Annotated in this window: 56 protein-coding genes and 2 pseudogenes (2 of these 58 only partly in view); 23 read left to right on the forward strand and 35 right to left on the reverse strand. The window is 45.3% G+C overall.

Annotated elements, in window-relative coordinates; translation table 11 throughout:
• Positions 1–442, reverse strand: partial view of a TetR/AcrR family transcriptional regulator gene (locus EDC32_RS06235; RefSeq protein ID WP_022738209.1) — the 5' portion only. 170 nt of this gene lie to the left of the window's left edge; 442 of the gene's 612 nt are visible here — the first part of the coding sequence; the start codon lies at positions 440–442; its stop codon lies beyond the left edge, outside the window.
• A gap of 273 nt (positions 443–715) precedes the next feature.
• Here EDC32_RS06235 and EDC32_RS06240 point away from each other — a divergent pair, with 273 nt between their 5' ends.
• Positions 716–1,264 carry a flavodoxin family protein gene (locus tag EDC32_RS06240; RefSeq protein WP_132220554.1) on the forward strand — a complete coding sequence of 183 codons (549 nt, stop codon included), beginning with the start codon at positions 716–718 and terminating at the stop codon, positions 1,262–1,264.
• A gap of 186 nt (positions 1,265–1,450) precedes the next feature.
• Here EDC32_RS06240 and EDC32_RS06245 read toward each other — a convergent pair whose 3' ends face one another.
• Complete coding sequence (locus tag EDC32_RS06245; RefSeq protein WP_132220556.1) at positions 1,451–3,184, reverse strand: ABC transporter ATP-binding protein; 1,734 nt, start codon at positions 3,182–3,184, stop codon at positions 1,451–1,453.
• A 565-nt stretch (positions 3,185–3,749) separates the two neighbouring features.
• Between EDC32_RS06245 and yunB the strand changes: the two genes are divergently transcribed.
• A complete protein-coding gene (yunB, locus tag EDC32_RS06250; RefSeq protein WP_132220558.1) occupies positions 3,750–4,565 on the forward strand; it encodes a sporulation protein YunB in 816 nt (271 codons plus the stop codon).
• 39 nt (positions 4,566–4,604) lie between these two features.
• Here yunB and EDC32_RS06255 read toward each other — a convergent pair whose 3' ends face one another.
• Positions 4,605–5,678 carry a M42 family metallopeptidase gene (locus tag EDC32_RS06255; protein WP_132220560.1) on the reverse strand — a complete coding sequence of 358 codons (1,074 nt, stop codon included), beginning with the start codon at positions 5,676–5,678 and terminating at the stop codon, positions 4,605–4,607.
• Entirely contained in the window at positions 5,675–6,358 is a 684-nt protein-coding gene (locus tag EDC32_RS06260; RefSeq protein ID WP_132220562.1) for a YneB family resolvase-like protein, read from the reverse strand. Before EDC32_RS06260 ends, EDC32_RS06255 begins: the two co-directional genes overlap by 4 nt.
• Positions 6,359–6,439: 81 nt before the next feature.
• Here EDC32_RS06260 and EDC32_RS06265 point away from each other — a divergent pair, with 81 nt between their 5' ends.
• On the forward strand, positions 6,440–6,619 hold the full coding sequence (locus EDC32_RS06265; RefSeq protein WP_022738201.1) for a DUF896 domain-containing protein: 180 nt from the start codon (positions 6,440–6,442) through the stop codon (positions 6,617–6,619).
• Positions 6,620–6,755: 136 nt separating this feature from the next.
• Here EDC32_RS06265 and EDC32_RS06270 read toward each other — a convergent pair whose 3' ends face one another.
• The gene (locus EDC32_RS06270) at positions 6,756–7,628 is read right to left on the reverse strand and encodes a cation diffusion facilitator family transporter (protein WP_132221001.1); all 873 of its coding nucleotides are present in this window, start codon (positions 7,626–7,628) and stop codon (positions 6,756–6,758) included.
• A gap of 498 nt (positions 7,629–8,126) precedes the next feature.
• Here EDC32_RS06270 and EDC32_RS06275 point away from each other — a divergent pair, with 498 nt between their 5' ends.
• Entirely contained in the window at positions 8,127–8,453 is a 327-nt protein-coding gene (locus EDC32_RS06275) for a transcriptional regulator (RefSeq protein WP_022738198.1), read from the forward strand.
• Here the strand turns inward: EDC32_RS06275 and EDC32_RS06280 are convergent.
• The gene (locus tag EDC32_RS06280; protein WP_132220564.1) at positions 8,441–8,806 is read right to left on the reverse strand and encodes a hypothetical protein; all 366 of its coding nucleotides are present in this window, start codon (positions 8,804–8,806) and stop codon (positions 8,441–8,443) included. The two genes, EDC32_RS06275 and EDC32_RS06280, sit on opposite strands and share 13 nt — an antisense overlap.
• A 330-nt stretch (positions 8,807–9,136) precedes the next feature.
• Here EDC32_RS06280 and EDC32_RS06285 point away from each other — a divergent pair, with 330 nt between their 5' ends.
• Complete coding sequence (locus tag EDC32_RS06285; RefSeq protein WP_132220566.1) at positions 9,137–9,355, forward strand: hypothetical protein; 219 nt, start codon at positions 9,137–9,139, stop codon at positions 9,353–9,355.
• Between the two features lie 97 nt (positions 9,356–9,452).
• Here EDC32_RS06285 and EDC32_RS06290 read toward each other — a convergent pair whose 3' ends face one another.
• Complete coding sequence (locus tag EDC32_RS06290; RefSeq protein ID WP_132220568.1) at positions 9,453–9,836, reverse strand: hypothetical protein; 384 nt, start codon at positions 9,834–9,836, stop codon at positions 9,453–9,455.
• A 188-nt stretch (positions 9,837–10,024) separates the two neighbouring features.
• Between EDC32_RS06290 and EDC32_RS06295 the strand changes: the two genes are divergently transcribed.
• The 3 genes from EDC32_RS06295 to EDC32_RS06305 all read left to right on the forward strand — a co-directional run bounded on the left by EDC32_RS06295 (position 10,025) and on the right by EDC32_RS06305 (position 12,537).
• A complete protein-coding gene (locus tag EDC32_RS06295) occupies positions 10,025–10,813 on the forward strand; it encodes a PHP domain-containing protein (RefSeq protein ID WP_132220570.1) in 789 nt (262 codons plus the stop codon).
• A gap of 113 nt (positions 10,814–10,926) precedes the next feature.
• The gene (locus EDC32_RS06300) at positions 10,927–11,820 is read left to right on the forward strand and encodes a DMT family transporter (RefSeq protein ID WP_132220572.1); all 894 of its coding nucleotides are present in this window, start codon (positions 10,927–10,929) and stop codon (positions 11,818–11,820) included.
• Between the two features lie 159 nt (positions 11,821–11,979).
• A complete protein-coding gene (locus EDC32_RS06305) occupies positions 11,980–12,537 on the forward strand; it encodes a hypothetical protein (protein WP_132220574.1) in 558 nt (185 codons plus the stop codon).
• A gap of 57 nt (positions 12,538–12,594) precedes the next feature.
• Here EDC32_RS06305 and EDC32_RS06310 read toward each other — a convergent pair whose 3' ends face one another.
• From EDC32_RS06310 to EDC32_RS16845, 5 genes and pseudogenes are all read right to left on the reverse strand, one after another.
• Positions 12,595–13,353 carry a glycosyltransferase family 2 protein gene (locus EDC32_RS06310; protein ID WP_132220576.1) on the reverse strand — a complete coding sequence of 253 codons (759 nt, stop codon included), beginning with the start codon at positions 13,351–13,353 and terminating at the stop codon, positions 12,595–12,597.
• Positions 13,346–14,200, reverse strand: coding sequence for a glycosyltransferase (locus EDC32_RS06315; protein WP_132220578.1), 855 nt, complete (start codon positions 14,198–14,200; stop codon positions 13,346–13,348). The genes EDC32_RS06310 and EDC32_RS06315 overlap by 8 nt, the downstream gene beginning before the upstream one ends.
• A gap of 101 nt (positions 14,201–14,301) precedes the next feature.
• Positions 14,302–14,631 (reverse strand): c-type cytochrome, encoded by a 330-nt coding sequence (locus EDC32_RS06320; protein WP_132220580.1) that lies wholly within the window; start codon positions 14,629–14,631, stop codon positions 14,302–14,304.
• Between the two features lie 17 nt (positions 14,632–14,648).
• Positions 14,649–15,506, reverse strand: a complete 858-nt coding sequence (locus tag EDC32_RS06325) for a cytochrome c oxidase assembly protein (RefSeq protein WP_022738183.1) — start codon at positions 15,504–15,506, stop codon at positions 14,649–14,651.
• 1,511 nt (positions 15,507–17,017) lie between these two features.
• A pseudogene (locus tag EDC32_RS16845) lies at positions 17,018–17,216 on the reverse strand (serine hydrolase domain-containing protein); the annotation flags it as partial.
• A gap of 197 nt (positions 17,217–17,413) precedes the next feature.
• On the opposite strand from EDC32_RS16845, the gene EDC32_RS06335 reads away from it, so the two are divergent.
• Positions 17,414–17,860 carry a hypothetical protein gene (locus EDC32_RS06335; RefSeq protein WP_132220582.1) on the forward strand — a complete coding sequence of 149 codons (447 nt, stop codon included), beginning with the start codon at positions 17,414–17,416 and terminating at the stop codon, positions 17,858–17,860.
• 126 nt (positions 17,861–17,986) lie between these two features.
• Here the strand turns inward: EDC32_RS06335 and EDC32_RS06340 are convergent, their stop codons facing one another.
• Both EDC32_RS06340 and EDC32_RS06345 read right to left on the reverse strand, forming a co-directional pair.
• Positions 17,987–18,367, reverse strand: coding sequence for a NucA/NucB deoxyribonuclease domain-containing protein (locus EDC32_RS06340; protein WP_281275214.1), 381 nt, complete (start codon positions 18,365–18,367; stop codon positions 17,987–17,989).
• Positions 18,368–19,132: 765 nt separating this feature from the next.
• Positions 19,133–20,035: a Nif3-like dinuclear metal center hexameric protein gene (locus EDC32_RS06345; RefSeq protein WP_132220586.1), complete on the reverse strand. Its 903-nt coding sequence runs from the start codon at positions 20,033–20,035 to the stop codon at positions 19,133–19,135.
• A gap of 313 nt (positions 20,036–20,348) precedes the next feature.
• Here EDC32_RS06345 and EDC32_RS06350 point away from each other — a divergent pair, with 313 nt between their 5' ends.
• Positions 20,349–20,876, forward strand: coding sequence for an NAD(P)H-dependent oxidoreductase (locus EDC32_RS06350; RefSeq protein WP_132220588.1), 528 nt, complete (start codon positions 20,349–20,351; stop codon positions 20,874–20,876).
• A gap of 65 nt (positions 20,877–20,941) precedes the next feature.
• On the opposite strand, the gene EDC32_RS06355 is transcribed toward EDC32_RS06350, so the two are convergent.
• From EDC32_RS06355 to EDC32_RS06365, 3 genes are read right to left on the reverse strand one after another with little or no spacing between them, the layout of a single operon-like run.
• Positions 20,942–21,301 carry a winged helix-turn-helix transcriptional regulator gene (locus tag EDC32_RS06355; protein WP_022738174.1) on the reverse strand — a complete coding sequence of 120 codons (360 nt, stop codon included), beginning with the start codon at positions 21,299–21,301 and terminating at the stop codon, positions 20,942–20,944.
• Between the two features lie 24 nt (positions 21,302–21,325).
• On the reverse strand, positions 21,326–21,742 hold the full coding sequence (locus tag EDC32_RS06360; protein ID WP_132220590.1) for a VOC family protein: 417 nt from the start codon (positions 21,740–21,742) through the stop codon (positions 21,326–21,328).
• Positions 21,743–21,773: 31 nt separating this feature from the next.
• On the reverse strand, positions 21,774–22,628 hold the full coding sequence (locus EDC32_RS06365) for an alpha/beta fold hydrolase (RefSeq protein WP_132220592.1): 855 nt from the start codon (positions 22,626–22,628) through the stop codon (positions 21,774–21,776).
• A 205-nt stretch (positions 22,629–22,833) separates the two neighbouring features.
• Between EDC32_RS06365 and EDC32_RS06370 the strand changes: the two genes are divergently transcribed.
• Positions 22,834–23,595, forward strand: coding sequence for a DUF2087 domain-containing protein (locus EDC32_RS06370; RefSeq protein WP_132220594.1), 762 nt, complete (start codon positions 22,834–22,836; stop codon positions 23,593–23,595).
• 18 nt (positions 23,596–23,613) lie between these two features.
• Complete coding sequence (locus EDC32_RS06375) at positions 23,614–24,009, forward strand: GIY-YIG nuclease family protein (protein ID WP_132220596.1); 396 nt, start codon at positions 23,614–23,616, stop codon at positions 24,007–24,009.
• A 173-nt stretch (positions 24,010–24,182) separates the two neighbouring features.
• On the opposite strand, the gene ppsA is transcribed toward EDC32_RS06375, so the two are convergent.
• Positions 24,183–26,798 (reverse strand): phosphoenolpyruvate synthase, encoded by a 2,616-nt coding sequence (gene ppsA / locus EDC32_RS06380; RefSeq protein WP_132220598.1) that lies wholly within the window; start codon positions 26,796–26,798, stop codon positions 24,183–24,185.
• Positions 26,799–27,208: 410 nt separating this feature from the next.
• Between ppsA and EDC32_RS06385 the strand changes: the two genes are divergently transcribed.
• The 3 genes from EDC32_RS06385 (at position 27,209) to EDC32_RS06390 (ending at position 29,422) form a co-directional block, all read left to right on the forward strand.
• The gene (locus EDC32_RS06385) at positions 27,209–27,436 is read left to right on the forward strand and encodes a hypothetical protein (protein WP_132220600.1); all 228 of its coding nucleotides are present in this window, start codon (positions 27,209–27,211) and stop codon (positions 27,434–27,436) included.
• A gap of 39 nt (positions 27,437–27,475) precedes the next feature.
• Positions 27,476–27,649 (forward strand): hypothetical protein, encoded by a 174-nt coding sequence (locus EDC32_RS16315; protein ID WP_158283254.1) that lies wholly within the window; start codon positions 27,476–27,478, stop codon positions 27,647–27,649.
• 255 nt (positions 27,650–27,904) lie between these two features.
• A complete protein-coding gene (locus tag EDC32_RS06390; RefSeq protein ID WP_132220602.1) occupies positions 27,905–29,422 on the forward strand; it encodes a M36 family metallopeptidase in 1,518 nt (505 codons plus the stop codon).
• Between the two features lie 51 nt (positions 29,423–29,473).
• Here the strand turns inward: EDC32_RS06390 and bcaP are convergent, their stop codons facing one another.
• Both bcaP and EDC32_RS06400 read right to left on the reverse strand, forming a co-directional pair.
• Positions 29,474–30,865 (reverse strand): branched-chain amino acid transporter BcaP, encoded by a 1,392-nt coding sequence (bcaP, locus tag EDC32_RS06395; RefSeq protein WP_132220604.1) that lies wholly within the window; start codon positions 30,863–30,865, stop codon positions 29,474–29,476.
• Between the two features lie 329 nt (positions 30,866–31,194).
• Positions 31,195–31,842 carry a hypothetical protein gene (locus EDC32_RS06400; protein WP_132220606.1) on the reverse strand — a complete coding sequence of 216 codons (648 nt, stop codon included), beginning with the start codon at positions 31,840–31,842 and terminating at the stop codon, positions 31,195–31,197.
• A gap of 488 nt (positions 31,843–32,330) precedes the next feature.
• On the opposite strand from EDC32_RS06400, the gene EDC32_RS16710 reads away from it, so the two are divergent.
• Complete coding sequence (locus EDC32_RS16710) at positions 32,331–32,465, forward strand: hypothetical protein (RefSeq protein ID WP_259435481.1); 135 nt, start codon at positions 32,331–32,333, stop codon at positions 32,463–32,465.
• A gap of 276 nt (positions 32,466–32,741) precedes the next feature.
• Here EDC32_RS16710 and EDC32_RS06405 read toward each other — a convergent pair whose 3' ends face one another.
• Positions 32,742–33,191, reverse strand: coding sequence for a VOC family protein (locus EDC32_RS06405; protein ID WP_132220608.1), 450 nt, complete (start codon positions 33,189–33,191; stop codon positions 32,742–32,744).
• A gap of 160 nt (positions 33,192–33,351) precedes the next feature.
• On the opposite strand from EDC32_RS06405, the gene EDC32_RS06410 reads away from it, so the two are divergent.
• The 3 genes from EDC32_RS06410 to EDC32_RS06420 all read left to right on the forward strand — a co-directional run bounded on the left by EDC32_RS06410 (position 33,352) and on the right by EDC32_RS06420 (position 36,576).
• Positions 33,352–33,672, forward strand: coding sequence for an Lrp/AsnC family transcriptional regulator (locus EDC32_RS06410; RefSeq protein ID WP_246026860.1), 321 nt, complete (start codon positions 33,352–33,354; stop codon positions 33,670–33,672).
• A gap of 355 nt (positions 33,673–34,027) precedes the next feature.
• Positions 34,028–34,960, forward strand: coding sequence for a cation diffusion facilitator family transporter (locus tag EDC32_RS06415; protein WP_211341905.1), 933 nt, complete (start codon positions 34,028–34,030; stop codon positions 34,958–34,960).
• A 383-nt stretch (positions 34,961–35,343) separates the two neighbouring features.
• Positions 35,344–36,576, forward strand: coding sequence for a dicarboxylate/amino acid:cation symporter (locus EDC32_RS06420; protein WP_132220614.1), 1,233 nt, complete (start codon positions 35,344–35,346; stop codon positions 36,574–36,576).
• A 72-nt stretch (positions 36,577–36,648) separates the two neighbouring features.
• On the opposite strand, the gene EDC32_RS06425 is transcribed toward EDC32_RS06420, so the two are convergent.
• The 10 genes from EDC32_RS06425 to EDC32_RS06470 all read right to left on the reverse strand — a co-directional run bounded on the left by EDC32_RS06425 (position 36,649) and on the right by EDC32_RS06470 (position 47,218).
• Positions 36,649–36,927 carry a hypothetical protein gene (locus EDC32_RS06425; RefSeq protein WP_132220616.1) on the reverse strand — a complete coding sequence of 93 codons (279 nt, stop codon included), beginning with the start codon at positions 36,925–36,927 and terminating at the stop codon, positions 36,649–36,651.
• Positions 36,928–36,939: 12 nt separating this feature from the next.
• Entirely contained in the window at positions 36,940–38,220 is a 1,281-nt protein-coding gene (locus tag EDC32_RS06430) for an ArsB/NhaD family transporter (RefSeq protein WP_132220618.1), read from the reverse strand.
• Positions 38,221–38,472: 252 nt separating this feature from the next.
• Positions 38,473–38,838, reverse strand: coding sequence for a hypothetical protein (locus tag EDC32_RS06435; protein ID WP_132220620.1), 366 nt, complete (start codon positions 38,836–38,838; stop codon positions 38,473–38,475).
• A 150-nt stretch (positions 38,839–38,988) separates the two neighbouring features.
• Positions 38,989–40,536 carry a glycine betaine uptake BCCT transporter gene (locus EDC32_RS06440; RefSeq protein ID WP_132220622.1) on the reverse strand — a complete coding sequence of 516 codons (1,548 nt, stop codon included), beginning with the start codon at positions 40,534–40,536 and terminating at the stop codon, positions 38,989–38,991.
• Positions 40,537–40,751: 215 nt separating this feature from the next.
• A complete protein-coding gene (locus EDC32_RS06445) occupies positions 40,752–41,558 on the reverse strand; it encodes a class I SAM-dependent methyltransferase (RefSeq protein WP_022737714.1) in 807 nt (268 codons plus the stop codon).
• A gap of 318 nt (positions 41,559–41,876) precedes the next feature.
• Positions 41,877–42,545, reverse strand: coding sequence for an OmpA family protein (locus EDC32_RS06450; protein ID WP_132220624.1), 669 nt, complete (start codon positions 42,543–42,545; stop codon positions 41,877–41,879).
• A gap of 109 nt (positions 42,546–42,654) precedes the next feature.
• Positions 42,655–43,179: a hypothetical protein gene (locus tag EDC32_RS06455; RefSeq protein ID WP_132220626.1), complete on the reverse strand. Its 525-nt coding sequence runs from the start codon at positions 43,177–43,179 to the stop codon at positions 42,655–42,657.
• A gap of 105 nt (positions 43,180–43,284) precedes the next feature.
• Complete coding sequence (locus EDC32_RS06460; protein ID WP_132220628.1) at positions 43,285–44,835, reverse strand: sigma 54-interacting transcriptional regulator; 1,551 nt, start codon at positions 44,833–44,835, stop codon at positions 43,285–43,287.
• A 56-nt stretch (positions 44,836–44,891) separates the two neighbouring features.
• Positions 44,892–46,088 carry a methionine gamma-lyase gene (gene megL, locus EDC32_RS06465; RefSeq protein WP_132220630.1) on the reverse strand — a complete coding sequence of 399 codons (1,197 nt, stop codon included), beginning with the start codon at positions 46,086–46,088 and terminating at the stop codon, positions 44,892–44,894.
• A gap of 686 nt (positions 46,089–46,774) precedes the next feature.
• The gene (locus EDC32_RS06470) at positions 46,775–47,218 is read right to left on the reverse strand and encodes a DUF6376 family protein (protein ID WP_132220632.1); all 444 of its coding nucleotides are present in this window, start codon (positions 47,216–47,218) and stop codon (positions 46,775–46,777) included.
• Between the two features lie 241 nt (positions 47,219–47,459).
• Here EDC32_RS06470 and EDC32_RS06475 point away from each other — a divergent pair.
• Positions 47,460–48,542: pseudogene (locus tag EDC32_RS06475) on the forward strand (P1 family peptidase).
• A gap of 90 nt (positions 48,543–48,632) precedes the next feature.
• Here the strand turns inward: EDC32_RS06475 and pyc are convergent.
• Positions 48,633–52,079, reverse strand: coding sequence for a pyruvate carboxylase (gene pyc, locus EDC32_RS06480; RefSeq protein ID WP_132220634.1), 3,447 nt, complete (start codon positions 52,077–52,079; stop codon positions 48,633–48,635).
• A gap of 369 nt (positions 52,080–52,448) precedes the next feature.
• On the opposite strand from pyc, the gene EDC32_RS06485 reads away from it, so the two are divergent.
• The gene (locus EDC32_RS06485) at positions 52,449–53,216 is read left to right on the forward strand and encodes a hypothetical protein (RefSeq protein WP_132220636.1); all 768 of its coding nucleotides are present in this window, start codon (positions 52,449–52,451) and stop codon (positions 53,214–53,216) included.
• A gap of 71 nt (positions 53,217–53,287) precedes the next feature.
• Here EDC32_RS06485 and EDC32_RS06490 read toward each other — a convergent pair whose 3' ends face one another.
• Positions 53,288–54,481: an aminotransferase class I/II-fold pyridoxal phosphate-dependent enzyme gene (locus EDC32_RS06490; RefSeq protein WP_132220638.1), complete on the reverse strand. Its 1,194-nt coding sequence runs from the start codon at positions 54,479–54,481 to the stop codon at positions 53,288–53,290.
• A gap of 303 nt (positions 54,482–54,784) precedes the next feature.
• Between EDC32_RS06490 and EDC32_RS06495 the strand changes: the two genes are divergently transcribed.
• A complete protein-coding gene (locus tag EDC32_RS06495) occupies positions 54,785–55,153 on the forward strand; it encodes a MerR family transcriptional regulator (protein WP_158283255.1) in 369 nt (122 codons plus the stop codon).
• Positions 55,134–55,481 (forward strand): TipAS antibiotic-recognition domain-containing protein, encoded by a 348-nt coding sequence (locus tag EDC32_RS06500; protein ID WP_132220642.1) that lies wholly within the window; start codon positions 55,134–55,136, stop codon positions 55,479–55,481. Before EDC32_RS06495 ends, EDC32_RS06500 begins: the two co-directional genes overlap by 20 nt.
• A gap of 145 nt (positions 55,482–55,626) precedes the next feature.
• Here EDC32_RS06500 and EDC32_RS06505 read toward each other — a convergent pair whose 3' ends face one another.
• Together EDC32_RS06505 and EDC32_RS06510 are read right to left on the reverse strand one after the other, a co-directional pair.
• Positions 55,627–56,790, reverse strand: a complete 1,164-nt coding sequence (locus tag EDC32_RS06505; RefSeq protein WP_132220644.1) for an iron-containing alcohol dehydrogenase — start codon at positions 56,788–56,790, stop codon at positions 55,627–55,629.
• 168 nt (positions 56,791–56,958) lie between these two features.
• On the reverse strand, positions 56,959–57,671 hold the final stretch of the coding sequence (locus EDC32_RS06510; RefSeq protein WP_132220646.1) for a hypothetical protein. It continues 1,330 nt past the right edge of the window; the window shows 713 of its 2,043 coding nt (coding positions 1,331–2,043); the start codon falls outside the window, past its right edge; the stop codon is at positions 56,959–56,961.

Raw genomic sequence — 57,671 nt, forward strand, 5'->3', positions numbered from 1 at the left:
GGCCTCTTTCAACGATCATATGGAGGAATTCCGACCATTGGTTAAAGTTCAGTTCTAGCCATTCCCGAACCGTTTCGTCTTTGCGGGAATATATGACCAACTGATAAAAGGTGGCCGTCCATGTCAATGGATCGTCACCAAGGCTGGCGTAAATTTTGGTGGTCACTTTTTCCAAGATGGCCCGCACATTACAATTGTCGAGAAACAATTCCTCTTTAATTTCAGCCGCCATATGCCCATACCCGCGGTCCAAACGGGTTCTCATCAATTCATACAACATTTCTTCTTTGCTTTTGAAATGAACGTAGAAAGAGCCTTTGGTTCTGCCGATTTGTTTCATAATCTCATCAATGCTTAGCGCATCAAATCCTTTATCGGCCATCAACCGGAATGCGGTTTCAATGATTTTTCTTTTCGTTTCTTTTCCTGTGGAATATTTCATGCGAGCCTCCAATCGTATTCGAATTGAGCGAATAAATACTATTATATATTGATTTTGATAAATAGGCATCCTGTAAAGAAAGCGTACCAAACACACAGTTTCTTTTCAACCTGAAAGAGGTGTGAAACATCGAATTCGGATACAAATGAACGAAAGTCATAAGTGAAGCAAATCAGAAATGGGGTTCGGTTCCACCGGCCGGTTTCTGCTCCAACTTCATATATGATATACTAACCGGGAACATTCGTCGAATCTGAGAAAAGGGGGATTGTGATGAAAATATCCGTTATTTTAGGTAGCTCCCGTGACAATGGGAATGCAGAGACTCTTGCACGGCGGTTGTGCGATGGGCTTGATGTGGAATGGATCACCTTGCGAGACAAAGACATTCGCCCGATCCGTGACCAACGCCATACAGAACATGGATTTGAGCCGGTCGATGATGATTATGAAGATGTGATCCAACAAGTCATGAACAGCGATATCCTCGTCTTCAGCACGCCGCTATACTGGTATGGCATGTCTGGTCACATGAAAAATTTTGTGGATCGCTGGTCGCAAAGCCTACGCAATCCGGCATACGATTTTAAAGGCGCAATGAAGGACAAGCCCGCTTATGTGATTATCTCCGGCGGGGAGTCGGCCAAAATCAAAGGGCTGCCCTTGGTTCAGCAATTCCAGTACATATTTGAATTTATGAATATGAAATTTGCCGGCTATGTCATCGGGCGGGGTACCAAGCCTGGCGAAGTGTTAAATGACAAAGTCGCTTTGCAAGAAGTAGACCATCTCAACCAAACTCTCAAAAATATGAGCGTCTGATAAAATTGCGCGGCATAAGCCCACCCAGAGAATGGGTGGGCTTATGTTGTGTGCCAGCTTTTTACGCTGTGATCACTCTCTGCCCCACTTCTAATGTACATGCAACCGCATTTTTCGCAATATCCTTCCAAACGTTCATGAGGTTAATAAAGCGTAAAAATCCCTTTTCTTAAGTAGTTTCCAACTTTAATCAAACTGTTTGGAATACAGATGTGTATACACTCCATCGCGCGCAAGTAACTCATCGTGCGTACCTTGTTCCACAATTCCATCTTTCGTTAGTACAATAATTCGTTGGGCATTGCGGATGGTGGAAAGGCGATGGGCAATAACGAGGGTCGTACGTCCTCTTGCTAACGATTCTAGTGATTTCTTGACGATGCTTTCACTTTCGTTATCTAGCGCGCTCGTTGCCTCATCTAAAATAAGAACGGGTGGATTTTTTAAGAATACGCGAGCAATGCTTAGTCGCTGCTTTTGACCACCAGACAAGTTGACACCTCTTTGTCCGATCTCGGAGTGGTAACCGTTTGGCAAACTCATAATAAAGTCATGGGCATTGGCGCGCTTGGCTGCCGTAATAATCTCTTCATCGCTCGCCGCTGGATTTCCGTAGCGGATATTTTCCATCACCGTTCCCGCAAAAAGGTAAACATCTTGCTGTACAATACCGATGTTATTTCTTAATGACTGCAGGTCGATATCGCGAACGTTGATCCCGTCTAGTAACACCTCCCCATCTGTCACATCATAAAAGCGAGGGATGAGAGAGCATAATGTAGTTTTTCCCACACCAGACGGACCAACTAACGCAACGTACTCTCCCGGTTGTATACGAAGCGACAGGTTTACTAAGACATTGTCCAAATGGTCTTCGTAACGGAAGGAAACTTGCTTGAACTCAATCTCGCCATGTACCTCTGACAAAGTTATGGCATTCTGTTTGTTTTCGATTGCTGGCTTCAGATTCATGATTTCCATAAAGCGCTGAAAGCCAGTGATTCCTTCTTGAAACTGCGTGCTCATATGAGTCAGTCGTTGAATTGGTTCGATCATAAAGTTGATATACAGTAAGAAAGTAATCAAATCAGCTAACTCTAAAGTGTTATTCACAATGCTAGCACTACCTAAGATAATCACCGTGATCGTAATCAGTTGGATAAACGCTTCAACACCATTGAAAAAATACGCTTCCGCCTTGTACGTATTCTTTCGGCTATCAAGGAAACGATTGTTTTCTCGGTTAAACTTTTCAATCTCTACGTGCTCGTTGGCAAACGATTTTACCACGCGGATTCCTGAAAGACTATCCTCTACCTGTGCGTTTACGTCCCCGATTCGCTCTTTGTTTCTTCTTAATGCCTTATTCAACTTTTTATTAAAATATAATGTAAAGGAACCTAAAAATGGTAAAAAACAGAACACAGCGATTGTTAAGGGGGCGTTAATATAGAACAAAATAACAAATGCTCCAATAAAACGGGCGAGATACTTGACGTAGTCTTCTGGACCATGATGATAGAGTTCGGAAAGCAAAAGCAGGTCGTTCGTTATTCGAGACATGAGCCGACCTGTCTTTTCCTTATCGTAAAAACTTAAGGAAAGCTTCTGCATGTGCGCGAACAACTCGCTACGCATATCCCTTTCCATACGAGCGCCGAGTTCATGACCTTTGTAGTCTACAAAGTAGTTTCCAATATTCTGGATGACGACTAAAACAAGCATCAACCCACCAATCCAGTACACTTCACTTAGCGCAGTGGATAAGTCTCCTTCCAGAACATCTTTTGTTATATATCGAACGAGTAATGGAAATACCAAAGTCACAGCAGATACGATAAAGGCGCAGGCCAATACCGAAAGAAACAACGTTAAGTACGGTTTGTAATATGAGAAAAATTTTTTTACTGGAAAACGCATGATTTACCCCTTTTTTGTGTTATTTAAACAAACACATATAAGGGGTACACCATTTATAACTAAGAAGATGTTCCACCCTTATATGTTTGTACGGTTTGATTTGTCATGGTTTTCATGAGAATTGCCCCTCCTTGTTCGTTAATACTTTCATTTTAAATTTAGTTTAATAAGGAGTAAACATCATTATTCCATCAATTTATAGCATAAATAATAATAAGAAATATCTATCTTATTCTAACTTCACATCCAAAGATTGGGGTGGTTCCTATAAATCAATGATGCAATCGCCAAATCGCTTAATATATTTCGTAAGAACCTTCTCGTCTTAACTGCCGACAGCGGTCAAATCTACGACGTTTGGAAAATAACCGCGTTTGCAACCAAAGCATTATACTTGCAGTATTTAAGAATGAGAAGCTCGCAGTCTTCCCAAGGAAGCAATTGTTCTCGATAATGTCGACAAAGCAGCCGGTTCTTGGATGAAATCACCGCTTCACGTCTTCTTTTTCCGGAAGGTTCATAATACATATAAAGTATTCATCTTTAATGACGAGGGGGGGCTGTCATGTTAAAACGGCGTCGGTTGGTCTATAAACGACCTTGGCCATTGTCTTTGGTCCAATGGATCAAGCGTTTCACACCACCGATCCGCTTGCGCCGAGTATCGGGGTTCGCCCCTCTCCGGGCTCCTTCCCCACCGTCGGCTGCGGGTCTTCCCTACCGCATGATTCAGTGTGGTCCGAAGATGAAGCTGATTTTTCTTCTTCTGATTTGTGCGGCCATCATCATCTTTCCAATATGGTTCATTGAAGTTAAATATGATACGACGTTATCGACGATTGCCAAGACGGAAGCGAAGAAAATCGTTGAGGAAGCGTTTTTAAAAGGCGTCGCAGATGTGCAGGCTGCACTGAGTAAAGAAAAAAAACAAGTCGCATTTATGCATAAAGACCAACAAGGGCGGATTGCCGGCATCAGTTTTGACAGCCACGCAGAAGGCAAGATATACCAAATTCTGACCGACCGTATCTTGCATGAATTGAAAGATTCCCAAGACCGTGAGCTTCACATCTCGTTGGGGAAGATCGCTGAAAGCAGCATTTTATCCGATTTTGGGCCGAATATCCCTTTGGATATCTGGATTGAAGGGTCTCCCCATGTCACGCTGACGACCAAAGTGGAGCAATCGGGGATTAATACAACGTTGGTAAACATCTTGATTCATGCAGAAATCGAAATCGCCACCTTATTGCCATTTGCCAAAGAACACTTCACTGTCAAATATGACTATCCCATTATTCGGGAGTTGGTGGTGGGTGAAGTACCGAGCATCATGCCGGACGGAACCAAGACCAAACCCATCCCGCTCATCCCGAACTAAAAAAGCAGATGGGCATAACCCATCTGCTTTTTCGCTTTTTCACCGATCCAAAATCGTTTTGAATGTCGTCTGATCGAGTCGTTTGATCAATGCCAAGGCAAACGCTTTAGCCGCTTCAACATCTTCTTTGTCAACAATCGACGCATGGGAATGAATGTAGCGCGCACAAATGCCAATCGCCGCAGAGGGAATGCCAATCCCTGATTGATGCACCCGTCCGGCATCAGTGCCTCCTTGAGATACAAAGAATTGATAAGGAATTTGCTCAGACTCTGCGGTGTCCAACAAAAAGTCCCGCATACCCGGTGAAGTAATCATGGACCGATCGTAAATGCGGATGACCACTCCGCCCCCGATTTTACCAAATCCGTCGCTCACGCCCGGGGTGTCGCCCGCCGGACCGGAATCAACAGCTAAAAACACATCAGGCTGGATCATTTCCGCAGCCACTCCGGCCCCGCGCAAACCGACTTCTTCCTGAACCGTCGCCCCGGCGTACACCGTGTTGGGATGATCCGTCCGTGCCAACTCTTCCAGTACTTCCAATACCAATCCACAACCAAAGCGGTTATCCCACGCCTTGCTCATTACTCGTTTGCCGCCTTCCATTTCCACAAATGGACAGTGGGGCACGACAACATCCCCAAGGCGGATCCCCCACTCTTTCACATCCTCTTCGCTGGTTGCGCCGATATCGATAAACATTTGATTGACGTCCACTACTTTGTTGCGCTGCTCGTCACTCAGCAAATGGGGAGGCACAGAACCGATCACCCCTGGTATCCGTTTTCCATCCCGAGTGATCACATCGACTCGTTGAGCAAGCAACACTTGGGACCACCAGCCACCTAGGGGTTGGAACTTCAAAAAGCCGTCCGTAGTGATGCGGGTAATCATGAAAGCAACTTCATCCATGTGCCCGGCAAACAGGATGTTGGGTCCTTCTTCCGCACCGCGTTTTACGCCATAGATGCCCCCTAGCCGATCCTGTACAATCTCTTCGGTCACTTCGGATATGTATGTACGCATCACTTTCCGCATAGCTTGTTCAAAGCCGGGAGCACCCGGCGTTTGTGTCAAAACTTTGTATCGTTCCCAGTTGATGGTGCTCATCGGGACTCCTCCATTTCAAGTGAATTTTGCAATTTTTCTTCTTGAGATTTTTTCCATTCCCGATATCTCCGATGTACGGTTGCCCGTGAAACATCATATCCAAACCCTTTTAACGTGGCCGCGATCTCCTCATAGGTAAGCTTTTTCTCCTTTAACGCCACGATTTGCTCCAGCGGTACTTCTTTCTTTTCGCGTCCGCCCAATCCTTGGTTCTTGAGATTCTTGGCTGGATTGAATCCCTTCTCTCTCACTGCGCGCCGCATGCCCCAACTGATCTTCTGATTCATCATTTTCCGTTGCAATTCTTCCACTTTGGCTATGATTGACAATACCGTCGATTCGCCGGCATCCAATTCCAGCTCCCCACGCTGTTGCAGTGAGTAAATCTTGCAACCAGACCGATAGAGCTGATGGATAATGGCCAATTTCGCTTCTCCCCGTCCTAGTCGCGTATCGTCTTGAATAAGGACAGCCTCGACTTTTTCTTGTTTCAACGTGTCAAATAGCTCGTGCAAACCGGGCCGGTTAAGGTCAAACCCACTGTATTGCTCAGAAATGACCCGCACGACATCAACAGACAACTCTTCTGCCCATTGCTCCAGATCAAGGACTTGCCGCTCCAAACTCGTTTCCTGCTCTTCCTTCTTTGTACTGACACGCGCATAAATGATCGCTTTCATCTTTACTTCTCGCTACCATCCTCTCACAATCTTGCAAATCCACATCGATTTAGGTAAAGTGGGTTAGAAGGAGTGATATGAATGATCGATCAACAATTAATTAATAGAATCAATGAATTGGCTCGTAAAAAGAAAACGGTCGGGCTTACGGAATTAGAGCGAAAAGAACAACAGAAGTTATATAAAATTTACTTGGGAGCCATCCGCGGACAAGTAAAACAGCAATTATCCAACATTCGTTTTGTCGAAGATCAACAATAATTTGGTAAACGATTCAATTATATCGCATGTCACGTTGACGAACAAATGGTTAAGTCAGCGCGGCAGTGGAAAGCAGAGTGACCATACTCTGCTTTTTTTTGGCCTTCAACGCAAAAAGAGCCTGGGTTTCCAGACTCTATGCATCCGTGTCATACCAGGGGTTCAGGTGGATGAGAACTTCTTGTATTTCCCCATCATGCGCCATCAACGCCTGTTTGATTTTCCGTGCAGTATCATGCCCTTCCTGGATCGACAACTCGCCGGGAAGCCCCACCCGCACATCCACAATTGTATAGTGTCCGTGTTCTCTAGCCCGGATGCGGTCAATCCGTTTGACATGGGGGACGTTTAAAATAATTTGAGAGTATTCTTTGATTTTTTCTTCCGGCAGGTTTCTCTCCATCAAAATCCCCATGGATTCCCGACCCATATCAATGGCGATTTTGATAATCAATAAAGAGACTACAATGCTGGCCAGTGGATCCCCGTATTGCGCAAAAGGGAGACCATATAGTTGACCAGCAATGGCCGCACCAATCCCGATCACTGCGGCGAGGGAAGCGTATACATCAGACAAATGGTCATAGGCGGTGGCGATTAATGCTTTGCTGTTCTCCTTGCGCCCGATGCGAATGGTGTAAATGTAAAGAACCTGTTTCCAGACCAATGACAGCACTGCAGCTGCAAAGGATAACCAATGCGCTTCAACAGCGGGCTCAAACAGCGAAGCGATGGAGTGATAAATCATATAAAGCCCGATAATAAACAAAATAACTGCAACAACGCCAGATGCGATAACCTCCGCTTTCCCATGCCCATAGGGATGTTCTTCATCTGCCGGTTGCTTGGACACCCGCATCGAACCTAATGTCGCTGCCGACGCAATCACATCGGCCGCATTATGAGCTCCGTCGGCAATCAACGATGGACTCCGGAACACAAATCCAACCCCAAACTTTAAAACCGTCAGTGCAACATTGCTTGCCAAACCGATCGCAGCCGCTACCATTGGCGAGTTTAGCCATATTTTCACTTTCTTCACCCATCTTTTACTGTTCGCTTTTGGGTCGAATTTTAAACGGGATTGGATCATATTTTGGCTAATGGTTTGTACCTCATGCATTGGCTCCCCATGGTAAAATTAAAAAAGAAGTCTTCAGCTTGAACGGATTATTAAAACAGGTGGAACTGATCACATTGGACGTTCAAAGATACGATTGTGGAGGGTTCTTGCTACTATAATTTTTTATGATTCTTATTTTCTACCTTAGAAAAGAAAAATATAAAAAAGGACTCCATGGCCATATAGACAACGAGTCCTTTTTGTCTTTCCGTTGTTCCAAAGAAAATGAATCCACACGCTTGCCAAGCAGACTGATCACATAAATCCCAAAGGAAGTTTTTTGCCGTACTTTTGCGGGCAGGGCTTTGCATTGGATGTATTTGTGTTTATAATACAAACTAGTTACATATATAAATCAATTTGTGATATTGGAGTTGGTTTTCGATGATGCCATTTAAAGAAATGACCCGATTGGATAAATTGATTCACGAGCCTGCCCGGTTGGCGATCATGAGTGCGCTTGAGGCTTGCACCATGGCAGAATTTCTGTTTTTGCAAGAATTAACCGGACTGACCAAAGGCAATCTTTCATCCCATCTGTCCAAATTGGAACGGGCCGGTTACGTGGATATCAGCAAACAATTCGTCCGCAAAAAGATCCCCCACACCACCATCCGTATCACCCATGATGGCAAAACGGCAATCGCCAGATATTGGGAACAATTGGACCGCATTCGCGAAACGGTGCGTGAATGGCATCAGAAAGAATGAGGAAATTCATCCGCCAGATAATAGCGTTTGAGACGGGGCAATGACTGTTTGTTAATAGATAAGTCCTGCCCGATCGGTATATCTTGCCAAGCGATTCCCAGCTCGCGACGAAATTTCTCTTTAATTTCCGGACGATGCCCTTCATTCATAATTAATTTACGTGCATCCGCAGTAAGAATGCAATTGACGATCCAGTTGAACAAGAAGTCTACTTCCCGTTGGCTCAATCCCTCTGCCATGATGGCCGCATGGGCTCGGCGCAAGCCATCTTTGGGCGTCATTCCTTTCCTTAGTGCCGCCAAGGCGTTTTCTTCGACCCGTTTAAACGTTTGGAGACTAATATCTATACTCATAACCCTTCCCTTTCTACTCGCCTGTTTTTGTTATTTTTTAACATTTACGTGACAGAATCCTGCCGGCAAAATCTGACAAAAAGATGTCAAAACAAAGTTTTTTCGTGGCGGGTGGCTCAAATGCCGTGCTGATTTCCTGGGTTAAACCAACATCCGCCATGAGGTTTGGAAAGGAAGTAGAAACAAAGATGACACCTGTTCAAAAAATCATTGATAATGTGAGAGAAAATTAGAAGGGGTTCATGGGATTACCCAGAAACTCTGCAAGAAGCCATCATAAAATGGTTTCTTTCTTATGCTGCCGGACATTGCTTTCGCGCGATATCTGGTTTGAATCAAGCTTTGTTTGCCAAGAACAAACAATATTGCATCAATGAGAAAAAAGCGGTCATGATGGTTGATCAGTTTGCAATCAAGCCTGCTGACTATAAAAAAAGAGTAGATCAGATTTTTACCCTGCTCTCTAAAGATGAAAACCAGATGCAGCAAGCAACCGATATGCTCCGGGATCTAGTCACCGAAACAGAAAAGATTATTCAAAGTAAATGAACATTCATATGAAATGACTTGAGTCCCCCAAAAAGGGTTCTCAAGTCATTTTTCAAAGAAATGCATAGGTGTACCAACATTGACGTTGACATTGTTCTCACTTTTCGGATTCATCTACGCCGGTTTCGTCAGGTATCTCTTCTGATAAGCCCAATTGGCGCAATCGGTAGCGGCACCAGAAAGCTGAACGGGCATAGTCATAATGATACTTACTAAATGAGCCATCGGGATGGAGATATGCCCACACTTCGGGATATTCTTCCTTGATCAACTCAAGAACCGTTTCTCTCTCATCTTCCATCCTGTGTTGATCAAACCCGTATTTGGCGGCAATCCATTCCAAAGAATCAGAAACAAAATGCGGCACCTGACGCCAATTTTGCCGCCACTCCTCATACGATTCAATCAGATAGTCAACAGACAGGTCAGAGTCGAAAATATCGTAAAGCAAGTGTCCTGGGAGCATCTCTCTTGTTTTCATATGACAACATCACACCGATCATTGTTTTATTGAGAGTAATATACAATCACCTTCTTATCCATTCCTTCTATTTTTGCAAAAAAAAACCAACCGTCTTCGTAGCAACATCCCAGAAGGAATGTGGGATGAAACCAAGAAGAAATTCAGGGCGAAAGTGACTGATTGATGAGATGCCAAAGGAGGCTATAATGAATATCATCAACGATCTCGAACCTGGAACATTCGACCTGCATATTCACACTTGTGCTTCAGATGGCGTGTTTACACCCGCTGAAATAGTGGAAAAAGCATCTGCGATCGGCTTGCAAACCATCGCCATCACCGATCACGATACGGTAGCCGGTGTTGCTGAAGCGATGGCAGCCAGCCAATCCACCTCGCTGACAGTGATTCCCGGTGTGGAGATCCGCACGCGTTGGCGAAAATATAATGTGGATGTATTGGGTTATAACATACGGGATTTACACCAAATGCAACAGCGGTTGCGCATTCTCCATGAAGATCGGAACGAACGGGCCAGACGCATTATCGATAAATTCCGCCAGTTCAACATGCCAATCACCATGGAGGATGTTCGCCAGTACAGCGGCGACGGTGTTATCACCCGCCCCCATATTGCAAAAGCGATCGTTGCCAAAGGCTATCTCTACAGTGTACGTGATGTTTTTCGGCATTATTTAGGTGACGGTCGACCCGCTTGCGTTGATTTGACAGGGCTTTCGATAGAAGAGGGCATCCAGATGATTCATAACGCTGGTGGAGTCGCCGTTCTCGCCCACCCATATTGTTTTAAAAACCCGACCCATATTGAGGAGATGATCACATTGGGGTTGGACGGCCTCGAAGTCTGGCACCGCGAACACCGTCCACGGGATGTCAACAAGCTGATTCGCCTCGCTGAGAAACATCATCTCTTCGTCACAGGCGGTTCCGATTTTCACCATGACGCCCACCCTTTGGGGCGCTTTTTGATATAAATCTGAACCTACCAGGCTTGGACCCGTTTTTTTATTTTCCCCCTGTAAAGAGACTACGGTTTTGATTACACTATAAAAGAAAGACATTTCGTGTACAGAAAGGTTAGACTGAGATGAGCTTAAAAAACTTAGGAATCCTATTGGCGTTAGCCGCATTGTGGGGGGCTTCTTTTCTATACATCCGTGTGGCGGTCTCAGAGGTGGGGCCTGTCTTTTTGGTTTGGTTGCGCGTGGGAATCGCCTTATTGACCCTGCTTGCTTATGCTTTTTTATTGAAGATTCCCTTTTCCATAAAAAAAGATCATGCAAAGTATTATTTGCTAGGTCTCATGAACACAGTCCTTCCCTTTGTCTTGATTTCTTACGCTGAAGTCCATATCACATCCTCATTCGCTGCAATTTTAAACGCAACAACTCCCCTGTTCACTGCGGTGGTCGCGCGAGTGTGGTTAAAGGAAATGTTTACTGTTCAGAAGGTTTTGGGACTTCTGATTGGCTTTGTTGGTGTCTGTGTTCTTGTCGGTTGGTCACCCATGGAATTAAATTTGGCCACTGTCTTGGCTATTTCCGCTTCACTACTCGCCGCGCTTTTTTACGGTTTGGGCTCGACCTACGCCAAAAAAACGTTTGACGTATCGCCCTTATCTCTGTCAATCGGGCAGTTATTGGGAGCCACAGTGTGCATCCTTCCTTTTGCAGCCCTGGATGTCCCTGCCAACCTCCCATCCCTTCCCGTCACTCTTTCCATTATGGCATTGGCGATCTTATCCACTGCGTTCGCCTACTTGCTGTATTTTCGATTGCTTCGGGATGTCGGGCCGACACAAACCAATTATGTAACCATGCTGGTGCCAGCCTTTGGTGTGATCTGGGGCATGATGTTTCTGAATGAGCCGATAACAACAGGTACCGTCATCGGGATGTTTCTCATCTTGGTCAGTGTCCTCTTCTTCTCCAACTTACCAATGTTCAAGCGAAAAAAAGCGACAGACGATCATGCAGCTTAAGTCCGAAAAGCCTTAGTCCCCGTGCGGCTAAGGCTTTTTACTACACTGATATTCAACTCCTTTTAATTACAAAAATTGAAAACGATGAAAAGGAAATTCGGGATGAGGGTATAAATATTTGAGGTTGAATCTTTTCACACAGCGAAAGGAGCACGTGGCATGAAAGATATTGAGTCTTTTTTGCGCGGTTTTAAACCAGCCTTGCTCACCAATCCACACTACCAAACGTATCATGCGGTTGAATCATTGAAGTTGGCTTCTTATCCAAGTGTCGGTGTCCGCCTGCATCAGATGGACCAGCTCTTATATTTTCAAACGGAGACCAACAAACGCCGTTTTTTAAAACAAACACACCTCCTCCCTCCCGACTCCCCTGCTTACCATCGGGAAGTGGGATTGGCGCTGGGGTTTCCGCCCCGAGCGGTAGAATATTACGTGTCGATCATGCACCATGAGGGTGTGGATGAGTGCAAAGTATATTTGGAATACTGCGGAATAGGTTTTGTCACTTCGCTTGACTATATGCAGGAAGACATCCTGTGGCTCTGGCAACATGTCCCGACTGCATCTCATAAGTTCAACACCAATGTCTGCTATAAAATACGTGGGCAACAAAAACCATGCCATCTGATCATCCGTTACGGCGATCTCCCCGCTCTGTCCTCTGCATATCACACCATAAAAAAGATGCTGGAAGAATCCAGCGTACGCATTTGAAAGTGGATCGTTTCTTTTCCGCGCACTTTTACTTTCATCCGACGGATGGTTCTCTCTTTACTTTCTTGCGTCAGCCGCTTCAAACACATCACTTCCCCATTTGTGTATGAAGTACCGTCGGTTTTGCGATTCCCTCTTTTTTCTCTCACGCAAGTCCCCTTTGTTTTTTTCTGTATCGCGGAACTGATGAACATACGTATCTCCTGCTACCACCAACCGATACCCGGCTTGTTTGAGCCGAACGCCATAATCATCCACTTCATGGCTTCCCATGCCAAACCACTCATCCAATTCACCCACTTCTTCCACGACAGCCCGCGGCAAGACACAACAAAAAGATTGGAGGCGGGACACTTCTTTCCAGTGACGCGGGTCACTGTGGTTGTATTGGTTGCTGAAGCGATGGATTTTGCTTAGCGCTTGAAATGGAACAGGCAAACGTTGCTCTTCCAATCCCCGATTGGTCATCGGTCCGACCATGCCGGCCGCGGGTGTCTCTTTAAGCACTCTAATCATCTGGGTCAACCAACGATGTGAGGGCACTGCCCTCTGCTTCAACCAGACGATGTATTCACCCGATGCTTTTTTCATCCCTTGGTTGATGGCTGCCACTTCTCCTCTGTCCCATCCATTGCGAATAAAATAAAGGTCATCTCGTTTCAAGATATAATCCGGGATAAAATCTGAAGCATTATCAACCAATATGATCTCATAACGCTCTTCGGTATAGCGGCTAAGGTTATGAATGCACCGCCATGCACTTTCCCAACGGTTTTTGGTGGGCATAATTACGCTAGCTATACAAGGCTTACACATTGCCAGTCGCCTCGCTTGTTTTCAAGGTCTTTTGCACCATTGCTTGCCCGTTTTTTTTAAGTCCGAACAGCCGATGATCGGGATGGTTCATCAACATCGGCAAATAATGCCGCAGTTCTTTGTGGAGGAATTTGGGATTGAGCACCAAACCGGTATATTGGTGACGAATCCACTCTCCATGGTCTCCCTGGTCATCCGTTAACACGACAATGCCAGCATGGAGACATTGCACATGGAAAGCTGCAAATGAACACTCGGCTGAACCCATTGTCAATGTGAGATCTGCTCCCTGCCACAACGCAAGTTGATCCGCTTTGCCAGGAGGAACAAACCGGATGTGCTGGTGTTTGGTTTCTTTCCGATCAGTAACCCACATGACCTTCAATTGAGGTGACAAACGGCATATCAGCCGCAATGTGTCCAAAAGAGCTGTTTTCTCTGCATGCGGTATTAAGCGATCATCTATCCATAACACCTTTTGTCCTAATGCACCCAAATGCTGTTTCATCTTTTTTTTACGTTGAATCAAAAAAGGAACGGCGCGGGGAACAGGATATCTCACATCGGCCGGGATTTGTCGCAGTTTGAAATGATGCCGAAAAGCATAGGAAGGAACCCACACGGTACGTTCACGCAAAAACGGATATGCGTCTGGGGATGGCAATAGGTCATAAGCAATGATCGGATTATGGTGTTTGGACAAGGAACACAACTCTTCAACAGTCGGATTGAGCAGAAACGTGCGTCCCTCTCTTTGTTCGGACAGTATCGGAAATCGCGCACAACACGGTTCAGGCAACAATGAAGACAAACTGTGTTGGCAGACAAGTTGCTGTTGATCTGTCATAAGCGAACTCCATATTCATTTTTAACTTTACTATATTCTCTTTGGCATAAATCGGTCACGAAGCAAAAAAGCAAGGCATCCGCAAAATGGATGCCTTGCTTTTATTTTTGTTCGGATAACCATTGAGCCAAGGTGGCTTGATCTTGTTTGCTCACATAGTCTTGTGACGGCATATTGCCTTTTCCCTTTTTAATGATCTGGAGAATCTCATCTTTGTCGTATTTGGCCCCCACTTTCTTCAATGCTGGGCCAAATCCACCTTGTAAGTTCCCGCCATGGCAGTTGGCACAGTGCCGCTGGTAAATATCTTGCGGCCCTGCTGTTTCAGTCGTCGACGACGCCCCTTGGCCTGGGGCCTCTGCGTTTTGGCAAGCCGTTGTGGCGAGAAGCAAAACCAAGCACGCCAGAGTGGCGCTTCCAACCTTGTGCATGCGTTACACCACCACTATCAAGATTCTCTAAGCTTCATCTGGTTCTGTTGTTGCCACTCACGCAATTCAGCTTCATCTTTGGCTCTTTCTTGTCGAAGCCATTTAAGGAACACCAAGCCGATCGCCGTGATATAAACGATCTCCTGCATGATCTTCATGATGACGCCACCCAGCTGCTGATCGTGAATGGGACTCATCACCGGAAAGACTTGTGACATCTCCATATAAGATTGGAACAAGACAATGTCAGTGAAAGTAATCATCGCACAAGCCGGAGTGAGCAAAATGCCGTTAGCGAAGATTAACCCCAATTTGGGAATCGGTTTGATGCGATCCCATTCCGGAATTGGTCCGATGATCGGCCACCACATGCATAATGCTGCAAACAACAAGATACCGTGCGATAGGTTGTGCAATAGGTGTTCTTTCATGATCTTGTCAAAAACCACCGGCACGTGATAAAAAGATATCAACCCGTTAAAGAAAAACACAGAGAATAACGGTTTGGTGAAGAAACGGATGATGCCGCGCACGACTTTCAGTTTGACGACAGGCCGCAATAAGTAAGCAGGCATGCCCAACAGCAGCAAAGGCGGCACAGCAAAATATAAAAGCGACATTTGCATCATGTGCATGCTGAACAATTCATGCGCCATCAGATTAAGCGGACTTCCCAACGCAAAGAAATAAATAATCAATCCGCTGAGAAAACAGAACTTCTTCCATCCGGGCACCGGTTCCGCATCTTTGAAACGCTTTCTAAACGGGCCCGTTAACCAAACGTACAGTATTCCGATCGCCAGGAATACAAGGTTCAATTTGTAATCCCAGTTGCTCCAATACCCATACACCTGAAAGAACTCTTGACTTGACATGGAACAAAACCTCCGTCCCAATCATATTCAATGCCATCATACCATATCTTGACCGGTTTCGCCTTTTTGCAAAATGTGAAGGTGATGTGACTAAAGCCAAAAGATTCAAGAATATATTTCAGTTAAGATGCCAATCATCCCATCTGCATATTCATGTTTAACATGTTCCATCACTCCAAAAGCAAATGGGGAGGCGTGTTAATGATCCCATGTATCATGATCAGAACCCACATATTTCGATACCGACTGACTCCAGAGATATCTTAAAAAAAAGCCCGTCCCCCCTTGATTGACAATAACCATTGTGACATCTGCCAGCAAATATCAGCCTCAAACAAAAACATGGCGGATTGAATCACAAGTTGCTGTTTAGGTTTGATTAGATTCCAATATTTGTCCATCAGTTCTACATTCCCTTGGAAAATGCAATAACCCAGCGAATTACTACATTCTGGCATCTGAAGGAGACTTGTCCATGTTCAAGTGGATGTCTTGTAGCCATTCTATCCTTAAGCAATCGCGGATTGTCACTTCCGAGCATCGGGAGGCTGCTCTAAAATTTCTCGCTCTTCTTCGGCACGAAGTTGACCTGTCACCTGAATTGCATGTAGCTCAGAATTATGGGGTATCACGCATGCGTGAGGGTCAAGAAAAAATAAAAAGTTGACTTCTATATAGAGAAAGGGTTATTTGATGCTGATTGAGTTTTATTTTTAAATTTGTTTTGTTTGTGTAGCAAACTTGTTTACGTTAATGGAAATATGAGCGCTTTTTATTACGATTAAGCTTTCTATAACAGATCTCGGCCGTCTAATACCCTAATTCAACTCAAACATGCATTGCCTAGCAGATGGATGCTACGCCCCCTACCCCCGCGATGAAAGCCACTGCATTCCTGCATATCCCTTTCTAATTGAAGCCGTATGTACAGATCGTTTATCTCAAGCCTTAATAAGATTGACCCTCAATTATCCATTTCTCTATACCATAATCGCGGAGTAGTTGTGGTTAGTTCGAAAATTTAGCTTTCATCCATCTATTCTGCAACATATTCTACTTGTTTCTCAGTTATCGATATAGGATATTGACAAGGAGCGCCATGTACCTTGATTGTCGTCAGATATAGCTACTCTTTTTCGTAGGTAATCTGTAACTCTCGATTTGAGTTCTCCGTTTGATAGGTTCAAGCAAATGATAAATCGTTGCTTCATTTAAATCCAATTGCCGAATTCCCTCTGAAATCTTGATAGGAACGCCGAAAAGCACTTTTTGGCTATCCAAAGTCACAGGAGTAAAACTAAGATTACGTAGTACAATAACTGTTAAACTATCATCTACAAATCAAAGACTGTCACCGCAGAAGCCATTAATATCTCCATAATGGCTTATACAACTCTGCTTTTTACCACCAATCCCAATCTGTTGAGTGGCCCATCCGTAACCATAATTTTGCTGATAAGGAGAAATACATGGAGCAAAGAGATTCGTCTGAAATAAATACCGGATGAATTAATATGTTTACCATTGAGGAAGCCAGGAAGGTAACGATCGATAGTATCCTGTACGGAAAGAGCTCCCTGTTCTTGCAATTGCAAAATGGCAGTTGCTGTAAACCCTTTTAGTGATTGAGCCGATTCGATATTTTGTTTGCGGAGTATTAGGAACATTATTTTCCACATTTGCCAAGCCATATCCCTGGCATATTAAAACTTCACCCTCATTCCCTTTCCAGACATACGCCATCACAAGACTCTCATCACCCTAAATTTAAAACTAAGGTTGGAAGGGAAGCGAAAGAGTTAAAAATAGACGAAAAATAGTAATTATTTGTATTGTTTCTATTTTACTTCATTATAATTTATGATATATTCATAATATAATTAAATTTATGAAAAGGAGGCCTGAGGATGAATTTAAAACGTGTTAGTCTCTGTCTATTGGCATTGGCTTGCGCTTTAATCATTCCATTCACAACCGCCTCTGCCAGCGAAGTGGGCCAAAAGGGTTTGGTCGTTCCCAAGTCAACTGTGTTGAGTGGAAACGGAGCATCCACTTATGGACCTGGGGAATGGGATTATGTGGGATCTTCCACCTTCACCTATTCCAGCGCATACGCGTATTCTGGTGGAGGGGACTTTATGGTTTGCCTCGCATCTGGCCCATCCACCACATATTATTTATATGAATATGATCCAAACAACGCAGATGAATTTGTGGGATATGTATACTTAAGTGCCGGTCAATGTGGTGTTTTCCGCGGTATTGGCGGTTATGTGGATGGAGACAACAAAAAGGCTGAATTTTATGTCGAAAAGGACGTCGGTGGAACCGCAACAGTCGATTTCTGGGATTGATTAAATAAAATAAAGGGAAGAGAGAAAGGTTCTCTCTTCCCCTTTATTTTGAAGATTTCTTAAGATTAAATTCCAGAAACACAGGTCACGGCAGATTGTATAGCGCGGGTCTTATTCTGCCTTATATTACTGAACGATAAACTTTACACGTGTTCCGTCTGGATACGGCTCCAATTGATTTCCTACCCATGCACCAGCGCCACGGTTATCCGAAGGGGAAATGTAGCGCACATCAGCTCCAGCACCGCCCTCAAGACACATGGCCATTGGCCATTCATCGCGATCATATCCACTCTTTGGAGGATATGGAGCTAAAGATTCTTTTCTTCTTTCATCCGCTCCATCACGATCAATGGTACAGATAGAAGAATGTCCTGCGGCAATCGCATCACGAATGTGATCTCCTGTTTCAGGGTATCGACTGAAAGGAAAGTACAAGACTACATCATAGGAAGTGGCAGCCATAACAGGTACTGCCGATGTGATAATAAAAGAACAAACAACCATAAGAGCAAAGAGCGCACCGTAAACTTTTTTCATGATGTAACCTCCCAAGATGTGATAAACGACGCACACCCTGAAATTTCTTCATATAGACAACGAATCCTTTTGAAAATAATTTAATTTATTGTAAATAAGAAATAAAATCATTTATTAAAAACAAAAAACGCCTGAATGGCGTTCTATAAGTTGAAAGAAGGTAAAGTAACATCCTATTGACTTGGGAGAGGAACTGACCGCATAAGCGTTACAAATATATGAGTCATTTAAAAGGGGAAAAAGCCTGAAATCAGTGACATGAAACATGAAGACTTGATGCAGGAATTTGATGAAGTGCCTGACGTGAAAGAGTTCGCGAATTTCTTAACCGGTGAAGAGGTTGTACATCTCCCTGTTCTTGCAATTGCAAAATGGCAGATGCTACAAACCCTTTAGTGATTGAGCGTTGCACGAACACCGGTATGGATCTGTTTGCTATTCATTATCCCTTTTGATTTCTTGAATAAATGCATTTTTGTTTGTATGGCAAACTTGTTTATATATTAGTACACGTACGATAGGCACTCTATGGCCAAAACCAAAAGTGACGCAGAATACTACCTACGTCACTACTTGTAGATGGAGATTCATCATCCGCTGACTGGGAAAACTGTTGGTCGTCATAAGAAAAAACAAGGAACATTAAGGATTAGATAGTTAAAGAATAAAAAAGACTATCTCACAAAAGGAGATAGTCTTTTTCATCGTTTCTCTGTCACGTGTCATCATTGCTTATCTCCACCATTTATCTTGTGGTAACAGAATACAGTGTATATCAAAGTGCTTCTCTAACCAGTTTTTCATTTGTGTTTTCTTGACTAAAAACTCAGATGCCGCGTGGGAGACACCGATCAACGACATCGAAGTTTGATTAACGTATTCCATCATCTGTTGATATCTCTGCCGACCATAATCATTATCGATATGACAATGAACTTCTCCAGTGATATATGCTTGGGCTCCTTTTTCCTCTGCTTCTTTCATAGCACTGACTTTATCTCCACATCCAGCCACAATGGCAATCCGATTGATTTTACTCAAGTGCCTTCCCTCAAAATCCACATAAGGAATATCGAAGATCTGTAATGACTTGCGAATGAGTGCCTCTGTGTTTGTCTCGGGTATTTCACAAATCAAGCCACATTCTTCGAAAAATGAATCAACCACCGTTGCATGGAAGGCTTCTGCGATTGATATACTTGTTCCTACCTTTTTATTAACATCCATGGGCATATGACAAGTATAGATGGATAATTTCTTTTCACGAACAGCGTCGATAAAATGCTCCTTAATAGGAACAAATCCTTTTCCCCATGCCCCCCTTGGATCTCCACATTCCATAAACAGTGGATGATGCATAAACAGCAAATCCCCTTCTTGAGATTGATCCAGGAACTTGGTTAAGACATCATCGGTTGGAAACACGGCCAAAAATACATTGCTAACTTCTTCAGCACCTTCTAGCATCAAGCCATTAAATTGTTGTGTGAATTTATGATGAAATACATTTCTCCAATCAAATCCAATCGGATCATAAACCATGGGAATAAATCGACTAAACGCAGGATCACTACCAAAGCGGTCTAGTTGAAACAGTTCATCAAGCTTCTTCTCTAACATTGACAAATTTATCATTTCCCTCTCTCCCCTCTGTCCGTTTGCATGGCACAGGACAAATAAATAGATCTGACTTATCCAATAAGAAATACTATTTTGATATCCTACCATAAACATTTACTGGTTGGCATATGTTTGTGCTACAAACTTGTTTGATTATTATTCATGCTTAGTTATCATCTTTCTCTTTCTCTTTCTCTTTCAATTGATGAGTCAACTTAAGATACAATACTCACCTTTTGGTAAGTACCTGTAATAAAAGTGCATACTTACATATCTATAGTCATCATCTTATACTCAAATTGAAATATCCTTGAAGGAGGAACCACTGATGAAAACACTGGTTATTGTCTCTCACCCAAACATAGAAACATCGGTCATTAATAAGCGGTGGGTAGAAGAGCTAAGTAAATATCCAGAAAAATATACAATTCACAACTTGACCAAAGTTTACCCTGATGGGAACATCGACGTGCAAAAAGAACAAAAGTTGGTTGAGTCACATGGCAATCTTATTTTACAATTCCCAATCTATTGGTTTAATTGCCCTCCTCTCCTGAAAAAGTGGTTAGACGATGTTTTAACTTATGGATGGGCCTATGGCTCAAATGGAGATAAATTCAAAAATCGTAAGGTTGCTTTAGGTGTGACAGCAGGGATTAAAAAAGAGGATTACAGCAAAAATGGACGATATCAGTATACACTTGATGAAGTGTTGGTTCCATTTGAAATGACTTTTAAGTATTGCAATGCAGATTACCGCTCGTTTTTTGCGTTTTATGGCGAAGAACACAAGCCGTCTGCAAGCGAAGTATCAAAAAGCGCCCAGGAATATGTGAATTTTATCGACCAGATCTAACACGCAAAAAGGAAGTATCACCTGGTTATGGGGATACTTCTTTTTATTTAAACAACTCGCCATACCTACCGTTCTCTGGTTTCGGCCTTTGGCAATCTGTTTTTTTCTCCCCACTCACACATCATATTTAACAAGGGAATCAGCGAACGGCCTCGTTCAGACAAGGAATATTCAACTCTTGGGGGGATTTGGGGAAATTCTTTGCGAATGATCAGGCCGTCTGCCTCCAACTCTTTTAACATCACACTTAACGTCTTAAAGGAAATGTTGCCAATACTCCGCTTCAGCTCATTGTGACGCATCACCTTATTCTCAGACAGCCAATATAAAATAATCATTTTATATTTGCCGCCGATTAAGGACAATGTATATCCAAAGCCCGTATCTGTCGGCTCCACTCCAGTCGGAACACAGGTTTTGCGCATGATCTACACTCTCCTTCAAGTATTTCAAATCTCCCACTGCGGATTCCAGACCACTTCCCACAGATGCCCATCAGGATCTTGAAAGTAACCTGCGTACCCGCCCCAAAAGGTATCATGCGCTGGGGTTGTAATGGTCGCACCCGCTTGTTTTGCCTGATCCATTACTTGATCCACTTCTTCTTTGCTTCCCACATTATGTCCAAGGGTAAACTCAACCGGGCTGGACGCAGTCAGTGGAACGTTTGCATCATGAGCAATATTTTTGCGCTGCCAAATCGCAAGCTTCAACCCTGATTGCAAGTCAAAAAATGCCACTGCGCCGTGCTCATGTTCTGCCCCGATGATGCCTTCTGTGGAAAATCCCAACCCATCACGATAAAATGCCAATGACTTTTCCAAATCATCCACGCCTAGGGTAATTACTGTGATACGTGGCTTCAACACACATCATTCCTTTGTCGATGAATTTGATTCAAGACCCGTTATAAATCCAGTTAATTAACGTCGTGTCAAAAGTAGTGGGCTCTTCATACATGGGGTAGTGCCCGCTTTGTTCGAAAACGACTTTCTTCACATTCGCAAACCCTTCGTCAACAGGATCCCACAACGAGACAGGACCCACCAGATAATCAAATCTACCCAGACCGACAAATACAGGTTTGTCAAATGCTGCCAACGCATCAATCATATTCAGCCGCGCAAAAGCTTCCCCCCATAAATGGTCGATGATCGGCATGTTTGTGCGCACCCCTTCCCACATGGAAGTTGCATCAATGGTGTAATCGAAAAAACTGTGGGCGCCCATGCGGATGCACATGTGAGCGAACCGTCTCTCCGGCTCTTTTTCAATATCGCCCGCTAATAATGCGATGTCTTCTTCAAACTTTCTTTTTCTGTCCGGACTTGCCGTTTCCTCAAAGAAAGCCATGCTTTGCGCTTGCCGTTCAGGGCTGTTGGTAGGAGCTGAATTGAGCAAAACCACCTTCCGCACATTGGACGGGTATTTTTTGGCGTATTCCAACGCGAGAAAGGCATGCCCTGAATGGCCAAGGATGACAACATCTTCAATCTGAAGTGTTTCTCTCATCTTCTCTATATCATCCAAAATGCGCTCCAATCTATAATCCTCCGGCTTGAAAGATTGTGAAGTCGACTTGGCAAATCCCTTGTGGTCAATGAATATGAGCTTCAACGCTTGCTTTATCTTTTTTGAAAACAATCGCGGATAATAAATCTTGCTACCGACAACCAATACCGGCACCCCTTCTCCCTCAATTTGGTATGCCAGTTCAAACCCGTCAATTGATATAACGCCTTGACACCCCATATCAGCAGTCTCCTTCCTTGTTTGTTTCTTCGGTTGCATATCTGATATCGAGCTTGCTTACATGCTCATTCTACTACACTCACTAGTGAAAAATAAGTGATGGTGAAACGGACCATCAATCAGATTTAGCTCGCCGTTGCAAAATAACAGACGTTATTATATTATGTTTATGTATAAAACAAACGATAAGGAGTTTCGTTTATAAATGAAAGATATATCCGACTTGTTCTGGGACGCGTCCGTCGCCGAATTAAAACAAGGCTATGTGTACGATCAGGACGCTGGCATCTATCGTTGCTTAATCTGCGGCCAATCTTTTGAAAAAGGGATCATTTATTCTGACGGCGATACTTTCTTTGAAGCCGAACGATACACCCAGCATCACATCCATAAACAACACGGCTCTATGTTTACCTATTTGTTGGGCTTGGACAAAAAATTAACGGGACTGACTGATCTGCAAAAAAAAATGCTGGACTATTTTTTCCAGGGCTTGACCGACAAAGAGATCGTTCAAGAACTTGGTGGCGGTAGCACCTCCACCATCCGGCACCACCGCTTTACCTTACGCGAAAAAATGAAGCAGGCCAAGGTATTCCTCGCTCTGATGGAACTAACAGAAGAACATGCCGCCAAACCAACAAAGTGGATCAATCCCCCGCGTCAAGCCAAAATAGTGGATCAGCGTTTTGATATCACTGAAGCGGAACAGCGCCAAATCTTGGAGAAATATTTCCCTGAGGGTCTAGAAGGACCGTTGGCCGAATTTCCCAAGAAAGAAAAGCGGAAAGTGGCCATCCTCAAACATCTCATCACCAGGTTTCAAGCAAACCGCAAATACAGCGAACTGGAAGTGAACCGCATTTTGGAACACATCTATCCGGATTACGTCACATTGCGGCGCTATCTGATTGAGTATGGTTTTATGGACAGAACGCCAGATGGTAGTCAATATTGGATTCTTTGAAGAAAAGGAGTGATAGGGATGGATAAGCAACAGCGCAAACAACTCATTCAAAACTACAAGCAAACTCATCGTCCCATGGGGATTTATCAACTCAAAAACCAAATCAACGGAAAAATGTTGATCGGCAGCAGCATGAATCTGGATGCAGCCTTCAATCGGGAAACATTTATGTTGTCGATGAACAGCCATATAAACCGTGAATTGCAAGAGGATTGGAACCAATACGGAAAGGACGCTTTCACTTTTGACATACTGGAACGAATCAAACCGCGTGAAGAAATCATCACCCACCCCGATGAATTGGAGAAATATCAAACTGAATTGAAAGAGATGGAAGAAAAATGGTTGCAAAAGTTGCAACCGTATGGAGACCGAGGATATAACAAATTGAAAAAAGCCAAAAATGCGCGCTAGGCAGAACGCACATTAAGCACTTTGTGGACAATGGGAATCAGCAAAGTTCTCATCCTGTATTGATCAGACACGCCTTAGTTTCTGTAATTTGTTTGGAGAGCAAACCAGTTTACAAAACAAAAAAAGCACCGCTCTGGTAAACATTAGAGCGGTGCTGTTCATTAAAAAAGTAATCACAATATTTCAATATACCCTTCCGTTCCATGCACTCGAATACGTTGCCCGTCTTTTATCCGCTTGGTGGCATTTTCAACACCCACAACGGCTGGCAAGCCATATTCACGCGCGATGACGGCTCCATGAGTCATCAATCCCCCCACTTCGGTAACTAATCCTTTGATGTTTACAAACAATGGTGTCCAGCTAGGATCGGTGTATGCTGTGACCAAGATATCTCCATCTTCCAGATCTGCCTCTTCCATCTTTAAAATGACCCGTGCTCTGCCCTCTATTACTCCAGAAGAAACCGGCAGGCCGACAATTGCATGCGGTGGGATGTTTTCTCGTTGGTATTTACCGGCAATGATCTCTCCGTCAGACGTAATAACGCGCGGGGGAGTAAGTTTTTCAAATCGTTTGTGCTCTTCTTTTCGCTTGTTGATGATCTGATCATCCAGTTTGTTTGTCGCGACAACTTCGCGAAGTTCTTCAAACGTGAGATAGAAGATATCTTCTTTTTCTCGAATGACGTTGGCTTGTACAAGCTGTTCGGCTTCCTTCATCAACGCTTGCTTGTAAACGAAAAAGCGATTAATCATGCTGTATTTTGGATATTCTCGATAACCGATGAAATCCCGAATCAGTCTGATCACTTGTTTTGTTTGTTTAGCTTTATGCTCCCCATCTGGCAGTTGCTTCAACCGCTCTAATAACTCTCGTTCCTTATTCAACGCTTCCTGCCGTCCTTGCTCAAATTTTCGCGCACTGGCATTGGGTTCAAAATTTTTGATGTTACTGAGAATCATCGGGATGAGTGACGTTGGTTTTTCACTCCAACGAGGTTTGGTAATATCGATTTCACCTGTACAGCGCATGCCGTATTTGTCAAGATAAGCAAGGATCGCCTCCTTCGCTTCCTGCCCACCGTCAAACTTCGTCAGTTCATCCAAAAAATTTTCATCTTGTGTATGTTGCAAATAATGAACCACTTCCGGATAAGGGCGAATTACATCGGCGACATCCAGTAACGCCAACCCCATCTCCGAAGTAATGTTATTGGGTACCGATAAAGTCAGCGTATCTGCCGCGTTTTTCTCACCTAACCATTCCTGCATTTTTTTATTGATCCAAAAGGAAGCGTTCATAGCAACCATAATCACATCTAAGCTTTGTGAATCAGATAACATCTTCTTTAGTCGCAGGCAATCTTCCAGAATAAAATCAAACAAATCCAACCCTGATTTCGTTTGGATGTTTTGTTTTAACTCTGCCAACGATGCTTCACTCTGCTTAATCAAATCACGAACGATGGTCGGGTCTTTATGGAGGTTTTTCTCCAAAAATCCCCAAGACATCCCTTCATTGATTTTACTGATATGTTGGACTCCTTCACCCTTGGGTCGCGATTTAATAAAGCCTTCTCGCTCCACGATGGTGATGAGCGCATCTTTGATGAGCGGATCGGATTGTTCAATGGCATTGAATAACATTTCTCTGCTGTCAGGTGAAGCCAGCAAATGCGTAACATCGACAAACAACCTTCCTCCCGCTTTCTTCATGGGCTGAAACGATGTTAACTGAAATATCGACAGGCCCAATGGTTTCATGGGGTCCGTCATCATCTGTTGATGGCCGACCGAAATATAGACGCGATTTTCTTGATCATCCGCTTCCGGGATGGGGTATAAAGTCGTAATTGGCCGGCTCTGGACAATATAAAATGTGTCATCAACCAAACACCATTCGATATCTTGTGGGCAACCAAAGTACGTCTCAATCTGTTTACCAATGCGTGCCAATTGTAAGATTTTTTGGTCCGTAAGGGTTTGCGAATTTTGTTGATCAGGATCGATGGGCTGCGTCTCGGTTCCACCTTCTTTTTGTCCATAGATAGCCCATTTTTTGGTTGCTATCATCTTATCGACGATGTTATCTTCTTGCACTTTATAGCAATCCGCTGTTACCAAGCCCGAGACAATGGCCTCACCCAAGCCAAAACTGGCATCAATCGATACCACCTTTCGGTTTGAATGAATGGGATCGGCAGTAAATAAAACGCCTGAAGCCTGTGGGAATACCATCCGTTGAATAATTACAGAAAGATGTACCTGGCTGTGATCAAATCCGTTTTGCATGCGGTAAATCACGGCGCGATCAGTATAGAGGGAAGACCAACACTTTCTGATGTGTTGCAATATTGCATCTTTGCCAATGATATTTAAATAGGTGTCTTGCTGACCGGCAAAAGAGGCATGTGGTAAATCTTCAGCAGTTGCACTGGAACGCACTGCATAGGCATGTTCATCGCCAAGCCGGGTAAGAACATGAGAAACATCTTTCACAACATCGGAAGGAATCTCCACTTCCATTATCACTTTTCGAATCTTCTTGCACAATTCACCGATTTGATCTCGGTCATCTGTGTTTAGCTTTGTTAGTTGATGCACCAATGCACGGAAGGCTTCATTGTGCTTGAGTGCCTGATGATAAGCTTCTGTTGTAACACAAAATCCTTCTGGCACGTGTATGCCATCCATCTTCGATAATTCCCCTAAATTCAATCCTTTGCCCCCGACGCGCAAAAGCTGCGTATGATCAATCTCCTGCAAGCTGACAACATAAGCACTCATTTCTACTCTCCCCTTCTTTTAAACACTGCCAATCGCCACTTTAAAGCAATGCTCCATAGCGTTGATTACAATATTTTACGTATAAATTCTAGAACTTTGCTCTAAGAATAAACAGCCTATATCTTATCCCATTTATCCTTTATAATTAAAATGGGAGAGACAAACTCCATTTTACAAAGAAATCTTACGCATATGAAAAGAGCCCTGATAATGCCGATCAAAGGGCTCTTTTTATGTGAATCTTTGTTACTTGGCAAATCCATACCTCACACCCTGCGGCAGACGCAGGAACACTCCTCTATCGCTTCCTTCTCTGCACATCTTTGTCCAAGCTCGTTGGAAGTATGAACTTCCGCTTGTTTGATCAAACTACTTCAGATGATTCCTCTTAACGACAAGGAGTGATTTTTATGAACATCAAAGATGTGCAAAACGAATTAAACCAACTGCGAAACCAATTTTCCAATGAAGTGAACGCACTAAAAGAGCAACTGTCCCAACTACAACAATCCATGGATCGCCTAAACCAAACCCAGTCATTACATCAGCCCGCATCAGTGCAAGAGCAAATGTCTCAACAAATCATGTCGCGCACAACACAACCGAATCACGAAGCTCACCAATATACTGGCCGATAACACAACTGGCCGATTGACGCGAACTCAAGGAGGTCACCCTTGATGAAACCTGATATAGATCCTGAAATCGTCTTTGACGGAAAAAGGACACCATCCGGCTCAATCAACACCAGGCTGTCCTCTTCCGCCCGGGAAAACGCCCTTACTCAAGATGAACTTACCAAATTTGGCGAACTCACTCCCAGGGACACCCTCGAAAAGAAACAAAACTGAATATGGCCTCAGTGTAAACAAGCCGATGGTTTCCAACCATCGGCTTGTTTTGTTATCAAGACACCTCAGCCAAATGAAGTCGCCTCACAACGCGCCAGCACCGCCATATGCCAAGCGGCCTTTTTCAAATATGCCACTGTCAATGTCTAATCAGATATTTTTTATAATTATTTAGTTAAAATTGTTATTCTTTTTTAAAAGTAAATTATATAATGTTTTTATAAAAGATTCATTCACTGAAGGAGCGTGCTACCCATGGCCAAACGGAATTTCTTGATCGCTACAACGACAGCGATCGCTTTGACGCTGTCCATCCCGATCGCATTTGCCGAACCGGGAACCAACTCTGACCAATCACAAGTAAAAACGCTTGATGCCAAGTCCATAGCGGATCAGTACCTGAAGCAGAACGCTGATAAATACCAATTGCCATCAGATCTTTCCGGCCTTAAATACGTGACGACCATTGATACCCCTGCAGGCTCCTACGTTCGCTATCAACAAGAGATCCAAGGTGCACCCGTCTTCACCAAACAGGTAACGGTTACCATCGACCGTACAGGCACACCCCTGCTCGCTGTCTCGGACTATGTCCCGTACAGTTCGATTGAACAAATGAAAAGGAAAATCTCCCAGTCTGAAGCGGAAGCAAAAGCGCTCAGTTATATAGGTGGAAACGACACTGGCAAATGGACGCCGGCATCGCGCCAATTTGGCTATGTGATTCAAAACGGCACAGCCATCCCGTCTTACCGCATTGTCGTGAAAACAAAGACGCCTCAGGATGAATGGGATACGTACATTCACGCCGGTAGCGGGAAATTGCTCAAGAAGAAAAACCGAGTGCAAAACGCTACTGGTACCGGTACCGTCTTTAACCCCAATCCGGTGGAAACCAAAGGAACCGCCTCTGGTTTGAGCGACAATCAGGACAAGGATTCTGCAGCACTGACAAGCCAACTGAAATCGGTCATCCTACAGGGGCTGGACGGCTCAGGTTATCTCAGAGGACAGTACGTCACCATTTCGTCAAAAGCGAAAACATATTCCGCAACGAATACGTTCAACTATACTCGCGCAAATGACAGTTTTGAGGATGTCATGGCCTATTATCATATCGACAGTTTGCAACGCTACATTCAAAGTCTCGGCTTCAATAACATCAACAATCGTGCGATCAAAGTCAATGTAAACGGCACAACGGCAGATAACTCTTACTATTCTCCGGCCACCAAATCATTAACTTTTGGCACCGGCGGTGTGGATGATGCAGAAGATGCCGGAATCATCGCGCATGAGTACGGTCATGCGATCCAAGACAATCAAGTGCCTGACTGGGGTCAATCGGCTGAAGGTGGAGCGATGGGCGAAGGGTTCGGCGATTTCCTGGGAGCCACTTATGAAGACGCCATGACTGGCAATGACTCATTCGGGAAAGCTTGCATTGGTGAATGGGATGCTGTCTCATATTCCTCCACCAACCCACCTTGCTTGCGCCGCTTAGACACAAACAAAGTATATCCGCGCGATTGGGCTGGTGAAGTGCATGATGACGGCGAAATCTGGTCCCAAGGCGAATATGATATGGCGAAAGCATTTGGACGGGATGTAGCCACAAAACTAATCCTTCAATCCCATTGGTCCCTGACACCGAACGCAACCTTTGCCGATGGCGCCAAGGCAATTAAGCAAGCGGACGTCATGCTCTACAATGGTGCGCACGCCACCCAAATCGATGCGATCTGGGCCGCACGAGGCATTCCCACTGACTAAAAAAACAAAAAAACAGCCGGGAAACCAACGTTTCCTGGCTGTTTTTCATTATCACCCATTCAAATGAGATCTTTTTCTGGAATACAAGAAATAAATAGACAATCCAATGGTCAACCAGATGAGAAACGCGTACCAAGTGGTTGCAGACAAATTCGTCATCAAAAAAATGCAAACTGCCATCGACAACAGTGGAACAAAGGGGACAGCAGGAGTGCGAAACTTGCGCGGCAAATCAGGTTGCGTTTTACGAAGAACAATTACCCCTAGTGAGATCAGGACAAAGGCAGTCAATGTCCCAATATTGATCATCTCCGCCAAACGATCCAGTGGCACGATGCCCCCGAGTAAAGCGGCCACACTACCAATGATCCACGTAGCCCGATACGGCGTTTGGAACTTTGGATGGACCTTGGAGAAAACGGAGGGCAAGAGGCCGTCCCTTGACATAGCGAAAGCGATTCGAGTTTGTCCAAACAGCATAACCAGCATAACGGTAAGCATTCCCACAATCGCTCCCAAATCGATAAAACCAGCAACCCAGTCTTGCCCCGCATACTGCAACGCAAGTGAAACCGGATGAGCAACCCCTTCAAACTCAGCAAAAGGAACAATCCCCGTCATGATCCCGGAAACAACAATATACAAAAGAATGCAGATGAAAAGCGAATACATGATCCCCCGCGGCAAATCTTTTGCCGGATTTTTGGTTTCCTCGGCAGCGGCAACAACGGCGTCAAACCCCAAAAATGCGGTAAATGTGATTGCGGCCGCAGAGAAAACTCCCTCCAAACCAAAAGGCATAAAATTATGCCAATTATCTGGTTTGACATAACCGATGCCCACAATCACAAACAAGATCACGACAGCTGTTTTAATCAACACCATGATATTATTCACACGCGCTGACTCTTTTACTCCTCTGGCTACAAAAAAAGTGATCACGATGACAACGGCAAAAGCAGGCAAGTTAAACCATGTCTCCACCCCTGGCACAGCTCCATGAGCCGCCGTCAAAGCTGTCGGCAAGGAGATGCCTAAGCCTTGCAATAAACTTTGTAAATATCCCGACCATCCCGCAGAAACAAGGCTGACTGCAAGAAGATATTCCAGAATCAAATCCCATCCAATAATCCAGGCGATCAATTCTCCCAATGTCGCATAAGCAAATGTATACACAGACCCCGAGACGGGCACCAAGGTGGCAAACTCAGCATAGCACAAGGCTGTTAAAGCACATGCCAAACCCGAAATGAGAAATGAAATCATGATTCCTGGACCGGCCGTCACCGCCCCTGTGCCTGTAAGCACAAAAATTCCCGTGCCAATGATGGCTCCCAACCCCAGCAATGTCAGATCCCATGTACCCAAGGTTCTTTTTAATGCTGTGCCTGTCTGGGCTTGTTGCATCATGGCAGAGATACTTTTCTTTCTAAACAAATCCATAAACCAACCTCCTACACCAGCGAAAACATCACAATTGTAAGTCAATTTCACAAAAAACCTTAACTATTTCATCCTTAGATCATAAAGGTATTATCTTCGTAAAACTTGATACAATATGTATGAAATAAGATGAATATTTTTGGATAAAAAGATCAAATCAAGCCATATTACAAAATTCATCCATAACAGAGCAATAAAAAAAGACGCCAAGCGTCTTCTACATTTTCTACTCCTTGCGGGAGCTGACGAACAGAAATCCCTGCGAACATCTCAGTTTGCTCGCAGGGCTGAAAGCTTGTGTTCCGTTCCAGTGCGTCAGAGCTCGTCCTTTATCCCGGCAAGAAAAATCCATTTTCCTGCAATGATGTTTTGGTCAAGCGCAGATAATCCAGGGATTGTTGCAGGTCTTGTTCAATTTCCACTGCCTTTTGGCTTCCATTTAAAAGATTGATCACCGCAATTTTTTCAGGAAAAGATAACATTCCCCGATGGCAAAAGACAGAAATGATATGCTTAAATGCGTCCAATACATACGGATTGTCTGAAACAACATATTTTTTGATGTTCAGCGAATCAGGGGTCCAATGAACCACATGCAAGTTTAATTGCAAATTCAGATCCAACTCCTTGATAAACGCATGCAACTCTTCAAATAAAAACACAGGCGGGTCCGCACGATGATCGTTGAGCAAATATTGCATCAAATGATCAGTCGTTTTCAACAACACTTCATGGTAATGATACTCCGATTCAAACAGCTTGGCGTCAACTCTCCAATATCGGCCGATCAATTCAAGAATGCGGATGCCCGAACGTCTTTCAACGGGCAAGCGGTAATAGGCCTGAATCACTTGGTTTACTGTGTTTTGAACAGCCCGTATCCATTCGTGATGCATCACATTGCCGCATCTGTCACAACAGAGCCAACCATACATCATATCCTCATCAGACAACACGTTCCCATCTCTCATACCCATTTCTTTCACCTCATTATTTGCCGGGCAGCCGCAGGAAGTTGACTATACTGGAGACATAACCTTCCTCACCGCGACTGGTTATCGTTGCCATCATTATACCATTGTTGATAACGATTATCAATATCATTTTAACCCTCGCTATTTCTGAAAAAAAGAGCGGATGATCTCCGCTCTTTTTCATATCACACATGTCTTGAAAGCAACCTGTTCCGAAAGGCAGTCTTAGCCTAAGTCCCCGTCTGGTTATCAACAGTTACAAGCCGGTACAGATCTTCGCTTGTTAACTTCTTAATCTTGATATGCATGTCAGAAGGACTGACGCTAAACCATTCGCTGCGTCTGTTCCCACACCTCCTTATTACAATTCTCTAAAATAGTGAATTCATACCCTATGATTCGTCCAAGCTCTTTTCTATCAACATGCATATGAATATATAGAAAGTTGATAGAAATCACTTTCAAATCCGCCTGTAAAGGAGGGGATTTTGATGAGTAAACGCATTAAAAAATGGGTTAGAAAAAACACAAACTGGAATTCAAACTGGAACAAAAATATTAACAAGAACACCATTTATATCGGAATTGGTGGCAAGAAAAAGAAAAGAAAAAAAAGACGTCGCTAAGACCATTAAATAGAGTTGTAAGCCAAACACCCTACTAAGGTAGGGTGTTTGGCATTTCTTAACCAATACATTAACCTCTCTCACTATGATACAAAAGGGGGGATGTGAATGTCAGAAAACATCTTAAGAATGGCCGAATACGAAGAAGGCCCCACAGATTGCACAGTATTTTATTTTCCGGAGGGAGCCCAAGCGGCGATTGATCTGCAAGGAATTGTTCCCGCAACGATCACTGCAAGCCATGGAGGATGTCTGCTCTACCCAATTTACGAGCATTCACGCGGATCGATTAAAATCTACTTCTTCGATAAATTCAATTACTTCTCCATTGGGACTATAAACTAAAGCATTTTTCACCACAAGCGGAGGTTCGCCCAGGTACAGTTGCTCTGGGTGAATACACACTTTTGCACCATAAACAAGCGCTTTTTGATACATTTCCTCTACATCTTCTACATATAAAGCCAAATGTAATAACGCCCCATAAGCAACCTCATCTTCCGACTCAGCTTTTCTTCCTTGAGCAGGGATGACTGCCTCATGATCAAATACTTCAATGCAAGTTCTTCGGTCAGGAGAACCAAGCATAGCTGCTTCTCTGATCTGGAAAGAAGGAAGTGTCCAACGATGGCCGATGTTAAATCCTGGGGCTTGAGTATAAAATTTCGATGGTTTCTGTATAATCTCTCGCTTGAATGCAATATGGGCCCGTCCTTTTACGCTCATATATAATCACTCCTGTGCTAAGTTGTTCTTTTTCTATGATAGGGATATGAACTGGCGTAATACATATAAAAGATAACGATATTATATATAATGCTTATGAAATATAAGTTTATTTATAATGGTAAGTTTACTTTACAAAAGTGATCAGGAGGCATCAGGCATGAAAGGACAAATTGATGAAACAGATAAAAAGATCATATCTGGTTATCATGCTGCATTGAATATGCATAATTTAAACAGAGGCACAACCTCTTTCATGCTCGTAAAAACAGAACATTGTCTCGCTTTTATCGACTTTTGTAAAGAGACTGAAGCTGTAACCGATTTATTTCGCATCAGTGGAGAATTTAATTATTTAGTGAAGATACAAACGGCAACCGCAGAAGAAATTGCAGAATTTCAAGATGCAATTGCAAAACTGGGACATACCAAGTCGCTTATTTGTTTAAAAAATATATTTGAAAACAGAGTTGTCCTGTAAAGCATGTCTGATGTGATTGGTAACGACCATTTGTTTCGCACGTACAAAGGTCTATCATTACTGCCAACCAAAAAAACAGTTTGCATTTATTGATAGTGAGTGGAATCTGAAGGGCTTATAACTCTTTTTCCACCATTCAACCAGTTCCGAATAGTGCAGAACTGCCGACAGCCTCTTCCTTTGAAAAGTTTGACAGTGAGCAACGTCTGAGTATCATGTTCGTGCCTCTTGCTTATTTCGCCCTTTTGCATCCACCTATCCGAAAAGCAGTGAATAGCTTGCTATTGATAAACAACTGGCATATAATTATAATAATTATCAAATGATAATTATTATAAAAAGGAGGGCGAACATCATTAAATCCCATGATTATCATCATCTCAATCACGTCAAACAGCAGCCAACATCTAAAACCGCCTTATGGATCACCCTGTGCTTGACATTGTTTTTCACCATTGTCGAAATCGTCGGCGGATTGCTGTCAAACTCTCTCGCTCTCTTGTCGGATTCGGCACATATGATTTCGGATGTGATCGCGTTGGGATTAAGTTTGACCGCTGTCTACCTGGCTGCACGCAAACCGGATCACAAATACACTTTTGGCTTCCTTCGCTTTGAAATCATCGCTTCTTTTTTGAATGGATTGGCGCTCGCCGCCATATCGGTTGGCATTTTCATCGAGGGCATCCTTCGCATGATCCGGCCCCAAGCAATCAACCTGCGGCTGATGTTGGGGGTCGCTATCGTGGGCTTACTGGTAAATTTGGTGTTGACAGTCGTATTAATGCGCCAATCCAAGAAAGAAGAAAATTTGAATATTAAAAGTGCCTTATGGCATTTTTTCGGCGACTTGCTCAGCTCAGTCGGCATCATTGTTTCCTCTCTGCTTATCATCATAACTGGATACACCCTGTTTGATCCGTTGGTTAGCATGATGATCGGTGGTATCATCTTCTATGGCGGAGCAAAGATAATTCGAGAATCTTATCTGATCCTGATGGAATCGGTTCCCACCACATTCGACCTTGAGGCCATTCGCAACGACATCCAGTCGGCACCGGGGGTGGTTGATGTCCACGAAATGCACTTATGGGCGATATCCACTGACCACTACTCGCTGTCAGCGCATGTGTTTGTTCACGAAGATGCGGATCCCCTGCGTACCATTCAGACCATCAATCATCTCCTCAGGGAGACGTACGGCATCGAACATTCGACGATTCAAGCGGAACATCCTGCCATTCATGATCATGGCGAATATGGGAAACAATTTTTGGCCTCACACTGATCGGGAGAATAATCAACACCCAGACTAATAACGGTCTGGGTGTTTTAATGAACGCCTGCATGATGGAAAGGAAACCTCTGGCGGATAATTGGGGGTCAAGCATTTCATTAGCAATATGCATAAAATTACAGATCCCGCAACCCGTCATTTGACAATGATCTCAACTTCTTCACACCCGTCATATACCATTATGAAAATAAATTGCCGTAAATAACCTTATCTTTGTTGAAATGGCATGATTATGTGGTGCAAACAGGTAAATATTCACACCATGATGCAAATTGCCATATTTAAATGTTATAATAAATTTGATATTGACAATACAATGAACTATGCCATTTTCCCAACACGAAATATGAAACAATGATGAAAGGTGTGAATTTATGAAGAAACTCTCACTGACAACCAAAATTTTAATCGGTATTATTCTCGGTCTTATCGTCGGTGTCATCTTGAACTTATTTTTGCCCGAACTATTCAAAACATTAAACAATTATTTGTTTGACCCGATCAGCGTCTTGTTTATTAAAGCGATTAAAATGGTTGTAGTCCCCTTGGTTTTCTTCTCCTTGGTGGCAGGGGCTGCAGGCATTGCCGATCCCAAGAAACTGGGACGGATCGGCATAAAGACCATCGTTCTTTACATTCTCACCACTGCGGTTGCGATCACCATCGCCTTGGTATTGGCCAACTTCATTGAACCCGGTGTGGGTACCAGCATTGAGAAGCCGGCTGAAAAGCCGAAAATTGAAGCAGCTCCAAGCATGAAAGACACTCTGTTGAACATCATTCCTGAAAACCCGGTGTCGGCGATGGCCAATGCCGACATGTTGCAAATTATTTTCTTCGCGTTGCTGTTTGGTATCGGTATGGCCTTGTTGGGAAACAAAGTGGACCAAGTGCGGCAGTTTATCGAGCAAGGCAATGAGATCATGCTGAAATTGGTAACCATTATCATGGCTTGTGCACCATATGCCGCTTTTGCGTTAATGGCGCGGGCGGTCGGGCAAGCCGGCATCGACTTGATCGGCTCGATGGCGTGGTACATGATCACCTTGATCTTGGCATTGATCGTTCACATGGGAATCACTTACAGTGCGTTGCTAAGCTTGTTCGCCAAATACAACCCAATACAGTTCTTTAAGAAAATGGGGCGGGCAATGGAGGTAGCTTTCACCACCAGCAGCAGTGCAGCCACGTTGCCAGTCACCATGGAAGTGGCTGAGAAAGACTTTAACGTTCCCAAGTCAATCAGTAGCTTCGTTTTGCCACTGGGAGCCACCATTAATATGGATGGTACCGCTATCATGCAAGGGGTGGCTGCGCTGTTCATCGCGCAATTGTATGGCATCCCGCTAGGGTTGGAAGAGCAATTGGTCATCATCCTGACAGCCACATTGGCTTCCATCGGTACAGCTGCCGTTCCCGGAGCCGGTTTGATCATGCTGACCATGGTGTTGCAATCGGTCGGCCTGCCGGTGGAGGGCATCGCGATTGTGTTGGGGGTAGACCGCTTGCTCGATATGAGCCGGACGGCAACCAACATCACTGGAGACGTGTGTGTAGCGGTCGTTGTCGCCAAAGGAGAAAAAGACAAAGAAGAGCAAGTAGCATAACCATCTACAAAAAAGCCTCCTTTCGTAAGCGGAAAGGAGGCTCCTTGTTTTGTTCCGCACACAGGTGTCAACCTACGTCATCCATTCCACGCGTTGCAACACCCGGTGCTTCATCAGGGCCAAAATAAAGTCCACATAATAATCTTGGCGCACAATCACCCGATATTCATGATTGGGGTATGCGTAAAACAGCACATCCGTATGCACATCATTATCCTCAAACAGCTCTTGCACCCGCTTGATCGCTTCCATGATCGCTCCATCCAAGCAACGGATGTCAAATTCAACATCGTTTCCATTCGCTTTTTCCTGCATGTTCAACTTCAGCTTGTCATATTCGTATCGCAGCATGAGCTCTCTCCTTTACACCAAATAACGGAAATAGACATAGACGCTGGCCAAGACGATAGACAACAACATCAGGGGAAAACCGACCTTCAGGTACTTGATGAAAGTGATTGGATGCCCTTCTTTGCCTGACATGCCGGCAACAATCAGATTCGCACTCGCCCCAATCAACGTACCATTGCCACCAAGGCAGGCACCCAGCGCCAAACTCCACCACAACGGCTCCAAATTGCTGACCCCCATTTGCCCCATCTCTTGAATCATGGGAATCATCGTGGCCACAAACGGAATGTTGTCAAGAAAAGCGGACGCGAACGCGCTGAGCCACAGGATCAACATCGACGTTACCACCACATCGCCCTTCGTCAGTTCAATCGCTTGCTCCGCCAATTGGGCGATGACTCCTGTTTCAATCAAGCCCGACACGAGGACAAACAAACCGACAAAAAAGAAAATCGTCATCCATTCCACTTTTGTGAACGCTTCTTCCATTGTGTGCTCACCCGTCAACAGCAACAACAGGAAGGCGCCGCCGAGAGCAACGGTGGCCGACTCCAGATGTAACAACTGGTGCGTGAAAAAGCCCAGAATCGTCAGCCCCAAAACAATCAAACATTTGCGGAGTAGCTTATGATCGGTAATAACTGCTTTTTCATCCAGTTTCATAATGCTTTCTTTCAGTTCGGGCGTGGTTTGAATCTGCTTCCGATATATTAACACAAAAATCGGTACATAGACGGCCATGATGATTATAGTAATCGGAGTTAAGTTCTCGATAAAGGCCATGAACGTCAATTCTTTCACCGCGCTGCCGATCATAATGTTGGGCGGATCACCGATCAGTGTCGCCGTCCCTCCCACATTGGAAGCGATAATCTGGGTGATCAAAAACGGGACCGGGGGCACTCGCAACTGACGGGTAATGCTAAACGTGACAGGCACCATAAGGAGCACGGTGGTAACATTGTCCAAAAAGGCCGATCCCAGGGCCGTGATCAGTGTCAACGAAATTAATATCCGAACAGGGTCCCCTTTGGCCCGCTTAGCCGCCACCACTGATATATACTTGAATAATCCCGTCTCAGCAGTGATGCTGACTATGATCATCATGCCGATGAGCAACCCCAACGTATTGAAATCGATGTGATGGATGGCAGTTTCTTGATCGATAATTCCCAACGCCACCATCAGTCCTCCGCCAATCATGGCAACAATGGTGCGATGAATTTTCTCAGAAATAATTAAGGCATAAATCACCAAAAAAATGCCTATGGCCAAAATAGCTTGTTGTTCCATATCGTACCTCCTCAATTCTTATTTATTTATATCCACATAAAATGTGTATATAAATAACTGTGATCAGCGATGCTTTATCGCTTTACAATACAAAAGCAGACATGACAAAAGGAGACCGCCAAGTGGCAGTCTCCTCCTAAATCATGTTCCGTATATTCATTTTTATACCATTATATAAAAACACTCGGGAATTGTAAAGGAATCGACAAGCCCAACGAAAATTTGCGATTACGCCCGTGGTACACCCTCATTTTATGGAATATCAAACACTGTTTTATCCATGCAATAAATATCCAATGTCAGTCCATTGTCGATAAAAATATTTGGCTGTCCAGATAAGACGGCCTGGCCGGTAATCTCGGCAAGCATGGAACGCATATAGTTGTGATATTCCCTCTCTTTCATTTCCTGCAAGATTGGATCGATCCGTCTCCCACGAATAGACATGCGTGGAGAAACCTCCTTCATGATTGAAGCATTCCCGGCAATAATGAAAATCTTATCTTGGTGCACAATCGCTTCCACATCTTTGCGCACGGCCCCAAATAACTGACGTTGTCCTTCACTGTACGCATCACAAATCATTTTCTGGATTGCTGGCTGATTACTTATTTGCATCTTCCCTACCCCTTTCTTACGTTCAGCTTCTGGCCGTGGGAATGGAAAAGACAAAAGGAGCCCATCGGTGACAGGCTCCTCCTAAAAATCCAGATTTAATCTTTTCAGTAATACTATGCACCGAAAACATCCACTTCATACATCCGTCGTTCACAATTCAGCATTTTTGGCAGATGTCTCCAGTTGATCCGTATATTTAACTTTTACAGCCGCAGAACGCTCTTGCTGGAATGACTTCATCAGTGAAACAATCACTCCGAACAAAATGAAAATGAAAGGGAAAGAGGCAATAATGGAAGTTGTCTGCAACGCCTCCAATCCACCTGAATAAAGCAACACCGCGGCCGACGAGGAAATGATAAAGCCCCAGATATACTTAACGCGATTTGGTGGATTTAAAGACCCGTTTGTTGTCTGCATTCCTAACACAAACGTGGCTGAATCGGCCGAAGTGATGAAAAAGGTGGCGATCAACAAGACGGCCAACACTGTCATCACCAGTCCAAGCGGATATTGTTGTAACACGTCAAACAACACCACTTCCGTACCTTTGTCATTCATCGTCTCAAATAAGGGAAGCCCTTGGTTGATGTCCAGATGTAAGCCCGCTCCGCCAAAAACGGCGAACCAAATAGCGCAAAAAGTGGTCGGTACCAGAAGAACGCCGATAATAAACTCCCTTACCGTTCTCCCTTTGGAAACACGGGCGATAAATGTGCCGACAAACGGAGCCCAAGCAATCCACCACGCCCAATAAAAAACGGTCCAATTCTGAACCCAATCATTCGCTTCGGGTTGGAACGGAGCCATGTAAAAGCTCATCGCGGGAAGGTTCTGCAGATACCCGCCGATGGTGCTGATCAGCAAATTCATAAGAAACTTTGTAGGCCCGGCGAATAAAAGGAACAACAGCAACAACAAGGCCAACAAGATATTGAGATTGCTCAAATATTGAATGCCTTTGCTCAAACCTGTAACCGCAGACAACAAAAACAAACACGTCACCACAACGATGATAATCAGTTGGGTGGTGAAATTATTATCAATGGAAGTAAGATATGAAATCCCCCCACCGATTTGGGCGGCACCAAAGCCCAATGACGTCGCGACGCCAAACACGGTGGCAAAAACGGCAATCACATCGATCACTTTGCCGATCGGGCCGTTCACCTTTTCTTTCAACAAGGGATAAAAAATGTGACTGATAAGTCCGGGGGTTTTTTTTCGGAAATTAAAGTAAGCCAACGCCAAGGCCAACACACTATAAGTTCCCCAAGGGTGAAGACCCCAATGGAAGAAAGAGTAACGCATAGCCATTCGTGCAGCTTCTGGCGTTTGTCCTTCACCTACAGGCGGTATGTGATAATGGGAAAGCGGTTCAGCCACTCCCCAAAACACAAGCCCGATTCCCATACCGGCGCTAAACAGCATGGCAAACCAGCTGATTCGACTGTACTCAGGCTGATCATCGTCTTTGCCCAGCTTGATTTTGCCATACGGGCTAAAAACCAAATAGAGGGAAAAAATGAGGAATCCAGTGGCGGAAAAGAGGTAAAACCATCCAAACCGATCTTGGAGAAACGTTTGGATCATAGAGGTAACACTGGCAAGACTTTTGGGTGCTACCACACCCCATGCAATAAACAGAACAGACAATACGATGGAAATGAAAAACACATTGGCAATTTTTTTCTTCATGATTCTCCCTTTCTAAATGGAATAATCTGTCTGCCGAATCCGGCTTACTTAACCAATGTAACACACATTGGACAAGATTGCATGTCCGCCTGAGCAAAACCCGGGAGCTGACGCCCTCCTAGTCGACTTTAAATAATTGAACTACAAGAAAAAGAAAAGCCAACCGTTTACTAACGGATGGCCGGAAGAAAACATATTTTTCACTATGCTCCATCTCAAGAATCAAATGTTCCCATTACAACTCGAAAGCCTCTAATCCCCGAATAGGGGTAGTTGAGATTCCCGTACTCATGATAAGCCCATTGTTTCAACTTTTCCACAGAATTCTCCAATGCTTCATCACTTATTCCAAAAGTTGATGATCCGGCTCTTGTCGCAAAGTGCTCAATTTTTTGTAAGAACGTTTCGTGCACCGGCCAGGTAGATAAAGTCAGAATCCGACTCTTCCCTCCAATTTCCTCGAGGTACTTAGCAATCTCATGATCATCCGTTACTCCAAATGGTCGGTTAGGGCGTTCATTTTGTTCAAAAATGAATTTTTCCCATTGTCTCCTTACCTTTACTGTTGGCGGAGCGACCACCCAATATTCTTCTCCATGCAAAAAAACACCATTCTCCTTCAACACTCGCTTTGCTTCCTGAAGTACACCTTTCCAATTGGAGATATGTCGTAAAACTTTTGTTCCCCATACCATATCGAAACGTGAATTTTCAAACGGGAGATGGGTTGCATCCGCTTGAAATACTTCGACCTGGTTTATATGATCTATGTTGGCAATTTTATCTTTGAATTTGGACAACATATTATTAGAAATGTCGATTCCCGTATACGCGTATCCTTTTTTTATGAAGGGAATTGCCATTCTTCCCGTACCGACACCAACTTCGCATATTTTTGCTTCCTTTGAGTCAAGCTGACCCAATGCTTCGATTAATTTGAAAATGTTTTCGTAAACGAATTCTGGATATTGCCGTGTTTCGTCATATAAGTGCGCGATCGAATCAAAATTGTTTGATTTCATTCCAATCACTCCTTTTCGCTATTTTGGGTTTATTAATAAACAGTGTTGAAGTCCAGCGTTCATCTGCATAATAATTTAATGCATCTTCCTCCAACTCCACATTCCCCCAGGCATTCCCTACCGTATCAGCGGTCACCGCAACATAATGTTTAAGCAGATCCAAGGAAAATTTTTTGTATAAAATTTAATTCCACTTCTTCTTATAAAATTCCTACTAAATCATTTAGTTCACACAAATAATAAAAATCTAAGTTTTCTAAATAAAAAATAGTTATTATACATATCATGCACGACCTGTTTCAGATCGTGCATGGAATATCAGACACCGGGAACCACAATTACTTCTACCCGGCGATTTTTCTGCATGTTTTCAGGAGAATCGTTAGCCACAAGCGGTTTCGTTTCTCCCCACCCTTTCGTTGACAGCAGTGCTTCGTTTACGCTGAACTTTTCTACCAACGCCTTTTTCACTGCGTCAGCCCGCTCTTGCGACAATTGCAGATTATGCTCATGGGTACCCCGATGATCGGTATGCCCATGAATCTGGAAGGAAGCATTTTCCGTTTTGGAAAGGGATTTGGCGATTTGAGCCAGCGCCGGATAAGCCTCTTTGCGCAAGACGGCCGAGTCGGTATCAAACAAGATGTGGTCTGGCAGTTCAATCACCACATGCTTGTCGGTCGTTTTGATCTCCATGTCAGGATGGATCATTTCCGGCGGTACATATTTGAAATTGGACGGTGCCATCTTAGGTGGCGTATAGGGTGGGGCTGGTATGTACATTTTCGGCGGTTGGTATAAATCTTCGGCAGGCGCCACCTTGTATAAATCATCCGGATCAGGTGCTGCATAAGGTGCTTCTGACTGATTGGACGAGGAGTTTTCTTCTTTCTGGGCTTGTTGATCGGCCATCGTCTTGCTATTCGTACAGGCGGCTGCAGACAGCGCCACAGAACCGGCCATCACAACAGATAAAACCCTTCTCATGTGATCCACCTCCAATCAAATACTACAATATAGTCCTATCTCTTTCAATTCTGGCAGAAGGTGCAGGGATTCTCCCATCCGTTCGCAACAGCCAATCACAGCGGACAGTCTATTCATTATAATCAAGTGTAAACACCACAATGGCATCATTTTCATGATCAATGTAACAAATCGACCGATATGAACCCATATTTAACTGAAGATTTCCTTCCAATCCAAACAAGCGTCGCATCTCCACCCGCGGTGGGAAGCACTGGAGCTCTGCCATCGTTTCCATGATGGTTCGCTGTTCCGAAGGAGATTGCTCCTGCAAAAAAGGGACAATTGCGGCGCTGATCATCACGTGGCAGTCGATCGGCCCATTCCAATTTGCTGGAACAGCCAATTCATTTTGCAACTCGCTTAGCGTCAATTGTTCCGACAAGCCGCTCATTTGTTCCATTTCCCTTTCAGAAATGGAACGATCCACCGCTTCCTTCTTTTCAATCTCGGCATAAAATCGCCTTTTCTGAGATTGAGACGCATCCTGACTCGCTGTTTGCACCAAATTCAAAAGGAAAGCATGCGCCGCTTTCCACTCCCGCGGATCAAGTCGGTCAATGAGATCATATAAGTCTTGTTTTGAAACATCCATGGCGACCCCTCCACTGAATAGACATCAGGTGCATTGTACGCTCAATCATCCCACAGACGCAAATTTTTTCTTGTGCAGATACAATGATTGCACCCTTGATCCACTTCAGCTTTGACCATACTTTCTCATCTTTCTCAACAGCGCGGTGTGGCTGATCCCCAAATCGCGAGCGGCTTGGCGGACGCTCTTGCATCGCTTGAGCGCCTCAGCCACGATTTCCCTTTCATAGGCTTCCATCCGTTCCTTTAGCCCAACGGCATTTGTCGTCCCCTTGCTAGTTGGTTTATTTTCAATATGAACCTTTTTTAGCTCCTTTTCCTCTTCAAGGTAGAGATAAACACTTCGCTCGATCACATTACGCAATTCGCGGACATTGCCAGGCCAATCATGGGTCAGCAGCATATGCATAGCTTGGGAAGACAAAGGCAACGGCGGGCGGCCGGCCAATCGGCGGAATTTTCCCGCAAAATGGGACGCCAAAAGCGGTATGTCGCTTTTTCGTTCCCGCAAGGGGGGAAGCTGGATCGGTATCACATGCAAGCGGTAATACAAATCACCCCGAAACCGACCTTGCGCCACCATCGCTGACAAATCCCGGTTGGTTGCTGCGATGATACGGAGATTAATCGGGATACGCTTATCGCCGCCAACCCGCCGCACCGCCCGTTCTTCCACCGCATGTAACAATTTTGCCTGCAAATGGAGAGGCAATTCGGCCACTTCATCCAAAAACAGGGTTCCCCCTTGGGCCATTTCAAACAATCCCTTTTTTCCGCCTTTGGCCGCACCGGTAAAAGCACCCGCTTCATAACCGAACAATTCGCTTTCCAATAGCGCCTCGGGAATAGCCGCGCAATTGACAGGGACAAAAGGCCCGTCAGCATGCAAACTCTCGTAATGAATGGCCCGCGCAAACAACTCTTTGCCCGTCCCGCTCTCCCCGTACAAGAAAATGGTTGCGTCGCACCGGGCCACGCGTTTGGCGAGGGCGATGCAACGAGCCATTTCTTCACTACGATGCACAATGTCCGCAAATTGAACCATCCCTGTACTCTTGACTGATTGAATCAAATCGCTGATCTGTTTCATGTCCCTGATCACAATCACGATCCCCTGGTTGCAGTTGGCCGTTACCGAGCGGATCGGGTAGTAGCTGGCCACCATTTGCACCGTTTCCCCAGTCTTCCTTTGAATCGTCACTGTCTTGTTCAATACCTCGATCCCGCTTTCCAAACACTGCCTGCAATCAACAATATGCCTTCCCCACACATCTGCGAGTGGTCTCCCTTTCAACTGATCCCATGGAATCGGCAACATACCGTGTGCCGCCCGATTGACAGCTTGAACGCGCAACGTTTGATCCAACAGGATCATCCCTTCAGAAACTGTTCCCAAGATCGTGTTCATCTGATCTTCCCTGCCTTCTGAAGGCAAGAAAGGAATCACGTCGATGCGCCGCACACCGGAGATCTCCCCTATGGAAGAAATGAGCTGACTGTGCAACCTCTGCTCTAACGATTTGATTTTGATATAGATGTAATGCGGCTTCACTTCCATTCGAATGATACTGATATTAGAACAAAGAAAACAACCGATTACATCATGAGTGATTCCGACCCGGTTCTCCGTCTCGATCTCAAACGTCGTCGTTTCCATGTCAGCCACCCTTTTTCGGTGTTTTCTTTTATCTTAACAGAGTCTCTGTGTCCATATCACACAAATGAAAGCGCATTCTCAAGATCGCAGATGATATCCTGCACCTCCTCAATACCGACTGACAATCGAATGAGACCATCTGTGATCCCCATGTTAAGACGCTCTTCCCGTGGGACAATGGCGTGCGTCATCGAAGCTGGATGTTGGATCAGTGAGTCAACATCCCCTAAACTAACTGCCAATCGACACAGCGACACATGATTAAGCATCCGCGTCGCAGCTTCATGCCCGCCCTTTAATTCAAAACTGACCACTCCACCAAAGCCGTCCATCTGCTTTTGGGCCAACGCATGCTGGGGAAATTCAGGCAATCCGGGATAGTGAACACGCTCCACTTGAGGGTGCGACACTAAAAACTGCGCCACCGCCTGTGCATTTTTCGTGTGTGCTTCCATTCTCACCGCCAGCGTCTTTAATCCACGAAGGAGCAAAAATGCATCCATCGGCCCGAGAACGCCGCCAAAATCTTTTTGTGTGGTCTTTTGCACCTCCTCCAGCAACGACCGCGGACCTGCGACCAATCCAGCGATCACATCCCCATGCCCGCCGATATATTTGGTCGCACTATGGATAACCAGATCACAATCCCATTCGATCGGCCTTTGCAAATATGGGGACATAAAGGTGTTGTCCACAATAGTAGTAACACCTAACTCCTTGCCCACTCGCCCGACCATCTCCAGATCAATCAACTCCATGGTAGGATTGACAGGCGTTTCTACGTATATCAGCTTGGTGTTCGGCTTAATCGCTTGACGCAACATTTCTTCATCGCTCATGGTGGAAAGGGAATGCTCAACGCCAAACCGGTTTTTCAACCAATTCAACAAGCTGAATGTACATCCATACATCCCTTTGGAGCACAAGATATGATCACCTGTTTTCACCAAAGCCATCAACACCGCTGATACCGCCGCCATACCCGAAGAAAACGCCAAGGCCATCTCCGCCTTTTCCAAGGATGCGATCTTCTCTTCCAAAGCGGTTACCGTCGGATTCCCCAACCGGGAGTAAATGTATCCCGACGCTTCACCAGCAAAGCGTTCCGCCCCCTCCTCCGCTGTGGGAAACACAAAGGTTGATGTTTGATAGATCGGTGGAACGAGCGGCCCTCCGGCGAATCTTTCATGGGCGGTATCATGGATTGCTTTGGTAGCAAACCCGAATTCTCTTTTTTGTTGTGAATGGCTCATTTCCCTATCCCCTTTCTGCTGTCTTTACCATCAGAACATGCAAAAGGGGTGCCAACCAAAAACACTCTTTATCTCGCCGTTTATGAACATGCATTGGAAATCATTCGAACCGTGTTGGCATCATATGTTTCCACCATCATTGCCCATTTTGAACCGAATTTATAACTTTTGTAACAATTTCGCATTTATACGTCATACTTTCTACAACTTTTTTATGTACAATAATTAAGTTCACCGAATGGGCTGGGGAACATGCCTCTACAGTCATAACTTCAACCCATTCGGCAACATCGACCTATCTTTTCCCAATTCTTGAAGAGATACCTCATGGCTTGGGGTATCTCATTCCCCCGTTTTCCTCAATGCTTTCTTGGCAATACATTGGCGGGATATCCCTCCCGCTCATGTAGCCCCCCAGCATTGATTCCCATTCCCTTGCATCATTCTGTCAGCAACGTACCCCGTTTCTCTCCGACCCTCACCCTGTGTTCCCAGGGGGACAATTTTGATGGCCCAGAGAGAAACCGTTCCCATCTTTCTCCTTCCGCCGACTTGCACTCCCTGGGCGTACAATGAGAGGTAAATAAACGTATCCCCTTCTTTGACATAACTAAAAGCCCTTTCCCCTCTCAAAGGTAGGTGAAAGAGCTTTTGTTTATACAAAGTAAGTGTGATACACGGCCTGTTCACTGTTGCAAACCCTCGATTTGCTGCGCCAGCTTGGACAGTTCTTGGACTGTTTTCATCAGTTCTGAGTTTTCAAAAGTGGTCGGATCAATTTTGGCATCTTTCAACGTCGTCATATACATCTCAATCGCTGCATTCAATTGTTCATTGTAGCTGACGATTTGTTGATGAATATCTTGCGCGATCTCTGGAGGGGTCAATTTGTTAAAAGACTCCATGCTCTGTTGCAAGGCTTGTAGTTTGTTTTCCAATTCCTTACGGACATTTTCATCCGTGACAGCCTGCTCAACCAATGTTTGAGCTTCATTCGCAAAATCACTCACCAAGGTGATGTAGTCAGCCGCTTGTTTGGCGTAATTGATGGAATTGCTTACTTCTTCGACAGCAGCACAACCACTTAACAACACGGCTACCATAACCAACAAAATCCAAGCTTTTTTCATGTCATAATCCCTTTCTTTTGCAATATTGAATAAATGATTTCCGTTCGTGTTTCAACACTTGCCTGCTTCAAGTTGCAAACGAAAGGACCATTCTGCCCCAGGGCGGGCGAGATCGTCCGTCATCACCTCCTTCTTACCCGCAGACGTGTCTTCTGAAACAGACAAGGCAGAAAAATATTTTCCATTAAAAATGAGTTATGGTATAAACAAGGGACCGTTTGAAACAGGGGGGAATGCACACATGGAAAATCGCCTCAGATTGCGTGAATTGGGTATCAAGATCGGCGATTTGACACTGGTGAATTAAACGGCTTGACTGACGTGCCCGGGGTAAAAGTCGGCCACCACACCTTGTCCTATGATTTGGAGGCAGGAAAAGCAGTAAGAACGGGAGTGACAGCGATCTTGCCGCATGGCGGCAATCTGTTTCAAGAAAAAGTGCTGGGAAGTGTGCACGTGATCAACGGCTTCGGAAAAACGGTTGGTTCCATTCAACTCCAAGAGCTAGGTACCATCGAAAGTCCCATCATGCTAACGAACACCTTGTCCGTTCCCGCCGTAACCGAAGGAACCCTTCGCTACCTTCTCGACCAAAACAGCGACATTGGTGAATCGACCGGAACCGTCAATGTACTAGTGGGTGAATGTAATGACGGGTACCTTAACGATATTCGAGGATTGCACGTCAGACCGGAGCACGCTTATCAAGCGATTCAATCAGCGACGACAGAAGCAGTGGCAGAAGGTTGCGTGGGTGCCGGAACAGGCATGTCCTGTATGGGCTACAAAGGCGGGATCGGCACCAGTTCCAGGGTAGCCCTATTCGCTAAACATATCTATACGGTCGGTGCTTTGGTTGTCAGCAATTTCGGTGAAGAACGCGATCTGCTACTGCTTGGGCGTGGCCGGACAACAGTGGCATCACACACACACCCTCCCACTCAAACACCTGACGGGTCCATCATGATCGTTATCGCCACTGATGCGCCTGTCAATGAGCGACAACTGCACCGCATGGCCAAAAGAGCCACCTTTGGCTTGGCACGCACCGGGTCATACGCCGCTCATGGAAGCGGAGACATCGTCATCGCTTTTTCTACCGCCCATCGCATCCCCCATTATCCAGACGGGCTAACCCGTTCGTGTACTTACCTTGTTGAGGACGGGGAAGCCCATTTCCCGTTTGTTTGAAATGACCGTGGAAGCGGTGGAAGAAGCGATTTGGAATTCACTGTGTAAAGCAACCACCACAACCGGCAACCACGGCAGAATAAAACGGGCGATCGAATACGACTTGTTCCTGTCCAATCTTGCCCATCCGTAACCATTAGGCACCACAAAAAAGACGAGACGATTTCACCCCAGCTCACCTGAGGCAAAACCGTCTCGTCAGTCCTTCCTATCGCTTGATCTCTCAACCCAATTCTAACAACAGATCGCCCGCTTCAATGGTTTGTCCATCCTTCACATAAATGGCTTTCACTTCACCGTCAAACGGAGCTTGCACCGTCGTCTCCATCTTCATCGCTTCCGTGACGACGAGATATTCTCCTTTTTTCACTTTATCTCCCGGCTCCACCAACACTTTCAACACTTTGCCAGGCATGGTCGCGCCGATTTCCCCTGGCACATCAGGATCCGCTTTGCGGTGGGCATGGGCGTCTTCTTGCACTGACAAGTCACGCACAGTCACTTCCCGCGGTTGGCCGTTTAATTCGTAGTAGATGGTTCGCGTTCCATCGGAATGCAACGAACCTACATTGATCAGTTTCACAATCAAGGTTTTGCCCTGTTCAATGTCCACCTTGATTTCCTCACCCAAACGCAGGCCGTAGAAGAAAGTGGGCGTGTCCAAAACCGAGAGGTCGCCAAATTCACTCACTTTCTTCTCCCGATCGAGGAATACTTTCGGATACATGATGTAGCTCAGCAAATCATATTCTGTAACCGGCCGTCCGATCTTTTCTTCAAGTTCCGTACGCACCTTGGCGAAGTCCACTGGTTCCAGTCGTTCCCCCGCACGGCAAGTGAAATGTTCCCGACCTTTCAAGATCAGCTTTTGCAAAGTCTTTGGGAATCCCCCCGGCGGCTGTCCAAGATACCCTTGGAAAAATTGGACCACCGACTCTGGAAAGTCCAACCGCTCCCCTTTTTCATACACATCTTGTTCCGTCAAGTTGTTTTGCACCATGAACAAAGCCATATCTCCCACAACTTTGGAGGAAGGAGTCACCTTCACGATATCGCCGAACATCCGGTTGACCGTCGCATAGGTTTGTTTTACTTCCTCCCAGCGGTCGCCCAACCCGACGGCAATTGCCTGCTGATGCAAGTTGGAGTATTGCCCGCCAGGCATTTCATGCTCGTACACCTCTGAGCTGGGAGCCTTGATCCCACTTTCAAAGCCAGCATAATACGGGCGCACATCTTCCCAGTAATCGGACAGCTTCTGCAAGCTGGCCAGGTCCAAACCAGTTTCCCGCTCCTGCCCCGCAAGCGAAGCCACCAATCCGTTCAGACTGGGCTGGGACGTCAGCCCCGCCATGGAGCTAAGTGCAGCGTCAACAATATCGACACCCGCCTCATATGCTTTAATCAAGGTGGCCATTTGGTTGCCGCTCGTATCATGAGTATGCAGATGAATGGGCAGACCCACTTCTTCTTTCAATGCCGTAATCAATTTGTACGCCGCAAAAGGCTTCAGCAAACCAGCCATATCCTTGATGGCGATCATGTGGGCACCGGCTTTCTCCAGCTCCTTAGCCAAATTCACATAATACGTCAGCGAATATTTGTCGCGGTTTGGATCTAAGATATCCCCTGTGTAACAGATTGTCGCCTCGGCAATTTTGCCAGCTTCACGCACCGCATCAATAGCCACCCGCATCCCTTCCAACCAGTTGAGGCTGTCAAAGATACGGAACACGTCGATCCCAGACTTGGCGGCTACTTTAACAAATTCTTGGATGACATTGTCGGGGTAATTCGTATAGCCCACCGCGTTGGCTCCACGGAACAACATTTGGAACAGGATGTTGGGAATCCGCTCACGCAATATGTGCAATCTTTCCCAAGGATCTTCATTTAGAAAACGCATGCTGGTGTCAAAGGTGGCCCCGCCCCACATTTCCAAAGAAAACAAATCTGCCCCCAACTTTCCGGTAGCTTCGGCAATGGCTAACAAATCATGGGTTCGCACGCGTGTGGCAAACAAAGATTGATGCGCGTCCCGGAAAGTCGTATCCGTCACCAACAACCGTTTGCTGGACTTCACCCATTCCAGCAGCCCATCCACGCCTTTTTCCTGCAAAATCTGCTTCGTACCCGCGGGGTATGGCTGATCGACAGAAGTCGCCGGTATGCGTGGTGTAGCAAAGGTTGGCTTTTTCCCGTTCGGCAACCCAGGATGACCATTGACGATCGTCTGACCGATATAAGTCAACAACTTGGTACCACGGTCTTTCCGTTTGGGAAACACAAACAATTCTGGCGTGGTATCAATAAATGACGTATTGTATTCGCCGCTCAAGAAGTTCGGATGCTGAACCACATTTTCCAAAAACGGAATATTCGTTTTCACACCCCGGATTCTAAACTCCTTCAGGGTTCTCAGCATTTTCTTCGCTGCTTGCTCATAAGTCATCGCCCAAGAAGACACCTTCACCAACAACGAATCGTAATGCGGAGTGATCACCGCGCCAGGATAAGCGTTACCCGAGTCCAATCGAATTCCAAATCCCCCGCCCGACCGGTACGCGAGCAACCGTCCAGCTTCCGGAAGAAAGTTTCTCGCCGGATCTTCCGTTGTCACACGACATTGGATAGCAAAGCCACGGGTGGTGATGGAATCTTGCCCCTGTATACCGATCTCAGGATCGCTCAATGCATACCCTTCGGCAATCCGGATTTGCGATTGCACGATGTCAACACCTGTAATCATCTCAGTAATCGTATGCTCCACCTGCACACGGGGATTCACCTCGATGAAGTAAAAACGGTGATCGGGGGTGACCAGGAATTCAACCGTTCCTGCATTGCAATAACCAGCGGTTCGCATGAGCCGCAATGCCACTTCACAAATCTCGTTTCTCAGCTTTGGCGGCAAGGAAACACTAGGAGCGACTTCCACCACCTTTTGATGACGACGTTGAATCGAGCAATCCCGCTCAAACAGATGAACGGCATTTCCGTATCGGTCAGCCAAGATTTGCACTTCAACATGTTTAGGCTGCTCCAAGTATTTTTCAATGTAGACATCCATGTTACCAAAAGCCGACTTCGCTTCAGACCGAGCTCTCTCAAAAGCTTCTTCCAGCTCTTCACTGGTGCGAACGACGCGCATACCGCGCCCGCCGCCACCCGCCGCGGCCTTCAGGATGATGGGAAATCCATGCTGTTCCGCAAATTCGCGTGCTTCATCCAATGATTGAATAGGTTCAGGTGTACCCGGAATGACGGGGATGCCTGCTTGAATAGCCATCGCCCGGGCATCTACCTTATCCCCAAACATTTGGATGTGTTCAGGCGACGGCCCGATAAACACAATGCCTTCCTCAGCACATCTCTTTGAAAAGTCAGCATTTTCCGCTAAAAATCCATATCCAGGATGAATCGCATCCACATGATGGCGTTTGGCCACTTCTAAGATCCCTTCAATATCGAGATAAGCCTCGATCGGCCCCTTGCCTTCCCCAATCAGGTAAGCCTCATCCGCTTTGAAACGGTGGAGCGACACTTTGTCCTGTTCAGTGTAGACAGCGACCGTGCGAATCCCCAACTCTGTACACGCACGAAAAATGCGGATAGCGATCTCTCCCCGATTGGCTACCAACACTTTTTTGAAAGGTTTTACCACGCTCATGAACAAACGCCTCCTTTATAGGATGTGAAACACTTCTGGCAGGCATCGGAACCAAACCGCTCCCCGACGCCCCCTTTCTTTTATCATACACTTAGCGGTGATCCGTTGGGCGGATCACTTCAAAAAACTTATGGATGAAACACGCCTCCTATCGCCTGGGGAAAGCAGTCAGAAGTAAATCTATCAAGTTGAATCTAATAATTATTATTCATATTAACATTATTATATCTGTAAATGAATATTTATTCAGCGCAACGATTGATTTGTTTTTCACATTTTCGCCATAATGATATAAGTATAAATTCAAAAAACATAGATGAAAGGTTATCTTTCATGGATTAAAATAAAGTTTTGGCTGGAGGTGAAATTGTGAGCCTATTACATATCCGCTATAAACAGCTAAGTGAAAAATATAATGAGCTTGACCCCGCCAAACAGCAGCGTATGAAGGCGAAATTGGTCAAGCAACTGAAACGCCAAAAGCGGATGGGCAACCTTTGGAACCAATTTTTAACACGCCTTCGCAAAGACGGATGGAAAATCGTCGCCGTCTTGCTCAGCATCGCCGCATTGGTCTGCCTCGCCTATGTTGGAGTCAAAGTATGGATGAACACCAAAGGCTTGCAGGCGGAAGAAAACGCCGCGATCATCACCGGTATTGTGGCGCTTGTCACCGTGGCGATCACAGTCTACTCCAATCGCCGATCCCACATGCAAGGGCAACGCTCTTTTGTGCACAGCCGTATCTATGACAAAAAAATGGAGGCCTACACAAAGATTGCCCAACTGCTTCACAATCTCAACATGGCGTATTTCGCATATGATTTTTCAGGCGAAGCGAAATACGCGGAAAGAATTCGTTCCCTGTTTGCACAAGTGATCGGGGAAGTGGTTCCCCAATACTTGCTGTTTATCTCCAACGACGTGTTGGATTATCTCAATGATATGGCGCATACCATGCCCAATCGCGACGAAGAGACGGAAGAGGAAATCGATGAGAAATACGAGCAGTTCCTGCTTTATTATTACGAACCGCTGATGGATGAGTTCCGAAAAGAACTTGGCACCGAATCGATCACAAAAGAGCTTCGGGAAATGGTGGAATTTCAATCATCGGAAAAGTTCCACCTCTTCTGATCACGAACGGTTTAAGCAAGGGAGCTGTCCCCCTTGCTTGGCCGCAATCGATGCCATAATAGAACGTCACTTCACCGCATCGGTTGCAACGGGTGCAACGCCTGTCTCTTCCGTTCCACAAATCGCGCCATCCGTCGAAAAGCTTCCCTTAACTCCTTGATCGATGTGGCATAAGAACAACGAATATGCCCCTTCCCCGTCTCCCCAAAAGCGCAACCGGGTACAACGGCCACTTCTTCTTCAGCCAGCAATGCCTCAGCAAATGCTTGTCCATCCATTCCCAAATCAGTGACGCGTGGAAAAACATAAAAGGCTCCGGCAGGCACATTGCAAGATAGTCCCATTTCCGCAAACGCGGACACCGCCAGTCGCCTTCGCTCGTCATATTGCCGCACCATCTCTTGGCATGGCCCCCCACCGTTTCGCAACGCTTCGACAGCCGCAATCTGACTGATCGTCGGAGCGCACAAGGCTGTGTATTGGTGGATCTTCAACATTTCTGACAACAGCAGTTCAGAAGCAGCCACGTATCCAACCCGCCAACCAGTCATCGCAAATGCTTTAGACAGGCCGCTAACCAAGATAACCCGGTCTTTGATGGAAGCAAAAGAAGCGATAGACACATGTTCTTTCTCATAGGTTAATTCGGCATAAATCTCATCGGAAATCACGATGAGATCCCGCTCTTCAATGAAACGAGCAATGGGCTCCCAATCTTCCCTGTCCATGATGGCGCCCGTTGGGTTATTGGGGTAGCAAAAAATCAAGGCTTTGGTATGAGGTGTAATCACTCGCTCCAGATCTTCCACCGTCAGCTTAAATTCATGTTCCAGTGATGTTGGCACCGGCACGGGCACCCCTCCGCACAGTCGCACGATTGGACCGTAAGGCACATAGCTCGGCTCGACAACCAGCACTTCATCCCCGGGATCGATCAGCATCCGCAACGCCAAGTCGATGCCTTCACTGGAGCCGTTGGTCACCAATATCTCATCATGCCGATATTCCAAAGCAAACCGCCTGAACAAATAAGAAGCAATTTCTTCAACCAACTCAGGCAAGCCCCGGTTAGATGTATAATGGGTCATCCCCAGCTCCAACGCTTCAATCCCCGCTTTGTTTATGGACGGCGGCGTACTGAAATCAGGCTCTCCTACCCCCAGCGAGATTACGGAGGAATTTTGGCTGGCGATGTCAAAAAAACGCCTGATGCCTGACGGCGGGATTTGTTTTACGATACGTGATACCTTGTCGTGGATAGACATATTTTTCACCAACTAATTCTACTCAAATATTCCTTTTTCATATGCTTTAATCAATTTTTCCACAATAGCTAATGTACAGATAAAATGCGTTATTACTGCATTATACCAAAGAATTTTATATAAAAGCCATAGAAAAGTGTCATTATACAATTTAAAACATGCACTATGCATCAATTATATTTCTTCCCATCAACCAAACAGCAGGCTACTGCCTCTTCTTGGCCCATTTTACGATTTCCTCTTGAACCTTACGTTACGTCATGTTGTACATTCAAATCAGTCACTCGAAAGGAGACTACCCCAGTGGCAATACAAGTTTGGAAAGTGGGAGAGTTGGCCAAACAAACAGGCATCACCGTGCGCACGTTGCGGTACTATGATCAGTTAGGTCCGTTGAAGCCCACTGAATACACCGAAACAGGACACCGTCTTTACACTTATCAAGATTTGCTCCGGTTGCAACAAATTTTATCGCTGCGGCAACTCGGCTTTTCATTGGAGGAAATTAAACAAATCCTTGCAAGCGGAAAGCTTATTCCACTAAAGCTGGTTCGTATGCATCGAGAACGAGTAGAAGAGCAAATTCGGACCCAACAGGAGCTTTATCAACAACTGGCCAATTTGGAACGTGCCCTTACGAGTCGACAAGAAAATGACAGAAAAGCACTTTAATGAAGAGCAGATGGAATATCTGAAAAAAAGAAGAGAAATGTTTGGCGAAGAAACAATTCAATCCGTTGAGAAGGAATGGCCAGAATTGATTGCCAAAGTGCGGGTAGAGATGGACAAAGGAACGCCTCCGACTGACCCAACTGTTCTGGCGTTGGCAAAACGTTGGCATGAGTTAGTCCAAATGTTCACAGGTGGAAATAAAGAAATTTTCCAATCGCTTCAAAAGCAATATCAAAATCCCGAAGTGGCCACTCAAACTTGCGGTGATCCAGAGTGCTTCCGATATATTGGCGAAGCGATAAACCATCTGGGATTAAAATGGTATTAAAATGACAATCGACCTCCTCTGATTGATTCAGGGAGGTTTTTCTTTGGAAAGGTATTCACTCGACTCACCTTCATTATCCCAAATTCCCCTAAGCAAGCAAAAAGATCACCCCCCAGCATGTCCGGAGGATGATCCCTTTGCGTGGTCAGAGGCTCATTTTCAAAATTTCCAACACGTCTGCTTTCCCCACTGGGTAGGTGCGACCGACGGTGCCGTCCCCAGCGGCTTTTTCAGCCATCAATTCCAATTGGCTGTCATCGATGTTATAATCTGCCAATCGACTGGGAGCCCCAATGCTGTTCCAGTAAGACCGCAGGCGGTTAATACCCTCCTCCGCGATCTCACGATCCGTTTTGCCCGTTGGATCCACTTGGAAGACGCGGATCGCCAACTGTTTCATTTTGGGCAATGCCTTATCTAAGTTATAACGAATCCAGTTGGGGAAAATAATGGCCAACCCGCCACCATGCGGGATGTCATAAACCGCCGACACCGCATGTTCAATGCCATGCGTACCCCAGTCGCCGGACATTCCTTGTGACAATACACCATTTAAGGCCATGGTGCCGCAAAAGAGGATGGTTTCGCGTAGCTCGTAATTCTCCAAGTCCTCAACCAGCTTGCTTCCTTCTTCCATCACAGTGATTAACAGCGACTCAACCATGCGTTCATTATATGGAACGTTGGGCGCCAGGCTGAAATAATGCTCCAACGCATGTGACATCATATCCACAATCCCATAGACCGTTTGGTCGCGCGGTACCGAAAAGGTGTGGGTGGGGTCCAAGATAGAAAACCGTGGGAACACCAGCGGAGAGCCCCAACCCAACTTTTCTTTCGTTTCCCAATTGGTGATCACCGATCCACTGTTCATTTCCGAACCGGTCGCAGCCAACGTGAGCACTGTTCCAAATGGCAACGCCGCCGACGGCACTGCTTGTTTGGTGATGATTTCCCAAACGTCCCCGTCATATTTCGCTCCAACGGCAATGGCCTTGGTGGCATCAATTACACTTCCGCCCCCGACGGCCAACAAGAAATCAATTTGTTCTTTTTTGCAGATTTCTACCCCTTTGTGCACCGTGGACAAGCGAGGATTTGGCTCGACACCTGGTAGCTCAAACACTTCCGCATTGATTTCCTTTAACAGATTGATCGTCTTGTCATAAATGCCATTTCGCTTGATGCTTCCTCCACCGTAAACCAGCAATACCTTGGTTCCATATTGTGGAACCTGTTCTTTTAAGGCTGGGAGTGTATCTTTACCGAAAATCAGCTTGGTCGGATTATGAAAAACGAAGTTTTGCAAGGTCCTGCCACCTCTTTTAGTAGATATTTATGTACCTCTCATTAGTTATTATATCGAATGGTCAAGTTTTTATCGAATGTTTTGTTTGCAAAACAAACTTGTTTACTATATTCACAATAACAAAAAGGGAGCAACCGCTTGATTCTCCCTTTAAATCACCCTAAGGCTTCAACGCTTTACAACTTTGGACATCCAATCCCGCCACACTCTTCTTATCCAGCCGCGCACCACTGAACCAGGCCTTGGCGTAGGACCGGATTGGAAAAGCTTTACTGACGGAGAATTGGTGATTGACACGCGCTCCATCACAAAGGCTTCATAGCTGCCTGTCTGATTCCCCTCTACGACGTAATTTTTCACCTGATCCAAGGTGAGGTCACGCAAGTACAAGCGCTTGCCCCACCCCCCATTTACATAAATGGCTGATTGGCAATGCTGCACAGCCATACGATCCACGCAAATATATCGATCAGGTTCCGTTTCATCGGCTACATGCGGATGAGCAATAACCAATCCACGACGCAAGCTTCTTGCCGACACATCACAGACATGTAATTGATTTCCAACTGGCAGGAGGCGCACCGCCGCATTATCCATCTCCTCGACATCCTGCACGCCCATTCCCGTTTCGGCCGTGAAGCGCTCAATCCTGCCTGACACCGGCGCTTTTAACCATACACCAAAGCCATAACACAATCCATTGCCGGGTCTGACATCCCGTTGCCAGGTGCAGTCGATGATATGAATGTTGGGATGCGTCAAGTCATAAGGATTGGTTGCTCCTTGGGTTTCGGCCACAAATCCCGACGAGCCGGAGCAAAGCGACCGACAATGGCGAAACACCATATCTCCTCCCCATCCGTTATGGGTGAGCAAGAATG

Source organism: Laceyella sacchari (genome assembly GCF_004343255.1).
GTDB lineage: Bacteria > Bacillota > Bacilli > Thermoactinomycetales > Thermoactinomycetaceae > Laceyella > Laceyella sacchari.

Bases quoted from the DNA above. Each gene is read 5' to 3' on its own strand.
- EDC32_RS06245 (WP_132220556.1), bottom strand. From the start codon at position 3,184: ATGCGTTTTCCAGTAAAAAAATTTTTCTCATATTACAAACCGTACTTA.
- EDC32_RS06435 (WP_132220620.1), bottom strand. From the start codon at position 38,838: ATGCAAATAAGTAATCAGCCAGCAATCCAGAAAATGATTTGTGATGCG.
- EDC32_RS06455 (WP_132220626.1), bottom strand. From the start codon at position 43,179: ATGGATGTTTCAAAACAAGACTTATATGATCTCATTGACCGACTTGAT.
- EDC32_RS06280 (WP_132220564.1), bottom strand. From the start codon at position 8,806: ATGAGTATAGATATTAGTCTCCAAACGTTTAAACGGGTCGAAGAAAAC.
- EDC32_RS06355 (WP_022738174.1), bottom strand. From the start codon at position 21,301: ATGCGCAAAACCTGTGTTCCGACTGGAGTGGAGCCGACAGATACGGGC.
- EDC32_RS06255 (WP_132220560.1), bottom strand. From the start codon at position 5,678: ATGAGCACCATCAACTGGGAACGATACAAAGTTTTGACACAAACGCCG.
- bcaP (WP_132220604.1), bottom strand. From the start codon at position 30,865: ATGGATTTGTTTAGAAAGAAAAGTATCTCTGCCATGATGCAACAAGCC.
- EDC32_RS06335 (WP_132220582.1), top strand. From the start codon at position 17,414: ATGAATTTAAAACGTGTTAGTCTCTGTCTATTGGCATTGGCTTGCGCT.
- megL (WP_132220630.1), bottom strand. From the start codon at position 46,088: ATGAGCCATTCACAACAAAAAAGAGAATTCGGGTTTGCTACCAAAGCA.
- EDC32_RS06275 (WP_022738198.1), top strand. From the start codon at position 8,127: ATGATGCCATTTAAAGAAATGACCCGATTGGATAAATTGATTCACGAG.
- EDC32_RS06430 (WP_132220618.1), bottom strand. From the start codon at position 38,220: ATGGAACAACAAGCTATTTTGGCCATAGGCATTTTTTTGGTGATTTAT.
- EDC32_RS06325 (WP_022738183.1), bottom strand. From the start codon at position 15,506: ATGTCAAGTCAAGAGTTCTTTCAGGTGTATGGGTATTGGAGCAACTGG.
- ppsA (WP_132220598.1), bottom strand. From the start codon at position 26,798: ATGAGTGCTTATGTTGTCAGCTTGCAGGAGATTGATCATACGCAGCTT.
- EDC32_RS06390 (WP_132220602.1), top strand. From the start codon at position 27,905: ATGGCCAAACGGAATTTCTTGATCGCTACAACGACAGCGATCGCTTTG.
- EDC32_RS06405 (WP_132220608.1), bottom strand. From the start codon at position 33,191: ATGAGCGTAAAAGGACGGGCCCATATTGCATTCAAGCGAGAGATTATA.
- EDC32_RS06240 (WP_132220554.1), top strand. From the start codon at position 716: ATGAAAATATCCGTTATTTTAGGTAGCTCCCGTGACAATGGGAATGCA.
- EDC32_RS06420 (WP_132220614.1), top strand. From the start codon at position 35,344: ATGAAGAAACTCTCACTGACAACCAAAATTTTAATCGGTATTATTCTC.
- EDC32_RS06410 (WP_246026860.1), top strand. From the start codon at position 33,352: ATGAAAGGACAAATTGATGAAACAGATAAAAAGATCATATCTGGTTAT.
- EDC32_RS06470 (WP_132220632.1), bottom strand. From the start codon at position 47,218: ATGAAAAAAGCTTGGATTTTGTTGGTTATGGTAGCCGTGTTGTTAAGT.
- EDC32_RS06385 (WP_132220600.1), top strand. From the start codon at position 27,209: ATGAACATCAAAGATGTGCAAAACGAATTAAACCAACTGCGAAACCAA.
- EDC32_RS06440 (WP_132220622.1), bottom strand. From the start codon at position 40,536: ATGAAGAAAAAAATTGCCAATGTGTTTTTCATTTCCATCGTATTGTCT.
- EDC32_RS06400 (WP_132220606.1), bottom strand. From the start codon at position 31,842: ATGGGTATGAGAGATGGGAACGTGTTGTCTGATGAGGATATGATGTAT.
- EDC32_RS06300 (WP_132220572.1), top strand. From the start codon at position 10,927: ATGAGCTTAAAAAACTTAGGAATCCTATTGGCGTTAGCCGCATTGTGG.
- EDC32_RS06265 (WP_022738201.1), top strand. From the start codon at position 6,440: ATGATCGATCAACAATTAATTAATAGAATCAATGAATTGGCTCGTAAA.
- EDC32_RS06310 (WP_132220576.1), bottom strand. From the start codon at position 13,353: ATGTGTAAGCCTTGTATAGCTAGCGTAATTATGCCCACCAAAAACCGT.
- EDC32_RS06260 (WP_132220562.1), bottom strand. From the start codon at position 6,358: ATGAAAGCGATCATTTATGCGCGTGTCAGTACAAAGAAGGAAGAGCAG.
- EDC32_RS06340 (WP_281275214.1), bottom strand. From the start codon at position 18,367: ATGGTTGTTTGTTCTTTTATTATCACATCGGCAGTACCTGTTATGGCT.
- EDC32_RS06500 (WP_132220642.1), top strand. From the start codon at position 55,134: ATGACAGAAAAGCACTTTAATGAAGAGCAGATGGAATATCTGAAAAAA.
- EDC32_RS06315 (WP_132220578.1), bottom strand. From the start codon at position 14,200: ATGACAGATCAACAGCAACTTGTCTGCCAACACAGTTTGTCTTCATTG.
- EDC32_RS06490 (WP_132220638.1), bottom strand. From the start codon at position 54,481: ATGTCTATCCACGACAAGGTATCACGTATCGTAAAACAAATCCCGCCG.
- EDC32_RS06450 (WP_132220624.1), bottom strand. From the start codon at position 42,545: ATGAGAAGGGTTTTATCTGTTGTGATGGCCGGTTCTGTGGCGCTGTCT.
- EDC32_RS06365 (WP_132220592.1), bottom strand. From the start codon at position 22,628: ATGGGGTGTCAAGGCGTTATATCAATTGACGGGTTTGAACTGGCATAC.
- pyc (WP_132220634.1), bottom strand. From the start codon at position 52,079: ATGAGCGTGGTAAAACCTTTCAAAAAAGTGTTGGTAGCCAATCGGGGA.
- EDC32_RS06350 (WP_132220588.1), top strand. From the start codon at position 20,349: ATGAAAACACTGGTTATTGTCTCTCACCCAAACATAGAAACATCGGTC.
- EDC32_RS06305 (WP_132220574.1), top strand. From the start codon at position 11,980: ATGAAAGATATTGAGTCTTTTTTGCGCGGTTTTAAACCAGCCTTGCTC.
- EDC32_RS16710 (WP_259435481.1), top strand. From the start codon at position 32,331: ATGAGTAAACGCATTAAAAAATGGGTTAGAAAAAACACAAACTGGAAT.
- EDC32_RS06375 (WP_132220596.1), top strand. From the start codon at position 23,614: ATGGATAAGCAACAGCGCAAACAACTCATTCAAAACTACAAGCAAACT.
- EDC32_RS06425 (WP_132220616.1), bottom strand. From the start codon at position 36,927: ATGCTGCGATACGAATATGACAAGCTGAAGTTGAACATGCAGGAAAAA.
- EDC32_RS06320 (WP_132220580.1), bottom strand. From the start codon at position 14,631: ATGCACAAGGTTGGAAGCGCCACTCTGGCGTGCTTGGTTTTGCTTCTC.
- EDC32_RS06445 (WP_022737714.1), bottom strand. From the start codon at position 41,558: ATGAAATCAAACAATTTTGATTCGATCGCGCACTTATATGACGAAACA.
- yunB (WP_132220558.1), top strand. From the start codon at position 3,750: ATGTTAAAACGGCGTCGGTTGGTCTATAAACGACCTTGGCCATTGTCT.
- EDC32_RS06270 (WP_132221001.1), bottom strand. From the start codon at position 7,628: ATGGTAGCGGCTGCGATCGGTTTGGCAAGCAATGTTGCACTGACGGTT.
- EDC32_RS06460 (WP_132220628.1), bottom strand. From the start codon at position 44,835: ATGGAAACGACGACGTTTGAGATCGAGACGGAGAACCGGGTCGGAATC.
- EDC32_RS06345 (WP_132220586.1), bottom strand. From the start codon at position 20,035: ATGATAAATTTGTCAATGTTAGAGAAGAAGCTTGATGAACTGTTTCAA.
- EDC32_RS06370 (WP_132220594.1), top strand. From the start codon at position 22,834: ATGAAAGATATATCCGACTTGTTCTGGGACGCGTCCGTCGCCGAATTA.
- EDC32_RS06290 (WP_132220568.1), bottom strand. From the start codon at position 9,836: ATGAAAACAAGAGAGATGCTCCCAGGACACTTGCTTTACGATATTTTC.
- EDC32_RS06295 (WP_132220570.1), top strand. From the start codon at position 10,025: ATGAATATCATCAACGATCTCGAACCTGGAACATTCGACCTGCATATT.